Here is a 40,957-nt window from a genome sequence, read left to right on the forward strand (position 1 = left end):
GCGCGCGCCGGCGTGACGGACAGGAACACCGCCGGCATTGCCGCCGCCCGCTCCAGCGCGGCTCGGGCGACCCGCACGGGATCGGTGTCGCCGGCGGCATATCGGCGGGTCAGTGCCAGGGCAGTCGAGGGGCAGGCATCGGACATGATCGGGTTTATAAACGGATATTGAAAAAAATATACGTTTTATATTGAATCCGGCTTGCGGCGCGACGGATATGGGGGTTTACGCGAGGTCGATGTCACTGTTCGGCGATAGCGCGTGCAGCGAGCCCGTGCGGAGATGTTTCCGGTGCGAGGCGGGATCGTGCGGGTTTATGCCGATACCGGGTATTTTTGAAAAGCCGCCCAATTATAAATGACTGTTGTCGACATAGTACATTTATGCCGGGTCGCCGACTGACTGGCGACTGACCGGCCCCGGAGGCGCGGTGCTTGTGCGCGAACACGCCTCCGGCTTCGGGGCGGCGGCCTTGGCGGCTCCGCCGGCCGCCGTGGTGGGCTGCCCGGATGTGCGTATCGCAACTGTCGATTCGGATTCCTCTGTTTATTGAGGCGTGAGGCCGACTTGCCGGCCCGTCGCGTCTCGCGGCATCGAGCGGGCCGGGTCGACCGTTCGGATCGTGTGATCAACCGGAGTTTCGTGATGAGCGACTTGATAAAAAATCAGGCGGGGCAACTGGCCGCCGCAGGGGTGTGGCGGGAGGACTGGACGCCGCCATCGGTGACGCGCCGGGAGGTCGGCTATGCGACGCGCGTGTGCTTTTTTGCGTGGGTATTCGCGGTCTACGACTTCATCCTGTTCGGCACGCTGCTGCCGCGCATCGGCGAGCACTTTCACTGGAGCGCGGCCACGCAGGCGAGCATCAATACCTGGGTGACGCTTGGCACGGCGGTGGTCGCGTTCGGCATCGGCCCGATCGTGGACCGGATGGGGCGCCGCAAGGGCATCATCGTCGCGGTGGCGGGGGCGGCGATCTGCTCGGGCCTGACGGCTGTCGCCGGCTGGGCGATCGGCATTGCGTCGGGCGCCGGCATCGTGCTGCTGGTGCTGGTGCGCTCGCTCGCGGGGCTCGGCTACAGCGAACAGTCGATCAATGCGGTCTATCTGAGCGAACTGTTCGCGGTCGTGCACACGGACGAGAAGTCCGCGAAGCGGCGCGGCTTCGTGTATGCGCTGGTGCAGGGCGGCTGGCCGATCGGCGCGGTGCTCACCGCCGCGCTCGTCGCGGTGCTCTATCCGCTCGGCGAGCAGTGGTTCGGGCCGGGCGGCGGCTGGGCGACTTCGTTCGTTTTCGCGATGTTCCCGGCGGTCGTCATCGCGATCCTCGGGCGCAGGCTAGTCGAGACGCCGCAGTTCGAGGTCGGCCAGCGCATCCGCGCGTTGCGTGCGGTCGGTCAGGGCCAGCAGGCCGATGCGCTCGCGCGCGAGTGGCACATTGACCCCGATCAGCATCAAGGCGGCGCGGCCGCGATTTTTCGGGGCGGCCTGCGGCGCTCGACGCTCGCGCTGTCGCTCGGCACGTTCCTCAACTGGTTCGCGATCGTGATCTTTGCCGTGCTCGGCACGTCGGTGCTCGCCGGCGCGGGCGGCGCGTCCGGCAAGCACGTTGAATTCTCGAGTGCGCTCGAAGTGCTGATCGTATCCAATCTCGCCGGCTTTCTCGGCTACGTGTTCCACGGCTGGCTGGGCGACCGGATCGGCCGCCGCAACACGGTCGCGCTGGGCTGGATCGTCGGCGGCATCGCGTTCTACCTGATGCTGCGGGCGCCCAACGGCGATTTCTGGCAGATCGTCCCGCTGTATTCGCTCGGACTGTTTTTCCTGATCGGGCCGTATTCCGCGAATCTGTTCCTGATCGGCGAGAGCTTTCCCAGCCACATTCGCGCGACGGCGGGCGCGTTCGTCAACGCCTGCGGCCAGCTTGGCGCGATCTGCGCCGGCTTCGGCATCACGCAAACCCTCACGGGCGGCGCCGACTGGGTCCAGGCCGCGCTGATCTGGGGCGCGGTGCCGTGCTTCCTGTCGGGCCTGTGCATGTTGCTTGCGAAACACGTCGATCCGGCATCGGTGCGCTGATGTCGCGCCATGACCCGATCCTTCATTTGATGTAGGGGGTTCTCGTGAACCACAAGAAAAAACATCTGTGCGGTGCCATGCTTGCCGTTGCGCTGCTCGGGCAGGGCACGGCGCACGCACAATCCAGTGTCACGCTGTACGGGCAAATCGATTCGTTCGTCGGCTTCAGCCGCGCGGCCGGTACGTCCGGCACAGCCTACCAGGTCGGCTCGGGCGACATCCAGACGTCGTTCTGGGGCATCAAGGGCAACGAGGACCTCGGTGGCGGCTGGAAGGCCGTGTTCAACCTGAACGGCTACTTCCGCACCAACAACGGGACGATGGGCGCATCGCCCGGTTCCGGCCTCTTCGATCGCGACGCGTATGTCGGCCTGCAGAGCGATACTTACGGTTCGGTCCGCCTCGGGCGCAATATCACGCCGTTCTTCTATTCGACGGCGCTCTTCAATCCGCTGGTGGATTCGTACGGCTACGCGCCGATGATCGTGCAGAGCTATCTGGCGCTCGCGGGGCGCGACGTGTACGACCCGGGCCTGATCGGCGATGCGAGCTGGAACGATTCGGTGCTGTACACGACGCCGTCGCTGGCCGGCCTGCAGGCAAGCTTCATCTACGCGTTCGGGGGCAAGCCCGGCGCGGCCGGGCAGAACAAGTGGGGTGGCAACGTGATCTACGGAAACGGTCCGTTTTCGGCGACGCTCGCGTTCCAGCAGGTGCGGTTCAACGAAACCCCCGGCGACGTGACGGCACCAGCCGCGTTGCTCGCCTTCGGTCGCCAGACGGCCGTGCAGGGCGGCATCGCGTACGACCTGAAGGCGGTCAGGCTGTTCGCGCAAGGACAGTACATCGAGACCAAGGTCGGCAGCGTGCAAGGCGACATCCGGCACGAGAACGCGCAGGTCGGCGCATCGATTCCGATCGGGTATGGCGTGCTGCTGGCGTCGTATGGTTTCGCGCATGCGCGCGATGCAGTCGGTAGCCTGACGCGCAATACCGTTGGCATTGCTTATGACTATCGGCTGTCCAAGCGCACGGATGTTTACGTCGCGGGACAATACGACATCGTCAGCGGGATGTCGCACGGCGACGCGCTGGGTCTCGGCATTCGCCACAACTTCTGAGTGCGGTGTCGTGCCGGGCGGTTCGCGCATGCGCGCCAGCGCACGATCGCGCGGATCGCCCGTCACCAGGCCAGTACGTGCTGGGCGGGATTGTGCCGGCCGTCGGCATACCCCGCTCCTTCGAGCGCCAGCAACGCACGCTTCCGCTCGATACCGCCCGCATAACCGGTGAGACTCCCCGACGCGCCGATCACGCGATGGCACGGCACGATGATCGATACCGGGTTCCGTCCGACCGCGCCGCCGACGGCGCGCGCGCTGCTCATCGGCAAGCCGACGCGCGCGGTGATGTCTCCGTACGACAAAAGCTCGCCGAACGGAATCGCGAGCAGTTCCTTCCATACACACCGCTGGAACTCGGTGCCGCGCAGGTGGATCGGCACCGAGAACGTCTCGCGCGTGCCGCCGAAGTATTCGGCGATCTCTTCCGCGACCTTGCGCACGATCGGCGGCGCGGCGCGCACGTTGGCCTGATCCGCGATCGCAAGCGGCGGGAAATACTTCTGGCCGACGAAAAACAAACCCGTCAGCGCATCGTCCTCGATGCGCACGGCGATGTCGCCCAGCGGGCTCGGAATCAGGTGGGCGGGCGTCATCGCAATCCATCTCCATGAAGGCGCCACGCGTGCAGCGCGGCATACGCGCGCCACGGCGCCCAGCGCGCGGCATGCGACGCGGCCGGCGGCATGCGCGTGCGGTCGGGGTGTTCGGTCGAATCGACGTGCGCGGCCAGCCACGCATCGTCGGCGGGGAACGCGTTCGGCCAGGCCATCGCGCGCATCGCGACGTACTGCACCGCGCGTTCGTCGAAACCGGGCAGCGCGCGCAGCGCCGCGAGCGTCGCGTCGAGCGGCGCCATCGGTTCGAGCACGAGCGTACCGTCGGCGACTGCGCGTGCAAGCGACACGATCGCCCGCGCCGTTTCGCGCGTAATCCCGATCGCTTCGAGCGCCGCCGGCGGCACGGCGGCCAGCGTCGCCGCAGATGGCAGCGTATGCGTGAGGCCCGGCGGCGCATGTTCGACCTCGCTGCCGAAGCGTTCGGCGATCCGCGCGAGATTGCCGGCCGCCTGCGTCGCCGCGAGTTGTTCGCCGGCGATCGCGCGCAATGCAATCTCGAGGCCGTCGAACGCGCCGGGCACACGCAGGCCGGGCGAGCCGTCCGCGAGTGCGCCGAAATGCGCATCGATCACGTCGGGACGGCTGTCGAGATCGAACAGCCGCCGCACGCGCGCGAGCACGGCCGGCACGACCGGCGTCAGCGCGGGCGATACCGTGACGGCGAGCGCGAAGCGCTGCGGCACGTGCGCAACCGACAGCCAGCCCGTCACGCATCCGTTGCTGCCGCGCGGCAGTTCGACGACGCGCGCATAGCCGCGCGCATCGACGCGTTCGACGCCGGCGATCTGCCGCTGCGCGAGAAAGCGCATCAGCTCGTCCCACGCGAACGGCGGCCGGTACGGCAACGGAAACGTCATGTCGCCGCCGGCCGACATGCCCGCCGCAGCGCTTTTGCGCAAGCGCAGCGGGTTCAGCCCGTAGCGCTGCAGGAACAGATCGTTGAAGCGCCGCACGCTGCCGAACCCGGCCGTCGACGCGACGACGGCCACCGGCAGCGTCGTATCGGTCAGCAGCCGCTTCGCCATCAGCAGGCGGTGCGTTTGCGCGAACTCGACGGGCGACACGCCGAACTGTGCACCGAAGATCCGGCGCAGATGGCGCTCGGTCACGCCGACGCGTCGCGCGAGCGCATCGACGCCGTGGTCGTTCAGGAAACCGTCCTCGATCAGCGTCGCGGCCGCGTCGGCGAGGCTGCCGGACAGGTCGAGCAGGCCGTGGCCGGGCGCGAGTTCGGGGCGGCAGCGCATGCACGGGCGAAAGCCGGCCTTCTCGGCGGTCGCGGCGCTCGGGAAGTAGCGACAGTTCCGCGCCTTCGGCGGCTTCACCGGACAAACCGGCCGGCAGTACACGCCCGTCGTCGACACGCCGACGAAGAACCAGCCGTCGAAACGGCGGTTTCTAGAAAGCAGCGCGTCGTAGCAGGTGTCGGGGTCGAGGTGCATGCGAGCAATGTAAACCATCGCCGGCGCGGATTTCGGCCGGAATCGGACATGTGTATCGGCGCAGGCGCCCGCCTGCCCGCGCCGCCGTTCGCTTCGGGAAAAACGGTTAACGCCAGATGACGAAACAGTCGTCTCTTTTGCGGGCATGAAACAAGAGACGACTCATCGAAATCCCCGACTGACAGCACGTCCGCAAAGCTCCTATCCTTTGAAAAACGTTTTCCAAATCATCGAGCGACCGGTTGCGCCGCGCAGGGGACGCGTGGCGCGGCCCGCTCCGGCGCCTGTCGCCGGTCATGAACATCGTGCGGCGCGACGGGCGCGGCCGCGCATCGGAGACATTCATGCAATCTGCCGTCATCGGCGTCGCGCGCGCCGCCAGCCGCTACCGCTGGGCCGTCTGCGCGCTGCTGTTCTTTGCGACCGTCATCAATTACATGGATCGGCAGATCCTCGGCCTGCTTGCGCCGATGCTCCAGCACGACATCGGCTGGAGCCAGATCCAGTACGGCCGAATCGTGATGGCGTTTTCCGCGTTCTACGCGCTCGGCCTGCTCGGCTTCGGCCGCATCGTCGACTGGCTCGGCACGCGCATCTCGTATGCGGCGGCGATGCTGGTGTGGAGCATCGCCGCGATGCTGCATGCGGCGGTCGGCTCGGTGATGGGCTTCGCGTTCGTGCGCGCGCTGCTCGGGATCGGCGAGGGCGGCAACTTCCCGGCGGCGATCAAGACGACGGCCGAATGGTTTCCGCGCCGCGAACGCGCGCTCGCGACGGGCATCTTCAACTCGGGCGCGAACATCGGCGCGGTGTTCGCGCCGGCGATCATCCCGGCCATCGCGGTCGCGTACGGCTGGCGCGCGGCGTTCGTGATCGTCGGCGCGATCGGTCTCGTGTGGCTCGCCGTGTGGCTCGTGTTCTATCGCCAGGCCGATACGCGCGCGCTCGCCGCCGAATACGACGAGCCGCGCGACGAGGCCGAAGCGCTCGACGCGGCGAACGCGGACGCCGGCGCGCCGCGCTGGGGCGAACTGATCCGCAAGCGCGAGACGTGGGCGTTCCTGATCGGCAAGTTCCTGACCGATCCGGTCTGGTGGTTCTATCTGTTCTGGCTGCCGAAGTGGCTCAACGAGTCGCGCGGGATGGACATGCAGCACATCGGCCTGCCGCTCGTCTGCATCTATGCGCTGACGACGGTCGGCAGCATCGGCGGCGGCTGGATCTCGTCGTTGATGCTGCGCGCGGGCTGGAGCGTGAACGCCGCGCGCAAGACCGCAATGCTGATCTGCGCATGCTGCGTGCTGCCGATCGCGTTCGTGTCGCAGGTGCAGGATCTGTGGGCCGCGGTGCTGATCGTCGGCCTCGCTGCCGCTGCGCACCAGGGCTGGTCGGCGAACCTGTTCACGACCGCCTCGGACCTGTTCCCGCGCCGCGCGGTCGCGTCGGTGGTCGGCATCGGCGGGATGGCCGGCTCGCTCGGCGGCGTGCTGTTCTCGGAAGTGATCGGCCAGGTGCTGCAACGTACCGGCCATTACTGGGTGCTGTTCGCGATCGGCGCGTCGGCGTACCTGATCGCGCTGGCCGTGATGCACGTGCTGACGCCGAAGATGAAGCCGGCGAAGCTCGATGCCTGAGCGTGTTGCGTCGGTTGCGAAGCGCGCCGCCCTCGTTGGCGGCGCGTTTGCGTCGGGGCGTCGCGATGCCGGCGCTGCCAGCCGTTCAGCCGATCGCCGCCGTCGACGCGCGCACGATCAGCCGCGGCTCGAACGTCGAATAGCTCGCGTCGGTGCGGCCGGCGAGCGCGTCGATCAGTTTCTGCATCGCGAGTTCGCCCATGTTCTCGCTCTGGATGTCGACCGTGGTCAGCGCGGGCGCCGCGTACTGGCCGTACGGCACGTTGTCGATGCCCGCGACGGAGACGTCGCGCGGCAGCTGGAAGCCGAGCGACGCGGCCTCCTTCATGAAGCCGAGCGCGATCAGGTCGTTGTAGCAGATCACCGCCTGCGGACGCTGCGGCCCGAGCATCACGCGCGAACACGCGCGTTCGCCGGCCTCGGCGGTCGGCGCATGCGCATCGTGCACGTCGAGCGCGAGCCCCGCTTCGGCGAGGCAGTCGCGCGCACCCTGGATCCGCTCGTCGTTGACGCGCGCCGAGCCGAAGCCGAGATACGCGATGCGCGTGTGGCCGAGGTTCAGCAGATGGCGCGCAAGCATGTAGGTCGACATCCGGTTGTCGATGCCGACGCTCGGCAGCGACAGGCTCGGGCTGCGGCGCAGCAGCACCAGCGGCTTGTGCAGGTCGAGCATCCAGCCGGCTTCGTCGTCGGGCATCCGCGTGCTGACGATCAGCCCGTCGACGCGCTGCGCGAGCGCCTCGATCAGCGAGCGTTCGCGCGCCTGGTTCTCCTCGGTGTCGACCAGCAGCAGCGTGTAGTCGTGCTGCAGCGCGACGCGGTTCGCGCCTTTCACGACGTTCGTGAAGTGCGGGTTGCTGATGTCGAGGATCACGAGGCCGATGGTGCGCGTGCGTCCGGTGATCATCGAGCGCGCGAGCGGATTCGACCGGTAGCCGAGCCGGTCGATCGCTTCCTTGAGCCGGGCCTCGACGTTCGGCGAGAAACGCTGCGTGCCGTTCACGTACTTCGACACCGTCGCGACCGACACGCCGGCTTCCGCGGCCACGTCGCGGATCGTCGGGGAAACTTTTTTCATCCGAAGGGTAACGTTTTCGTTCGATAACGCCGGATTGTGGCAGAAAAAGCCGCCGCATAGCCGGCGCCTCGCCATCGGGAAAGTGCGGATAGTCCGAAACGGTGTCCGGCATTGACGTTCGAGCCAGGTCGCGCGTATAGTCGGAAAACGTTTTCCAAATCAGTTCAGAATCGAAGGAGATCCGATGAATGCTTCATCCACCGGAACGGGCAAGCCGTTCGGGCGCCTGCTGCTGACGGGCGCGGCCGGCAACCTCGGCCGCCAGTTGCGCGGCGCGCTCGCGAGCTGGGCCGACGTCGTGCGTGTGAGCGACATCGCGTCGCTCGGCGACGCAGCCGCGCATGAAGAAACCCGCGTCGTCGACCTGGCCGACCGGGCGGCGGTGATGCAGCTCGTCGACGGCGTCGATGCGATCGTCCATCTCGGCGGCATCTCGATCGACGCGCCGTTCGACGATCTCGTCGATGCGAACATCACCGGCACGTACAACCTGTACGAAGCCGCGCGCCGGCACGGGGTGAAGCGGATCGTGTTCGCCAGTTCGAATCATGCGATCGGTTTTCATCCGGTCACCGAAGTGCTCGACGCCGATTCGCCGCAGCGGCCCGACAGCCTGTACGGCGTGACGAAGTGCTTCGGCGAGGCGCTGTCGCGCTATTACTTCGATCGTTTCGGGATCGAGACCGTGTGCCTGCGGATCGGCTCGTCGTTCGAGGAGCCGAAGAATCCGCGCATGCTGGTCACGTACCTCAGCTATCGCGACTTCATCGAGCTCGTGCGCTGCGCGCTGCTGACGAACCGCGTCGGACACGCGATCGTCTACGGCGTGTCGGACAACCCGGTGAAGTGGTGGGACAACACCAAGGCCGGCTTCCTCGGGTTCCGGCCGCGCGACAGCTCCGCGCAGTTCGCGGAACGCTTCCCGGTGACGGCGCCGACCGCGGACTACGACGATCCTGCGCAGCGGTTCCAGGGCGGCGGCTTCGTGGTCGGCGAGCCGATGGAGCGGAAGGCGTCGTAAGCGCCGCGCGTCAGCGCAGGATATCGGTTGCCCGATGCTGCGCATCGACGCCGTCGATCAGGATCAACGGCCCGCTCGCATGGCGTGCGCGCAGCGGCTGGATCTCGCGGTACGCGTCCGACGTGTACCACGCGCGGGCCGTGTCGAGATCGGCGAACGCAATTGCGATCAGGTCGCCGTGCCACACGCCTTCGCGCACCTCCGGACGCGCGCCGTGGATCACGAAGCGGCCGCCGAACGGCGCGAGCGTGCCGTCGATGCGTTCGAGGTATTCGACGATGTCGTCGCACATTTCGACGTCGTGCAGGTGGGCGATGGCGTATGCGGTCATGGTGGGCTCCGTGGGGTGAGGCGGTGCGGTTCGGTGGTCGATGGGTTCATGATCGTTGCGCGTGTGATGTGCGTCGATTACCCGGGACGTAATGAAATTTCGGCGCGAACGATCGGTTCGCGGCCGGGGCGGGACATGCGGTTTCGATGAATCGGATTCGAACCGGCTGCGCTTGCGTGTCGATGCGAATGCCGATCATGCAATGCGCATCGCGCGCGGCGGTCGGGGCGGGATTGGCGGCGAGCCGGGCCGGCAGGGCTCGATCGGCAACGGAATGGCGTCGATCATTCCCCGACCGCCAAGGGCGCGTGCCGCGCGAGGGTGCATGCGCCCGAAGCGAACTTTGCGCACTACTGACGCCCGCACCGTGCGCGCTAGGCCTCTCGCCGGTAGCCTTGTTCGCGAACCGCCGCGCAGAATCTTTCCACAGCCCAACGTTCGTTGAGCGCTCGGGAAAAGAGGCTTTGCTGGCTCTCGGGAGCAAGGCCGTCGAGCGGCGGGTCTTTGTCCAGGTTCGTTGGGAAGGGATAACCTTCCGCACACGACGCGATCGCCGCATCCGCTTCCGCTTGAGTCATGGTCGACGCCGCAAGACTGTCCAGCAGGACGGGATACAGTGCTTCGCACATCCTCGTTCGATTCAGCGACTCCATTGCGCGGCCGTAGGCCGACGAAATCTGCAGCAGGTTCGCCATCCGCTGCACGGACGTCGTTCGATTCGAGCCGGCTGCATGGAAAAGCGCAGGACTGAAGAAGAGTGCATCGCCTTTTTCGAGCGGTATTTGTGCGTAATGCGTCTCGAAGTAATCGCGAAAGTCCTGGCGGCGCCACGCAAGATAGCCCTCGGCATATCGCTGCGAAAACGGGAGCAGTTTGGTCGGCCCGCTTTCCACCGGCATGTTGCTGTGGGCAATGGCCCCTTGCAGCGTGAGGAACGGGGACATCGCATGAACGTGGCAAGGGTATCGCTCGGCTTCCGCCGTCGTCTGAAAGCCAAGGTGGTAGTCGCGATGTGCCTGCTGCGCCTGGCCGCCCGGCCGCACCACGTTGACCTGCGACGTCATCTGGAAATGCGGGCCGAGCCAGGCCTCGGCAATCGCGCGCACCGCGGCATTCGCGTAATAGCGCGCAAACACGGCGGGCGCTCGCAGGCACAATTTTTCCTGCGCATTCCAGATCCGGTCGTTCGCACCGGCCTTGGCGAAATGGTCGGCCGCCGCGCTGCCGGCTTCGCGCTCTTCCTGGATGATCGATTCGAAAACCCCGGTTGCCTCGTCAACGGGAGTTGTATCGGCATAGGCGCCCTTCAGGACCAGAACGCCTGCCCCGAGATTCAGCACAGTGCCCCACTCGGCTTGCAGTTCGGCTCGTCGCGACTCGTTCGCAAGCGCACCCCGGAGTTCGCGGCAGTCGTATAAAGGAATGTGTCGGCAGATGTCGGCGGCAAACCTCAAAGCGGTGTCCGCGTTCTGCGGCTTCAGCACGGAACGAAAGTCCTGAAGCGAACAATCCTGCTCCCGATACCAATGGCGTGCCTGCGCATCGCGGCGCGAGTCAGTGCTGCTCATGTCGTGTCCTCCTTGTCTGGTAGCAACGATAGCCCTGCGGCGGACGCTTGCGTTACGATAAACACATCAAAAACACTTCAAGACGGGGCGACTCATCGTGGCGCATCGCTTTCTCATGAAGGAAATCGCTCTGCAGGCGGGCCTGGGATTAGCCACCGTGGATCGCGTGCTGAACGGCAGGCCACATGTCCGCGAGCACACGCGTCAGCGTGTCCGGCATGCGATAAAGGAACTGGAGGAGCAGCAGTTCCAGCGGGCGATCAGTGGACGCAAGCTGGTCGTCGATGTGGTGGTCGAGGCACCGCGAAGGTTTTCCGACGAGATACGTGAAGCATTGATGTCGGAGTTGCCGGGCCTTCGGCCCGCGGTATTCCGGCCGCGCTTCCTGATGCAGGACACCATGGCGACGGCCGAAGTCGTCGACGCGCTTGCCGCGATCGGCCGCAGAGGCAGTCACGGCGTATTCCTGAAGGCGCGAGACGTTTCGGAAATCGCCGATGCCGTTGACGATTTGCAGCAGCGAGGCATCCCGGTTGTCACGCTGTTCACGGACATTCCGCAGTCGCCGCGCGCGGCTTATGCCGGTCTCGACAATCGAATGGCGGGCGCGACCGCCGCCTACCTCATCGGTCAATGGCTGCCCCGCCGGGAAGGTGATGTGCTCGTGACGATGAGCAACGAACGTTTCAGAGGTGAAGAAGACAGGGCAATCAGCTTTCGTGAAGCATTACAGCGGCGCTATCCAAAGCTGAAACTGGTTGATGCCAGCGGCGGTCACGGCCTTGACGTGCAAACCGAGGAGCACGTGAAACGGGCCGTGGGCCGCAGGAAGAAAATCGTGGCGGTCTATTCGATGGGCGGGGGCAACGCTGCGATACTTCGCGCGCTGGAGTCGGTAGGACAGCTGCCGGAATGTTTCATTGGACATGACCTGGACCGAGACAACGTGCAGCTGCTTCGCGCCGGCAAACTCAGCGCTGTCCTGCATCATGATCTTCGCCTGGATCTGAGGACTGCCTGTCACCATGTGATGCATTTCCACAGGCTTTTGCCGGCCTCGGCTGTGGGTGCATCTTCGTCGGTGGTCGTCGTTACGCCGGAAAATATTCCGGCGTATGTCGAGCAGAGGTTCGGGAGGCTGGGGAGGTGAGTTGGCCTGCGATTCGGCTTGATTCGCTCGGCGGCGTCGGTGTGATTCGAACTGCCTGTGTGCAGCGGGATATCCGCTGCGGCTCGAACGCAGAGGCGGTGCTTGCATGGCTGCTCTGCCTTTGAAAGCGGCGGACGCCGTTGCTGTCAACGACTGACGGTAGTCGGCCATGAATAGACCTTCGTGGAATGCGTCGATCAGACAATTGCAACGACAAGTTCGCTCTGTAAACGGTCCTTCACCGAATCCGGCTCGCACCTGACTCCGCTTTGGCGCACGAATGTCCGCGGGCACATGCCGAGGTAGTCCAGGACCCTTATCGCGCTCTCATCGCGACTCCTTGAGTCCTCGTTTCGGTGGCTCGCAGTCAGGCTTCGATATCTCGAATTTCAAATGCTCGAATCGTCGCGCGGCTCAACGACGCATGCAGAACTTTTCTCTGACGAAATACGCCGGGAGGTTGCCATCGAGTCTCGTATCCTCGGTATGATCGGGATCGACACTAAAAGCACTGTAGGAGGCCGCATGGCACGCCGGGGATTTGTGAGTACCTTGAACCGTATTTCTCGTGAGATGGAGCGTTCTGCCCGAGCGTCGCAGCGCGCCTATGAGAGCGAACGACGCGCGCAAATCCGCGCGATCAGAGAGGCTGAGCGTGCCGAAAAGGCCTATCAGCGCGCTTTGATTGCCGACGAGAAGGAAAACAAGCGGCTTCACGTCGAATCGCAAATGGAAGACGCGCAAAGTCAGAACCAGGAGCTTGAGGAGCAGGTGCAAGTACTTAGGAAAATCCTGACTGACGGTATTCGACGCAATCCAGTCCTAGATTTCGCGAAGCTGCGGACCAAGCCAACCTACAAACCTCTGGACCTGGGAAATTTCTCGCTCATCGAAGATCCTCCTCGTTGGGATGACTACGCTCCAGAAAAACCCAACGGCATGGCGAATCTGTTGCCGTGGGTGAGGAAAAAGCATGCGAAAGAAGAGTCGTTGGCGCGACAACGCTTTGATGTCGAGGCCCAGGCCCGTGTGTCCCGAAATGCAATGCGCGAGGCTGAAGTAAAGAAGCGCCGCGACGCCCATGAGCGTGTTGTGGAGCAAGCTAAACGTGAAGCGGACGAACACAACCAGCAAGTCGAACAGCTTGAGGCGGCGTTTCGTGCAGGAGACTCGAACGCAATTGCCTCTTACTTTGCAACGGTTCTGGAAAGCAGCCCTTATCCCGACGGGTTTCCGGTGACAGCCAGCGCTGAATATCAGGCCGAGTCGAAACAGCTGATTGTGGCCTACGATCTACCGGAATACGACGAAATTGTTCCGGCGGTGAAATCTGTCAGATACGTCAAAGCCACGGACTCTTTTACGGAATCAACTCGACCCGAGAGTCAGCGGCGCGCGATGTACGCCGACGTCGTTGCCCAAACGACGTTGCGGTCGTTGTACGAAATTTTTGCGTCTGACACGCCCGCGTACGTGGAAACGGTCGTGTTCAATGGATATGTGGACTCTATCGACAGAGGCAATGGTCGGCCTATCCGGCCCTGCATCATCACGGTTCGGACAACGCGCGAGATATTTCACGACATGGACTTGGCAAATGTCGAACCGCTTGCCTGCCTGAAGTCGCTGAACGCGTCGGTCTCGAAGAGCGCCGCCGAATTGGCGCCGGTGCGTCCCGTGCTCGAACTGAACATGACTGATCCGCGCTTTGTTCAGGAGGGCGATGTCCTCGCCACGCTCGATCAGAGGCCTAACCTGATGGACCTGACACCGGGCGAATTCGAGTCGCTGATTACCAACCTGTTCACGACCATGGGGCTGGAGTCTCGCCAGACGCAGGCATCTCGGGACGGTGGCGTGGATTGCGTAGCCTTCGATCCTCGTCCGATCTTCGGCGGCAAAGTGGTGATCCAAGCCAAGCGGTACAAGAATACCGTCGGGGTCAGCGCCGTGCGTGATCTGTTCGGCACCATGCAGAACGAAGGTGCGTCAAAAGGCATCCTGGTCGCGACGAGTGGTTACGGCAAAGCGGCCTTTGAGTTCGCTAACGGCAAACCTATTGAATTACTGGCAGGCAGTAACCTGCTGTATCTGTTGAAAGAACACGCCAACATCGACGCCAAGATTGTTATGCCGGAAGACTGGAGAGATATTGGCCCTGATGATTGACCGCGAGTTGTCCGCTCAGCTGTCGGGAGCCGCCGTCCGGTTATTCGTGCTACGAAGGACTGCTTCGGGGCGGCTGCCGATCATGTTCGGCAGTAGCCGGCCAGCACCTGCTATTCCTCCCGGACATCCGCAGACGCTCAATCCGCCGTTCAGCCCCCAATCACGCCCGCCGAATCATCGGCCAACGCCGCTTGTCTTCGCGACCTCCCCGACTAGACTGAAATACCGCAGGAAGCTGCGCGAGCGGCAGCCGATCGTCGCAAATCAGCAGACCGTTGACGCTGGCGCAAGTCGCGCCGATCACGAGGAGGACACGTGAAGCGTTTCAATCCGACGCTCGTAACGAGCATGACATCGAGGCTGACAGAGGGCGTCATGGCGGGCGCGGTTCTGCTGGCATGCTCGATCTTGCACACATCGGCCTATGCCGAGCCCGTTGTCACCGGACCGCTCAGCATCGACGGCTCGCTCGTCGTCCTTGGGCCGGTGACGGTCGACGGCTCGCTGACGGTGGCCGGCGACATTCACGCCCGCGGCCCGATCACTGCCGCCCGTATCGACCGCATTTCTCCCGACGACCCTGCCATACGCAGACGTCAGGGAGACAACAAGTTTCACGGCCCGCTTACCGTGCATGGTCCGCTGATCGTACACGGCGATCTGGAAGCGCAGGGCCCGGTCACCGTCGGCGGCGCCGCTGCTGCCGTCGGAGCCGTAGACGCCGAAGGTCCGATTACCGAGCGTCGTTGAATTCGTGTCGAGCGAGGCGTCCGAAGATTTGCAGAATTCGGACGGTTGATTTCGCAATCGCCATTCGCGGCAAGCACGCCGGCGGCGTTCGATGCGCCTCGAGTGGCACGCGCTGAGCGAGGTATAGCGCTGGAGCGCTGGCTGGCAGAAACGTCGCCGGATTGGCCGGCTGCGAGGGGATCGGAAGACCGCTCCGGCTGCCAAGCGCGAGCCATCCCCGGAAATCCGTCCAGCCCGCTCCCAGGCTCAAGCCCGCTTCCGTACCGCCCCAAGCGGCCGTGCAGGCCGCACGGCCGCGGCAGCCACTTCCGGCTCGTCGGCTTCCGCGCACATCCGGTCGAGCATGCGCTGTGCCGCACCCGCGCAATCCTCGCCGGCCGGTTTGGTTTCGATCGTGTCGACCAGCGTCTGCAGATGCTGCCGGTTTTGCGCGAGACGCCGTTCGAGCGACGCAATCTCGTCGATCTTGTGCCGTAGCGCGTCCAGCAGCTCGTCGCGCGGCCATGCGCCGAGATCGGGCGGCAGCACCGCGCGAATCTCGTCGAGCGTGAACCCCGCGCGCTGCGCGCGATCGATGATCGCCAGCCGTGTCAACGCTTCCGACCCGTATTCCCGATACCCGTTCGCCTGCCGCCTGGCCGGCTCCAGCAGGCCGCTCGCTTCGTAGAAGCGGATGCGCGACGCCGCGAGGCCGCTGGCGCGCGCCAGTTCACCGATCTTCATGCCGTGCTCCAAAGGACTTGACCTTGAAGTGAACTTTAAAGTTATCGTCGGGCATCAGTCAATCGAGGACGCACTCATGAAACTGTTCGCACCCCTGACGCTGCCTAACGGCGCGGTGATTCCGAACCGGCTGGCCAAGGCTGCGATGGAAGAAAACATGGCCGACGCGGATCACGCGCCGTCCGACGCGTTGCTGCGCCTGTACCAGGCGTGGGCCGACGGCCGGGTCGGGCTGATCCTGACCGGCAACGTGATGGTGGACGGCCGCGCGATGACGGGGCCGAACGGCGTCGTGCTCGAGAACGACGCGCATCTCGAACGCTTCAGCCGCTGGGCGCAGGTCGCGCGCTCGGGCGGCGCGCACGTATGGATGCAGCTCAACCATCCGGGGCGGCAGATGCCCGCGGCGCTCGGCCAGACGACGCTTGCGCCGTCGGCGGTGCCGCTCGATCTCGGCTCGCTGTCGAAGCAGTTCCCGGTGCCGAAGGAGATGACGGCGGCCGACATCGACGACGTGCAGCAGCGCTTCGTTCGCAGCGCGCGGCTGGCGGAGCGCAGCGGTTTCACCGGCGTGCAGATCCACGCGGCGCACGGCTATCTGCTGAGCCAGTTCCTGTCGCCGCTGACGAATCGCCGGCAGGACGCGTGGGGCGGCAGCATCGAGCATCGCGCGCGCCTGCTGCTCGACATCGTGCGGGCCGTGCGTGCGGCGGTGTCGCCGGGGTTCGTCGTCGCGGTCAAGCTCAATTCGGCCGATTTCCAGCGCGGCGGCTTCAGCGCGGACGACGCGAAGCGCGTGGTCGAACTGCTCAATCCGCTCGGCGTCGATCTGGTCGAACTGTCGGGCGGCAGCTACGAGGCGCCGGCGATGCAGGGGCAGGCGCGCGACGGCCGCACACTCGCCCGCGAAGCGTACTTCCTCGAATTCGCGCGCGACATCGCGGCGGTCGCGCAGATGCCGCTGATGGTCACCGGCGGTATTCGGCGTCGCGCGGTGGCCGAGCAGGTGGTCGACAGCGGCATTGCGATGGTCGGTATCGCGACCGCGTTGTCGATCGATCCGAACCTGCCGCGCGACTGGCAGGCGGGCAAGGACAGCGTGCCGCTGCTGCAGCCGATCCGCTGGAAGAACAAGGCGCTGGGCGCACTGGCGAACATGGCCGTGGTGAAGTTTCAGCTCGGGCGGCTCAGCGAAGGCCGGCGGACGAATCCGTCGGTATCGCCGCTGCGTGCGCTGGTGTCGCAGCAGCTTGCCGCGCAGTGCCAGAGCAGGCGGTATCGGAAATGGATGGCGCGGCGGGTGGCGCGATAAGCACCAGTAAGGCGGTCGCTTCGCCGCTCATTCGTCGCGCGCCGGGCGGGGCGATTCGTCCGGCGCGTCGTCTTCCACATCGCCGGACAGCAGGTCGGAAAGAGCGGCCGGCGACAGCCGCCGCATCGCCCGCTCGACGTCGTGGTCGTAGCGGCGATCGTTCGGGTCGAGCTGTTTCTGCGCCTTGCGCCCGTATCGCTGGACGAAAACGCCCAGTTCGCCGGCGAGTCGGGACTTGCGGGTCTTGACGCTCATGCGGCGATGTTAGCGGCCATGTCCGTGTATCGGCAACGGCCGCTCGACGATGCGCGATGCCGGCTCACACCGGATACGCATCGTCGACCTTCAGGTTCGCGAGCCGGAACAGCGTGCGCAGCGTCTGCGGATGAATGTCTCGGCGCGCGGCGAGCGACGTCAGGATGAAGTCGAGCACCTTCGCATAGCGGAGCAGCACGAGGCAGCGCGCGAGATCCGTGGTGCCGCGCATGGCTTCCGCCAGGCGAACCATCTCGGTGGACAAGCTGCGCGCCATCTCGAGTTCCATCTGCTGTTTTTCGGTCCAGTCGGGCAGCGGCTGTTCGAGCAGTTTCGCGAGAAAGAGCTGGAACGACGTCTCGGACGAGTTGGGCAGCGCATCCATGAATGGCCTCGTTGCTTGCACGGATCGATCGGGCGCGTGCGGCGACGCGCCCGGCGATGGGCTCGGGGCCGCGCCGACCGGCGGCGCGGCTGTCACCGGAAACGGATGCAGGTTCCGTACCAGCGCCGCGCCGCAATGCCCGCGCAATGACGGGCCGGCGCGGCGGGTCGGTCGCACAGGGCCGCCGGCGCGGGCTGGCAGCGGAAATCGAGGCGTGCATTCCTATGCGTGTTGTGGCGGATGTGGGCCGGCCGACACGCGGCGCAGATGCGAAATGCTTCAGGGATGTAACGTAACGCGTGCATGAAACCCGTCGTCGGGCTTCGTGCTGACGGCCGGCGAGCGCCTGCCCGGCACGCGTCCGGCATGCGCCGTCTGCGCCGGTAACGGGTTTGCGCGGTGTGGCGCCGCAGTGCGGGACGACATTCGCGGGATCGCGGCATGCCGCTGCGCGTGCGCCGGGTGTTTCATAACCGAGACCGGGACCGGGACATGCGGTCGGCGCGACGGATCGTGCGGCGCATGCCGTTCTTTGCGCGCAACTGGCCCAGCGGATCGGCGCGCAATTGTCCATGGGCAGGCGGCGCGCATCGGCGAACAATTTCCGCATCGCGTCCCGGGATCCGCCATGACCAATCACACCTTCTTCACGGCCAATCTGCTGCTGGCCTATACGGCTTATTTCGTCGGTACGGCCAGCCCCGGGCCGAGCAATCTCGCGATCATGTCGGTCGCCGCGCATCATGGCCGGAAGGCAGCGCTGGCGTTCGCGCTCGGCGTGATATCGGGATCGATGTGCTGGGCGACGATCGCCACGCTCGGCGTGTCGGCGGCGCTGCTCGCATGGTCGAAGCTGCTCGTCGCGATCAAGCTGTTCGGCGGGCTGTATCTGCTGTGGCTCGCCTTCAAGTCCGCGCGCACCGCAATGGCGGCGCCGGCTTCGTCGTCGGCGGGTAACGTGGCGAGCGAGCCGAGGCTGGCGCGCTTCTATGCCCGCGGCGCGATGCTGCATCTCACCAATCCGAAAGCGATCCTCGTCTGGGTGTCGATCGTCGCGCTGTCGTCGAATGGCGCGGGCGCGTCGCACGGCGCCGTCGTGCCGGGTTGCGTCGTGATCGGATGCGCGGTGTTCGGCGGCTATGCGCTGGTGTTCTCGATGGATCGCGCACGCCGGCTGTACGTGCGCTGCCGCCGGGCGATGGAAGCGTGTCTCGCCGTCGTGTTCGGGGTGGCGGGCATCCGGCTGCTGGCGTCGAACGTGTAAGGCGGTGCGTCGCGCGTCAGGCGGCGGTGATCCACGCGCGTATCGCGGTGGCGGCGCCTGAGCGAAGCGCGACGGGGGCCGCAAGCAACGATTCCGTGCCGCTCGGCCGCGGCCTCGTCCCCGACGCTGATCTGACCCAGCCGCCGGCAAGGACGAAAAAAATCCGCTGCACTCTCGCGCACAGCGGATTTTCTCAAACCGGCCGCATCCGCATCCGCGTCAGAAAATAAACCCCGTATTCACGAACTTCGAGTAGTGATCCGACACGATCGTGTCGAGCAGCTGCTTGCTGCTGTCCGTCTGTTTCGCCGCGACCATCGAGCGGATCGAGAACGCGCGCAGCGCATCGCTCACCGACAGCGTGCCTTCCGCCGAATCCTTGCGTCCGGCGAACGGGAACACGTCGGGGCCGCGCTGGCACTGGCAGTTGATGTTCACGCGGCACACCTGGTTCACGAGCGGATCGACGAGCGCGCCGATCTGCGCCGGGTCCGAACCGAAGATGCTGACCTGCTGGCCGTGATCCGACGTCGTCACGTAGTCGAGCGCGGTTTCGACGTCGTCGAACGGCGCGACCGGAATGATCGGCCCGAACTGTTCCTCGCGATACAGCTTCATCCCCTCCGACACCGGATACACGACGGCCGGATAGAACAGCGTCTTGCAGAACACGCCGCCCGAATCGTTGACGACCTGCGCGCCCTTCGCCTTCGCATCGTCGATCGCGTCCGTCATGTACGCGGTGCGGTGCATGCCGGGCAGCGGCGTGATCGCGACGCCTTTCTCCCACGGCATGCCGACCTTCATCTTCGCGAGTTCGGCGGTGAAGCGCTTCAGGAACTCGTCGACGATCGAGCGATGCACGAGCAGCATCTTCAGCGCGGTACAGCGCTGGCCGTTGAACGACAGCGCGCCGAGCAGGCATTCCTTCACGGTGAGATCGAGATCGGCGTCGGGCAGCACGATCGCCGCGTTCTTCGCATCGAGGCCGAGGATCGCGCGCAACCGGTGCGACTTCGGATGCTGCTTCTTCAGGTGATCGGCGACCTTGCTCGACCCGATCAGCGCGAGCACGTTGATCTTGCCCGACGCGAGCATGTGCGGCACGACCACCGCACCCGGTGCGTAGATCGTGTTGATCACGCCCTTCGGGAACGCGTCGCGGAACGCCTCGAGCAGCGGCTCGAACAGCAGCGTGCCGTACTGCGGCGGCTTGAACACGACGGTGTTGCCCATCAGCAGCGCCGGAATCAGCGTCGCGAAGGTTTCGTTCAGCGGATAGTTGTACGGGCCCATGCACAGCACGACGCCGAGCGGCGTGCGACGGATCTGGCCGATCGTGCCTTCCGCGATCACGAAGCGCGAATTCGCGTTGTCGAGCTCCTTCAGCGCGTCGATCGTCTGCGTCATGTACGTGACGGTGCGGTCGAACTCCTTCTGCGAGTCGGCGAGACTCTTGCCGATCTCCCACATGATCAGATTCACGACGAGTTCGCGCTGCGCGACCATCCGCTTGATGAAGTCCTGCATGCACGCGATGCGCTGCTCGACCTTCATCGTCGGCCATTCGCCGCGACCCGAATCGTAGGCGCGCACCGCGGCGTCGAGCGCCGCGTCGCTTTCCGTTTCGCCCATCACCGGATAGCTGCCGATCTCGACCTGTTCGACGCTGCCGTCCGGCTGCCGCACGCAGACGGGCGACAGCACGGTCTTGGTCGCGCCGTCCCACGGTCGCAGTTCGCCGTCGACGAGCGACACGCGCTGGTGGATCGGCGAGTTCAGCCGGTATTCGGCGGGGATGTCCTGGACGGCGGGAAACAGTTGCTGCAGGGAGGCGGAATCGGGCATGACGGTCTCGCTTGACGGGGTGTCCGGGAACGGACGGGCGATACGGAATCCTGAGCTGGCGGGTCCTCGATCCTGAATCAGCATGATGACGCGCAGACGACGGCGCGTCACGCGACGGCATGGCCGAAACAAGGAATGGAACCAGTTCCATTAAAAAGGAACGCCGAGTCGAATGCAAGATCTACCCCACGCGAACGCCGGAGTTGAAAGGCAATTGTTAAATTGTGTCCGAATAGCGTGTATACGGCGTTTTTCGCTTGCGCAAACGTTTCACAATGACCGGTTTGAGCGGATAATGGCGCAGCGCGGCGAAGTAAAAAATGCAGGGAACCTGAGAGAGCCTACGAAGTGAACGAAGAAATGCCGCCGCGCTGCCGAAGCGAGGTCGGCTGCCCGGAGCGCCGGGTCGGGGTTGCCCGGCCCGGCGCGCGCCGGACAGGGGCGTCTCGCTCGCTGCCGGCGATGCTTCCTTATCCGTGTTCGACCGGCACGTTGTTGCGCTAAGCGGATTCCGCCGGTCGCCCGACTCCCGATTTGCGCGACCGTCTTCATGCCGAGTTGCACGCATGGCGAGATATCTTGTGTCCTCCTGTGCACAAAGATCGCCGATTGCAAAGCAACAGGCGTAAAAGCAACGTGTTCCGCGCTTCCGCCGACCAGCCTGCTATCGCACACGCTCCCCGCTACTCGACGTCCTCGTCATCCTCCACATCGGCGTCCACCGCCACCGTATCGCCCCCCGGCGCCGCATACGCGCTCGCCTGTTCAAGCAGCCACGCGCGAAACAACTCCAGCGGCTTGCTATGGCTGAACTCCGTCGGATACACGAGGTAGTACGCCGAATCGCCGACCGTCGCCGCGTCGCACGGGACGACCAGCCCGAGTTGCTGCAACTGCTCCTCGACGAAGAACTTCGGCACCAGCGCGATGCCGAGCCCGGCCGCGGCCGCGCTGATCAGCATCGTATGCAGCTCGTAGCGCACGCCCTGCATCGTGCGGATGTCCTCGACGCCGTGCGTCTCGAACCATTGCGCCCACGCGCCGGGGCGCGTCGTCGAGTGCAGCAGCGGATAGGCGAGCAGATCCTCGACGCGCTCCACCGGGCCGTCGAGCAGCGCGGGCGAGCAGATCGGCACCACTTCCTCGCCGAACAGGTAGTCGGACGACGTGCCGGGCCAGGTCGGCTTGCCGTAGTGAATCGCCGCTTCGAAGTGCGTGTCCTCGAACGAGAACAGGTCGGTACGGCTGCCCATGTTCACACGCACGTCGGGCGTGCGATCGTAGAAGCTCTTGATGCGCGGGATCAGCCAGTGCGATGCGAAGGTCGGCAGCACCGCGAGTTCCAGATAGCCGCCGCCGCTGCCGTGCGCGATGATCGACAGCGTGTCGCGGTCGAGCGCTTCGAGCGCGCGTCGCACCTGCGTGCCGTACAGCTTGCCGGCGCGCGTCAGCACGACGCGCTGCTTGACGCGCGCGAACAGCCGCACGCCGAGGCTCGATTCGAGCGTTGCGATCTGCCGCGATACTGCGCTTTCGGTCAGGAACAGTTCCTTCGCTGCATGCGTGAAACTTTCGTGGCGCGCGGCGGCTTCGAACGCGACGAGCGCGCCCATGTTGGGGATCTTGAATTTACGCATGATGTTCGATAAGTCGGACGATGGGGCGGGCCGCGACGGCCGGCGACAGACCGCGGATAATTCCAAAAACTCATCACGTGTCAATTTAATCTCGCTTTACGCCCGGCTGCAAGCCTTTGAATAATGCATCCCGTGCAAGGCTGGGCGCCCGCGGGCGGCCGGCCGACAAGTTTGCCGGCACGCTTTGCCGGCCGTCCTCGACACGAGAGATTCCGATGCGCAACCCGAATATCGACAGCTTGCTGACGAAGCTGCTGGGACAGGCGAAAACCGACGCCCTGTTCGCGACCCTGAACATGCCTTCCATTCTCGACGAGTGGGAACCCGGCGTCGTGACGCGCGCGGAGATCGCGCAGGCGATGAACATGGCGCTGTTCGAAGGGCTGCTCGAGCGTTCGGCGAACGGCCGCGCGTATACGGCCGATGCGATCGAAAAGGGCGGCTCCGTCTATTTCGATCACGGCGCGCTGCGCACGGTGCGCTGGCCGCACACGGGCGCGCTGCCGCCGGGCGAGGCCGCGTTCACGCGGATCCTGCGTCCGCTCGGCTTCCGCCTGAACGGCCGCTATCCGCTCGACAAGCTCGGGATGACGGGCCGCGCGTACGCGCATGAAGATGCCCCGGACGAGATCGCGCAGTTCTTCGTCAGCGAGCTGCATCCGGAACGTTTCTCGAAGGAATTCCAGCAGGCCGTGACGAACGTCGTGAGCTCGTCGCGCGATCCGCTGTCGCCGGCGGCCGTTGCGCTGCTGTGGGAAGTCGAGCGCGAAGGCTGGCTGTCGCTCGAGGCCGCCCATCAACTGCTGCCCGGGATCGTCGGCGCCTTCGCGCGTCAGCACGACGTGCCGAACGAACTCGACTACGAAACGCTGCTGCTCGAGTCCGCCGAGATGGCGTGGATCGCCACCGAAGGCAACGCGTTCAACCACGCGACCGACCGCGTCGCCGACGTGTTCGCGCTGTCCGACGACGAGAAGGCGAAGGGCCGGCCGATGAAGCCGGAAGTCGAGCGCTCGCGTTCGGGCCGCGTATTCCAGACCGCTTACCGCGCCGATACCGTCGAGCGCGAGTTCCGCACGCGCGACGGCGGCATCGTGAAGCGCAACGTGCCGGGCTCGTTCTACGAGTTCATCACGCGCAAGCGCACGTTCGACCAGGCGCAGCGCCGCTGGGTGACCGATCTGCGCTTCGATGCCGGCAATGCGCAGGGCATCTTCAAGATGACGGCGAACGCGAAGTAAACGCAAAACGCGCGCCGTTCGGCGCGCGCCATCGCGGTGCGCATCGCGCATTCAGAACAGGTGCGTGATCAGATAGAACAGCACCAGCACCCCGAGGGGCACGCCCAGCAACCACGCGATCAGATATTTGCCCATCTCGTCGTCCTGACAGGGAAAGCCGCGACGCCGGCGGCGTCGCGGCGAGTTGCGTCATCGCGTTACAGCTCGCGATCGAATTCCTTCAGCTGCTTCTCGGCCTCGTCGCGGGCGATCCCGTAACGCTCCTGGATCTTGCCGGCCAGATACTCGCGATTGCCGTCGGCTACCTTGAGATCGTCGTCGGTCAGCTTGCCCCACTTGGCCTTCAGCTTGCCCGAGAGCTGCTTCCATTGGCCCTTGATCTTGTCCTCGTTCATCGTGTGCTCCTTGGTTCAGGTCAGGAAAAAGCGCGGCGGCTCGCCGCGCAGCGTGGTCAGGCCTTTGCCTTCAGGCCGGATGCGTCGACGTGCTTCACGCCCTTGATCGCGCGCGTCACCGCGACGGCCTTCTTCACGGCGATCTTGCTCGGCAGCACGCCAGTGAGCGTGACGACGCCGTCGATCGTCTTCACGCCGATGTCGAGACTCTTCAGCCCATCGGTGGTCGCGAGTTCGCTCTTCACCTTGGTGGTGATCCACGTATCGGTGACGGGCTGGCTCGATTCGGCCGCCGTGCCGTCGCCGGACGAGGCCTGCGCATGGACGTTCGCGATGGGCGCGACGCCGAGCAGAAAGGCCGCGCTGACGGCGAGCAGCGTCGAAAGATGCGGGGTCTTGTTCATATCGATTCCTCCGTCGGTTGGCGTGATGAATGAATGCGACCGTGTGCGTCACTTCACGATCGGCGTGTCGTAGCCGGGTTCGCGCGGCGGCACGTCCGGGCGCGGCGGGTCGGGCGGCAGCGGGACCGGCGGATCCGTGCCGGGCGCCGGCTCCGGCGGGTTGTCCGGATGCGGTTCGGGCCGCGTCGGATCGGGTGTCTGGTGCAGCTTCATCGTTGCTTCTCCTGTGCGGTTCGGGATGGCAGCGCATGAGCGCCGATGCAAGTCCAGCGTACCGGGGCAGGCGGGGCGCGGCATCGCGCAAATTCACCTGATCGACTAGTGCATTCGCACCGGAGGAGCGAAGCGGTGCGGCGGGGCGTGCACGTGTGCGCTCGGCGCACGGCGGAAGCGATACGGCGTCCGTACGCGCGCGTCGCACCGCAGCGGGCTGGCGCACATAGGCGACGCGCGGTGCGAATGTACTATGGCGGGTAGTGCATTCGCGTCTGCCGTGCGGACGCGCAGCACGCGATCATCGCCACACGCGCCGGGCGGCGCGTGTCGGTGCGCATGGCGCCTGCCGGTACGGCAGGCGACTGGTGCGACGACCTTGCTGACGACGTGGAACCCTTCGATGGACGAACCCGTAAACGAACAGGCGTTGAAATCGCATACCGATCGGCGCCAGCTGCACCAGATCATCGCCGGGCTGACCGAGGGCGTGATCCTGATCGAGCCCGACCAGCGAATCGTGTGGGCAAACGAGGCCGCGCTCGCGATGCACGGCGTGACCGAGCTGAAGGCGCTCGGCGCGGACGTCACCGACTATCGCGAGCGGTTTCGGCTGCGCTACCGGAACAACCATCTGGTGCGCGACGGACACTATCCGATGGATCGCGTGATCGCCGGCGAGGAATTCAGCGACGTGACGGTCGAAGTCGAATCGGCCGCCGACGAGAACGTGACATGGGTGCACCGGATCCGCAGCCTCGTGCTGACGAACGCGGCCGGCGAGCCCGACTGCCTCGCGCTCGTGCTGCACGACGCAACCGAATGGGCGAGCGCCGAGCAGCGCTTCGAGCGCACCTTCAGCGCGAATCCGGCGCCGGCCGTGATCTGCCGGCTCGACGACCTGCGCTACGTGAAGGTCAACCAGGGCTTTCTCGACATGACGGGCCATGCGCGCGACGACGTGCTCGGCCGCTCGGTGTACGAACTCGACGTGCTCGAACACGCCGAGCAGCGCGAACTTGCGATCGAGCGGCTCGGCGAAGGCGCGACGATCCCGCAGATGGAGGCTGTGCTGAAGGTCGCGGGCGGCGGCACGAAGGCGGTGGTCGTCGCGGGACAGCCGATCGACATGAACGACGAGCCGTGCATGCTGTTCACGTTCATGGATCTCGAGCCGCGCAAGCAGGCCGAGCGCGCGCTGCGCCAGAGCGAGGAGCGCTTCGCGAAGGCGTTCCGGATGGCGCCGGTCGCGACCGCGATCGTCACTGCGGACCGGTTCGAACTGCTCGACGTCAACGACGCGTTCGTCGGCATGACGGGGCATGCGCAGGCCGACGTGCTCGGCAAGTCGACGGACGAGATCGGACTGTGGGCCGAACACGGCGCGCGTCAGCGGCTCGAGGCCCAGCTCGCGCGCGACGGCAACGTGCGCAACGCGGACGTGCGGATCCGCACGCTGGATGGCGACGTGCGCGACTGCCTGGTGTCGGCCGATCCCGTCGCGATTCACGGGCAGGACTGCCTGCTGGTCGCGCTGCTCGACATCAGCGATCGCAAGCGCACCGAGATGGAACTCGTGTATGCGATCGAAACCGCGATGCAGGATGCGTCGTGGTTCAGCCGCACGCTGATCGAGAAGCTCGCGAACGTGCGGCGCGCGAATGCGCCGGACGCGGGCGCGCAGTTGTCGGACCTGACCGCGCGCGAGCGCGACGTGTTCGACCTGCTGTGTCACGGCCTCGCGGACAAGGAGATCGCCGGCCGCCTCGGGCTGGCGCCGAACACGGTGCGCAATCACGTCGCGACGATCTACGCGAAGCTCGACGTGCACAGTCGCGGCGAGGCGATCGTCTGGGCGCGCGAGCGCGGCATCGTCGGCGCGGCCGATGCGAACGGCGCGCGCGGCGACAAGGCGGCGAAGCGGGACAAGGAGTAGGTCCGGCGCGCTCCCGCGTTCGCGGATCGACGGTGCGGATGCATCATGCGCGCTGGTGCATCCGCATCTGCCGCGCACGGCGGCCGTTTGCGATCCTGTCCATTCGACGGCGCGGCGCGCGGCCGCCGTGATCGTCGGCTCTGTGTCGAATACAGCAGGAGACGACCATGGACAGGAATCGCATCGAAGGCAAGCGCAAACAGGTGAAGGGTTCGGTCAAGGAAGCGCTCGGCAAGGTCACGGGCGACCGCAGGACGGAAGCGGAAGGCGTCGCCGAACAGGAGGCCGGCAGGCTCCAGGAGAAGGCCGGCGAAGCGGCGGACGCGGCGCGGCGCAATACGGAGCGGCATTGACGCGATCGGAGCGGCGGCGGCCGGCTTGATGCCGCGCCGGCATGACCTCATCGGCTCAGCCCCGGCGAATGCGGGCGCCGATCGCACACGACGCTTGCCGCTCGCGGCTCGCCGTCGCACGCCTTCCGATCGATCCGCGTACCGGAACTTGATGACAATTCCTCACAACATAGTTCCGATATTTCGTTTGCTGCGCGGGTATTGGCTACCCACAATCCTTTCACCTCGTTCGCGGTGAAAGGTTCCCCCGAGACGGAACCCGGCGATTCGCCGACGCGCGGGAGGTTGCGCCGACGCGCCCCGGCTGCGCGTCGTCCATCGACCCACCGAAGAAAAGGACTGCCCCGATGACGTTCCGACTCCGCTCGCTTTCCGGCCTTGCGCTGACCGCCGCGATCCTCGCGTTCCAGACCGGCCCGGCGCATGCGCAGGAAACGGTGGTGAAGGTCGGCGTGGCCGTGCCGCTGACGGGCGGCGGCGCCGCATACGGCAAGGACATCGAGAACGGCGTGCGAATGGCCGTCGACGAGGCGAACGCCGCGCGCACGACGATCGGCGGCAAGCCGGTGAAGTTCGTCGTGACGTCGCAGGACGACCAGAGCGATCCGCGGATCGGCGTACAGGCCGCGCAACAGCTGACGGACGGGCAGGTCGCGGTCGTGATCGGCCATTTCAATTCGGGCACGACGCTGCCCGCGTCGAAGATCTACGCGAAGGCCGGCATTCCGATGATCACGCCGTCGGCGACCAATCCGGACATCACGCGCGCGGGGCTCGGCACCGTCTACCGCGTGATCGCGACCGACACGCAGAACGCCGGCAACGCGGGCGCCTACGCGGCGACCGTGACGAAGGCGAAGCGCATCGCGATCATCGACGATCGCACCGCGTTCGGCCAGGGCGAGGCCGACGAATTCGAAAAGGCCGTGAAGGCGAACGGCGGCACGATCGTCGCGCGCGAATTCACCAACGACAAGGCGGTCGACTTCAGCGCGCAGCTCACGAAGATCAAGAGCGTGAACGCCGACCTGGTGTTCTTCGGCGGTCTCGATGCGCAATCCGCGATGCTCGTGAAGCGCATGCGCCAGCTCGGCATCCGCGCGCAGTTCCTCGCGGGCGGCGGCGTGATGAACGCGAACTTCATCAAGCTCGCGGGCAGCGCGGCGGAAGGCGCGGCCGTGTGGGAGTACGGGCAGCCGCTGTCGCGTTTGGCGAAGGGCAAGCTGTTCGAGACGAAATTCAAGCAGAAGTACGGCGTCGACATGCTCGCGTATGCGCCGTTCGCGTACGACGCGACGTGGATCGCGATCAATGCGATGCAGAAGGCCAATTCGACGAAGCCGGCCGATTTCAACGGCGCGCTGAAGAGCACGCGCTACGACGGAATCACCGGCACGATCGCGTTCACCGGCACCGGCGACCTGAAGAATCCGAGCTCGACGCTGTATGAAGTGAAGAACGCCGCGTGGCAGCCCGTCACGACCCAATCGGCGGATTGAACGCGAACGCGCGGAGGCTTTCGCGGCGCGGCCGGACATGCTGAAATACGTGAGCGGTCGATCGCGATCGCCTTGCGCCGGCGCGGCGTCGCGTGCGACGCGGTGCGGACAAATTACGGGCGCGGCCGGACGGCTGCGCCTTTTACGTGCAACTGGAGTCAGTCGTGAGTTCTCAAGTCGTCATCGTCGGCGGTGGTGTGATCGGCAGCTCGATCGCCTATTTTCTGCGCGCCAAGGATCCGACGGTATCCGTGACCGTCATCGAACGCGACCCCACGTATGCGAAATCGTCGTCGGCGTTGTCGGCTGCGTCGATCCGGCAGCAGTTCTCGACGCCGCTGTCGATCGAGATGTCGTTGTTCGGGATCGAGTTCCTGCGCACGCTCGGCGAGCGACTTGAAGTCGACGGGAATCGGCCGTCGATCGATCTGCACGAAGGCGGCTATCTGTTTCTCGCGACGCCGGCGGGCGAGGCGACGCTGCGCGAGAATCATGCGCTGCAGACGCGGCTTGGCGCGGATATCCGCTTGATGGATGCGGAGGCGCTGCGCGAGAAGTTTCCTTGGCTGAACGTCGAGGATCTCGTTGCGGGCGCGTATGGCGTGACGGGCGAGGGCTGGTTCGACGGGTACGGGCTCGTGCAGGCGCTGCGCAAGAAGGCGCAGGCGCTGGGCGCGCGTTACGTGGCTTCCGACGTGACGGATGTCGTGCGGGACGGGCGCAAGGTTACGCACGTCGTGACGGACGACGGCGAACGCCATGCGTGCGGCACGCTCGTCAATGCGGCCGGTGCGTGGGCGCGCGGGCTGTCGGCGAAGATGGGAATCGAGATTCCCGTTTATGCGCGGCGGCGGAGCATTTTCAACGTGTCGTCGCCGGCGCGGCTCGCCGACTGTCCGTTGCTGATCGATCCGACGGGCGTGTATTTCCGGCCGGAAGGGCGCACCTATATCTGCGGGACGTCGCCGAGCCCGGACAAGGATCCGGACGATCTGCCGCTCGACGAAGTCGATCACGACCTGTTCGACGAGGTGATCTGGCCGACGCTCGCGCATCGCGTGCCGGAGTTCGAGGCGCTGCGGGTCGAGAACTGCTGGTCGGGGTATTACGAGTACAACGTGTTCGATCACAACGCGATCATCGGGTATCACCCGGAACTCGACAACGTCGTGTTCGCGAACGGGTACAGCGGGCACGGACTGCAGCAAGGGCCGGCCACCGGGCGCGGAGTGAGCGAGCTGATTCTCGGCGGGCGTTATGAAACGCTCGATCTGTCGTCGCTCGGCTGGGCGCGGGTGCTGGAAAACCGGCCGATCGTCGAAAAGAACGTCGTGTAGCGCGGCGTGTCCCACCCGGTGTGGCGGGTGGGGTTCTCCTTGTGTCTCACCGATTGGCCCGACGGTTTTGTCGGGCTTTTTTTTGCGCGCCGATCGGCGGTCGTCAACGGCGGCGCAACGGCCGTTCGTGTGTACATGAATGCAGCCGAGCTGCGGCGCGCCATCACGTTGGCGTGGCAGACGCGATACCGTCTGCGTCCCCCACCTATAACCAGTCATCACCGAACCGGAAAACACCGTCGATCTGGCGAAGCTCGACGACCGGATCGGACTGGATCAATGAATCAGAGCACATTTTTCGTAATCGTCCGATTTCAAGTTGGTCATGAAATCAGTATGCTCGCTGGATTATTTTTTGCTCGCCGACGAAGTCGTTTGAAGTCCGAATAAATGCCATCTCCGATCGTGCCGTCGCGCAACCGAGGGCGAATGCTGAGGTATCGGCTGCGGTTTTTCATTCTTGAAATCGAGGGTGTCGCCTTGAATCGAAGCGCGAAGATAATGGACACGGTAAAAATCCGCGGCTGCACCGCATCTACGAAAAATGCATAAGGCCTGCGGTGCTAGATTGTCTTCATCTGCCGATACGATCGACGTTCGGCACGCTCGCCCGATCTTGTCGATCGTCACGCCGTTCTACAACGAGGAAGATGCGATCGACGCGTTCTTTCGCGAAATCAGGGCGACGCTGAACGGTATTCCCGACACCGATTACGAGGTCGTTTGCGTCAACGACGGCAGCACCGATGCAACCTTGGCGCGACTGCTCGAATTTTGCGAAGCCGATGCGCGCATACAGGTTGTCGACCTTTCCCGAAATTTCGGCAAGGAGGCGGCCTTGACGGCCGGGCTCGACGTCGCGACCGGCGATGTCGTGATTCCGTTCGATGCGGATTTGCAGGATCCGCCCGACGTGATTCCGATGCTGGTCGAGCGGTGGCGTGAAGGTTTCGACGTCGTGCTCGCAACGCGCTCGGATCGTCATTCGGATTCCTGGCTCAAGCGCCGTACCGCAGCGCTGTTTTATCGCGTCCACAATGCGATTTCCGATACGCCGATTCCAGATAATGCAGGCGACTTCAGACTGATGTCGAGACGCGTCGTCGATGCGCTGAGGCGAATGCCGGAGAACCGTCGCTTCATGAAGGGATTGTTTTCCTGGGTCGGCTTTCGGGTCACGTCGGTCGATTATGTGCGCCGTCCGCGCGTGGCCGGCCATTCGAAATTCTCGGGCTGGAAGCTGTGGAATTTCGCGCTGGAAGGGCTGACCAGCTTCGGCACGCTGCCACTCAGGGTATGGACTTACATCGGCGGCGCGACCGCGGGCGGTGCGATCGTCTATTCGGGCTATCTCGCCGCGCGCACGCTGATTCACGGAATCAGCGTGCCCGGCTATGCGTCGCTTATCACGGCCGTGCTGTTTCTCGGCGGCATGCAACTGGTCGGCATCGGGATTATCGGCGAGTACGTCGGCCGCATCTATATGGAGACGAAGCGCCGTCCGGTTTACATCGTGCGCGAAATTCACCGCAAGGACGGCGCATGATCGGACCGGAAACCCGCCGATTCGTGCGCTATGCGTCGGTCGGCGCAATCGGAACCGCGATGCAGTACGGAACGACGGCCATGCTGGTTTCGCTGCGGGCGTGCGACGTCGTCGTCGCATCGTGCACGGGCGCCATCGCGGGGGCCGGCGTGAATTACCTGCTCAATTATCACGTGACGTTTCGGGCGGTCGGCTCGCATTGCGCAACCGCGCTGCGCTTCTTCCCCGTGGCTGCTCTCGGGATTGCCGTCAATGGCGTGCTCATGTGGCTTCTCTCGTACCGCGGTCGATGGCCGTGGTTGGCTGCTCAATGCATGTCGACTGGCGTCGTGCTGGTGACGACCTATACGGCCAACTCGCTCTGGACGTTTCGAATTCGCAGGCGGTGAATTTCCAACCGTCGTCGCCCGCTTCCATTTCCACTCGATTCTCATGGCACAAGTCACTACCCGCGAGCCGCTGCCGTTGCTCGCGCTTTTACCGATCAATGCTGTCGTGTGGACTGTCGCCGCATGGTTGTCGCGCGGCAATCTCGACATGCAGGGCGACATGATCGAGAACTACGCGTGGGGTATCGAATGGCAGGCCGGCTACTTCAAGCATCCGCCGCTGTTCGCATGGGTGACGGCCGCGTGGTTTCGCATTTTTCCCAATACGGACCTTGCCTATTTCGCGCTGTCGTCGGTCAACGTATTGATCGGTCTGCTCGGCATCGTAGCGCTTGCCGGGCAGTTCGTGCCGCGCCGGATCGCCGTCGTCGCGGGGCTGGCGATGGCCGTGTCGCCGCTTTATTCGACGCTCGCGGTCAAGTTCAATGCGAACGCGATCCTGTTGTCGCTCTGGCCGTGGACGGCCTATTTTTTCGTCCGGTTCATGCAGACGGGACGACGGCGGTTCGCGCTTGCGCTCGGTGTGTTCGGCGCGCTCTCGCTGCTCGGGAAGTATTTTTCGGTCGTGTTGCTGACCGCGTTATTGACGGCGGCCCTCGCGCGGCCCGCGTGGCGTGCTCGACTGTGGAGCTGGCCCGCGCTCATCGCCGTCGCAGCCGGAGCGGCCGTGCTGGGTCCGCATATCGCGTGGCTCGTGACCGACCGGTTCGAGACATTCTCCTACGCGGAAGGTCGGATGGGCGGCGCGCGGTGGGCGGCGGTCGAGCGATTCGGCGTCTATACGCTCGCGCAGATCGCCTATCTGTGCCTGTCGTTCGGATTCGTCGTTTTGCTCGCAGGCCGATCGCGTTGGCGAGCGGTGAGAACGATGATCGACAGTAATGTCAGGCCGTCAAGGTATCCCGACCTTTGGTGGCTGACGTTCGGTCCGCTCATCGTCACGGGCGGGGTGGCCGTCGCAACCGGCACGCAAATGGCATCGGTGTGGGGAATGGCCGCCTGGTTTGCGATCGTGCCGATGTGGCTGGCGGTGCTGCGCGAGGCCGAAATCAACGTCGAGCCGGAGCGCGCGCGTCGCCTGATGGCAGCCTATTGGGCGATCGTGCTGGTGGCGACGGCAGCGGTCGGGTTCAACGCCGTGTTGCGTGGGACAGACGACGCAGCCGAACCGCGCAAGGAACTCGCGATGGCGGCGCGTCTGCTCTGGCGAACAGCCGTCGGTGGCGAGATTCCGGTCGTGACCGGTACCGTCCACGAGGCACAGTCCGTTCTCTTCTATGGCAATCGACGGACGCGCTATTGGGATATGGAGCGCCCCCGGACGACGCCGTGGTTGACCGCGGATGAGGTACGGCAGCAGGGCGTGCTGCTGGTGTGCCGCGTCGGCGATACGGCGTGTGTCGAGCGGTCCGCGGCGTTCAGTCGGGAGGTGCCGAACTATGTCGAGGTTAGCAAGCGTGCGTGGGGACGCGTGATGGCGGCGCGCGGCTATGTGCTGTTCGTTTTGAAACCGGCTGAGTAGGTGGTGAGGCCATAAGGCGCGTCGAGCGGCGATTCGATCGGTTTTCGGTTTACTGTGAAGGCAGTCGATGGCGGCAAAAATGCGAGCGCGCCATCACCGAGTACTCGACGCGATCGCCTTCCGCAGCCAGCGATTGTGCGTGATCGACAAGGAAGACGGAGACGATCGGATGAAAGTCGAGCTCGTCACGGATCTTTATCTCCTGCCGAAGCGCGTGACGATGAAATTCGACCTGTCGGCGTTCGACGAGGCGATCCGGCAAGCAAGAGCAGACCTCGCGGCGTGCTCGTAAAGGCCGCAACGGCGGGTCGAAACCGCTCTACCTCTTCCCCCGGTTAATGACCAAACCGCAAGACCTAGTGCATAGATATCGTTTGCCGCAGCTTTAACGACTGTCGACAATCGTGGCTCGAATTCACCGCCGTTGCGTCGATACGCGACGACGGTCGGCAACCTGGCCCCTCGCCATCCAGCACACGACGACATGTACGCGTTCACGCCCTCATTCCAGAACCCCGCCGGCTCGCCGATTCGCGAGTTGTTCAAGTACCTCGCAGAGCCCGGCATGATTTCCTTCGCCGGCGGTTATCCGGCCAGCGATCTGTTCGACGTCGACGGCCTGGACGCCGCAGCCGCGCGCGCGTATGCGCAGCCGGTCCGCTGCCTGCAGTACGGCCCGACCGACGGCCTTGCCGAACTGAAGCAGCAACTGATCGCGCTGATGGCGCGTCGCGGCGTCGCGTGCACGCCGGCCGAACTGCTCGTCACGACCGGCTCGCAGCAGGGCCTCGACCTGCTGCTGCGCGTGATGGTGTCGCCGGGCGACGTCGTGCTGACCGAACAGCCGGCCTATCCGGCCACCTTGCAGGCGATGCGTCTACAACAGGCGCGCATCGCGACGATTCCGGTCGACGGCGCGGGCCTCGACGTCGACCGTCTCGAAGCACTGCTCGCGTCGGGTTCGATCGTGCAGCCGAAGCTGCTGTACACGGTGCCGACCTTCGCGAACCCGACCGGCGCCACGCTTACGCGAGAACGCCGCGTGAAGCTGCTGCGTCTCGCGGTGCAATACCGCTTCCTGATCGTCGAGGACGATCCGTACGGCGATCTGCGCTTCGCGGGCGAAGCCGTGCCGTCGATGCTCGCGCTGGCCGACGAAGTGGACGGCGCGCGCGACTGGATCGTGCATTTCGCGAGCCTGTCGAAGATCGTCGCGCCGGGGCTGCGCGTCGGCTGGACGATCGCGCCGGCCGAGATCGCGCGGCGCTGCGTGATCGCGAAGCAGACGGTCGATCTGTGCAGCACGCCGTGGACGCAGGCGACCGCTGCCGAATATCTGGCCGACGGCGCGCTCGAGCGCCACCTGCCGCGCATCACGGCCGCGTACAAGCGCAAGTGCGACGCGATGTGCGATGCGCTGCGCGACGGTCTCGGCGATGCGATTGCGTTCCATCGCCCGGAAGGCGGGATGTTCGTGTGGGCGCGGATCGGCACGGTGTCGTCGGCGGTGCTGCTGCAGCAGGCGATCGCGAACAAGATCGTATTCGTGCCCGGCAACGCGTTCTTCGCGGACAACGTCGACGATGCGTCGCTGCGTCTGTCGTTCGCCGCGCCGGACGTCGACGCGATCCGGGAAGGCGTGGCGCGCCTCGTGCGCGCGTACGGTGTGGCCATCGCCGCGTGAGGAGACCGGTCATGAACCACACCATCAACGACACGAGACGGATCGACGCCGCGCCGGGTATGGCCGATGTCGCGGCTATCGAGCATCGGTCGTCGCAGATCGGCGCGGGTCCGCAGTACGTCGCCGCGGTGCTCGGCCGGCTCGGCACGGATCCGGCCGATGCCGGCGACGCGGCGGTGATCGTGCTCGGTTACAACTGAGCGGCGGACGGCGCTTGCGTCGCCGCCGAAACGGTTAAGCTTGCGCAATCGACACGTTCCGATTGCCAGCCATGTCCGACCAAGGCCCCGCATCGCTTTCCGCTACCTACGACCGGCTCTGGTCCTGTATCGAGTTCGGCGTCGGCGCACAGCGCTCGCCGTTCACGATGCTGCAACTCGCGACGCTCGGTATCGACGGCGCGCCGAAGGTGCGCACGGTTGTGTTGCGCCAGGTGCGCCGCGATATGCGGCGGCTATCGTTGCATACCGATGCACGGTCGGAGAAAGTCGCGGAGTTGCGTCGCGATCCGCGCGTCGCGCTGGTCGGCGTCGATCTCGATGCGCTCGTGCAGATTCGCGTCGAGGGCATCGCATCGATCTGCACCGACGAAGCGGAGCGGCGCGCGATCTGGCAATCGAGCCGGCCGCATACATTGCTGCTGTATCGTGCGCCGTTGCCGCCGGGAACACCGGTCGAGTCGCCCGACGACGCGCATCTCGCGGCGAGCCAGGACAGCGCGCCGGCCGACGACGGTTATGCCAACTTCTGCGTAATTCACGTCGCCGTAACGCGTATCGACTGGCTCGAACTCGCGCGCTCCGGCCATCGTCGCGCGGTATTCGATCTGAATGACCGCGGCTATGAAGGCCGCTGGGTTGCGCCGTGAGACGACGCTCGCGCACCTGCTGCCGGTAGCGAATGCGCCGTCATCGCACGCCCGATCCTCAAGGCCGCCCGTCCGTCACCGCCTGCCGAATCATCCACTCCCGCATCATGATGATCTCGTCGTCGTCGCGCCGCTCGGCCGGATACACGAGATAGAAGCCCACCGACAGCGGAAACGCGAAATCGAACGGCTTGCACAGTCGCCCGGCGGCGATGTCGCGCTCGACGAGCGGATCGGTCGCAAGCGCGATGCCTTGCCCGGCAACGGCCGCATCGATCGCGAGCGAGGTCTGGTTGAAGCGCAGCCCCTTGTGCGGATCGACATCGACAGGTTCGGGCCACGCAGCGAGAAACGCCGGCCACAGATCGTGCGCGTCGTGCAACAGCACATGACCGGCCAGCGAACGCGGCGACGCGGGCGCAGCCAGCAACGCCGGGCTGCACACCGCGCACACATCGAGCGTGAACAACGCGTGCGCGGCGAGATGCTTGCCGAACGGCGGCTTGCCGTAGCGGATCGCGAGGTCGACGCCGTCATGGCGAAACGTCGCGAGCTGCTGATCGGCGATCACGCGCACGTCGAAGTCGGGATGCGCATCGGTGAACTGTGCGAGGCGCGGGATCAGCCACTTCGACGCGAACGACGGCGTCGTGCTGATCGTCAGCGTCGCGCGGCGCTTCACGAGCCGGTCGGTCGCATCGGCGATCGCGTTCAGCGCGCGCTGCACGTCGGAGAAATACGCGGCGCCGTCGTGCGTCAGCGCGAGGCCGCGCGGCAGACGTTCGAACAGTTTCAGCCCGAGCACGTCCTCCAGATGACGCACCTGCTGCGCGACCGCGCCCTGCGTGACGCCGATCTCGTCGGCGGCGGCGCGGAAATTGAGGTGCCGCGCGGATACTTCGAACGCGCGAAGCGCATTCAGCGGCGGCAGGCGGGAAGGGCGGAGCGGCATCGTAAGGCTGTAGAAAATCTATCGTCTGAGCGCAGAAATACTGATTCGACAGAGGCGGGCGATGCGCCTACATTACCATCTTGGCGCGCCGAATGGCGGCTGCGCGGCAGCGGATTTCGAACGAGAGGTGCATCGTGACTGTAGAAAAAGTGGCGTTGATCACGGCGGCGGGCAAGGGCATGGGCGCGGCGATCGCGCGCGAACTGGCGGCGACGGGCTACCGCGTCGCGCTGATGTCGCCGTCCGGCAGCGCGGTTGCGCTTGGCGAGGAACTGGGCGGGTTCGGCATCCAGGGCTCGGTGACCGACGACGCCGACATCGAGCGGCTGGTGCAGCAGACGCTCGCGCGCTACGGCCGGATCGACGCGGTCGTCAACAACACCGGGCACCCGCCGAAGGGCGACCTGCTGTCGATCACCGACGACAACTGGCACGCGGGGCTCGACCTGATCCTGCTGAACGTCGTGCGCGTGATGCGTCGCGTGACGCCGATCTTCCAGAAACAGGGCGGCGGGGCGGTGGTCAACATCTCGAGTTTCGCGGCGGACGCGCCCGAGCAGCCGATGCCGGTGTCGTCGGCGCTGCGCGCGGCGCTGAGTGCGTGGACGCGTCTCTACGCGGAACGCTATGCGGCCGAGAACATCCGGATGAACGCGGTGCTGCCGGGCTTCATCGACAGCTGGCCGGAGACGCCGGAGATCGTCGCGCGCATTCCGGCCGGCCGTTTCGGCAAGACGCAGGAGATCGCGCAGACGGTCGCCTTCCTGCTGTCCGACGGCGCGGGCTACATCACCGGGCAGAACATTCGCGTCGACGGCGCGATCGTGAAGGCGCTTTGAGCGTCGCGACAGGCGGCCCGTGCGGGTTGCCTGTCGCATCGCGATCGCGATGCGTGTGTCGAGCAGTGACTGACGACGGCACACCCGCATCGCGCGCGAGGCTGTTCCTGCATCGTGTTCAAGTTTGGATTCCATAGCGATCCGCGTTCTGCGGCGCTGCACTCTCCTCGACGATTCTTGCAAAACCCTTCCTGATGCGACGGCGCATAGCGTATCGCTCATCGCTTCGCCATCGCCACGCATTGCCTGTTCGCGTACGCGCCCCCTTGTCGATCGCACATCTGCGCCATTGCAATTCTCGCGGCGCTGATTAGGAAATGAATTTTTATTGGTTCTGCTTCCCGACACGCGCTCGCATAGTGGCGCTGACGGCTATAGACAGCACGCAAGCTGCAGCGGCCGCACTCCCAACCTTTTTTGGTCATACGAATCTGCAAGGACAAGGAAGCGTCATGACGCATGCATTGGAAGAACGAACCGTCGCGCAGCAGGCGCTCGAAGACGCCCGCGCGGCCGCCGCATCGGCCGGCACGCCCTACGCGGGCGGCGTCGCGCCGGAAGTTGCCTGGGCGCTGTTCTCGGCCGGCGACGCGTTGCTCGTCGACGTGCGCACCGCGGAAGAGCGGAAATTCGTCGGCCACGTGCCGGCGTCGCTGCACGTCGCATGGGCCACCGGCACGAGCCTGACGCGCAACCCGCGTTTCGTGCGCGAACTGGAAGCGAAGACCGGCAAGGACGCCGTGGTGCTGTTGCTGTGCCGCAGCGGCAACCGGTCCGCGCAGGCGGCCGAGGCCGCGACCAAGGCCGGGTTCACGCAGGTGTTCAACGTGCTCGAAGGGTTCGAGGGCGACCTGGACGACGGACAGCACCGCGGCGGCCGCAACGGCTGGCGTTTCCACGGTCTGCCGTGGGTGCAGGACTGACGCGCGGCGATACGGGGAGAGGGGATCATGGCCGCATTCGATATCGACGACATTGTCCAGTCGCTGCAGAGCGTGCGCCGCGCATGGCGCGAGAAGCAGCGGCGCTCGCTCGAACCGGGCGGACGCGACCTGCCGGCGCGCGAGGCGCTCGCGCAGATCGTCGGCGCGTTGAAGGGCGTGCTGTTCCCGATGCGTCTCGGGCCGCCCGACTTGCGTCAGGAAAGCGAGAACTTCTATGTGGCGCACGCGCTCGACGCGGCGCTCAACGCGCTGCTTGCCCAGGTGACGCTGGAACTGCGCTACGCGGCGCGCCAGCGCAATAGCGACCCGTCGATCGATGAACCGGCTTCGGCGGCCGTGCAGGCATTCGCCGCGCGCCTGCCCGAGATCCGCCGGCTGCTCGACAGCGACGTGCTGGCGGCCTTTCACGGCGATCCGGCGGCCGGCAGCGTCGACGAAGTGCTGCTGTGCTATCCGGGCATCCTCGCGATGATCCACCACCGGCTCGCGCACGAACTCTATCGGCTCGGCCTGCCGCTGCTCGCACGGATCATCGCCGAGCAGGCGCACGCGGAGACCGGCATCGACATCCATCCGGGCGCGCGCATCGGCGGCGGCTTCTTCATCGACCATGGCACCGGCGTCGTGATCGGCGAGACGGCGATCATCGGCGAGCGCGTGCGCGTGTACCAGGCCGTCACGCTCGGCGCGAAGCGCTTTCCGCGCGACGCGGCCGGCCACCTGGAGAAGGGGCTCGCGCGTCATCCGATCGTCGAGGACGACGTCGTCATTTACGCGGGTGCGACGATCCTTGGCCGCGTGACGATCGGGCGCGGCGCGGTGATCGGCGGCAACGTGTGGCTCACGCAGGACGTGCCGGCCGGCGCGAACGTCACGCAGGCGGTGTTGCGCAGCGACGCGAGCGCGACGCCGCGCGCGGCGGTCGAGACGGCCGCGATCGCACGGGTGGCGTCATGAGCGATCTGATCCAGCACTTCGGGTCCACCGTGCGCCGGTTGCGGGAAGCGCGCACGTGGTCGCAGGAGCAGCTTGCCGAGCATGCGGGGTTGAACCGTTCGTACGTCGGCGAGATCGAGCGCGGCGAGGCGATCGCGTCGATCGTCACCGCGCACAAGATCGCGCGCGCGTTCGACGTGTCGCTGTCGTCGCTGCTGAGCAGCCCGTCCGACGCGCTCGTGCCCTGACCGGCCGCATTCGTTCCGCGTTTTTCCACCATCGGCGGTGCCGCGTGACGGCTATAGCATGTTGAGCCGGCAGGCGTGCGCTTCCGATAATCATCCAGCGTCATAAGCAATCCCGTTTTTCATCTAAAGAACCCGGAGCCACACATGTCGACCGTTGCAAGCGGCTCGGCCGCGCTGAGCGATCACGCCGCCCGCCAACTAGCGAACGCTACCAAGACCGTCCCGCAGCTTTCCACCATCACGCCGCGCTGGCTGACCCATCTGCTGCAATGGGTGCCGGTCGAGGCGGGCATTTATCGCCTGAACCAGGTGAAGAACCCGGAAGCGGTCCGCGCCGCCTGCACGCAGCTCGAGGACGAGAGCGTGCTGCCGCAGACGTTCGTGCCGTATGAAGAGCAGCCGCGCGAGTATTTCCTGAACGCGGTCAGCACGGTGCTCGACGTGCATACGCGGATCTCCGATCTCTACAGCAGCCCGCACGACCAGATCAAGGAGCAGCTGCGCCTGACGATCGAGACGATCAAGGAGCTGCAGGAAAGCCAGCTGATCAACAATCCGGACTACGGACTGCTCGCGAACGTGACCGACGAACAGCGGATCTTCCCGCTGACGGGCGCGCCGACGCCGGACGATCTCGACGAACTGCTGACGAAAGTCTGGAAGGAGCCCGCGTTCTTCCTCACGCATCCGCTCGCGATCGCCGCGTTCGGCCGAGAATGCACGCGGCGCGGCGTGCCGCCGCCGACGGTCAGCCTGTTCGGCTCGCAGTTCCTCACGTGGCGCGGCATTCCGCTGATCCCGTCGGACAAGGTGCCGGTCGCGGACGGCAAGACCAAGATCCTGCTGCTGCGCGTCGGCGACAAGCGGCAGGGCGTCGTCGGCCTCTATCAGCCGGGCGTCGCGGGCGAGCAGGGGCCGGGGCTGTCGGTGCGCTTCATGGGGATCAACAACCAGGCGATCGCGTCGTACCTGATCTCGCTGTACTGCTCGCTCGCGGTCCATTCGCCGGATGCGCTGGCTGTCCTCGATGACGTCGAAATCGCCAAGTACCATGACTATCCCGACACCTACCGTTAATCCCGCCGTGCCGGGCAGCGACGCGCTCGCGCTGCCGCACGCGCCGCTGCCGGCCGGCCTGCCCGACCCCGCGGCGCTCGCGCGGCTCGCGGCCGAATTCTTCTCGACGCCGCCGGGGCAAGCGACGGCGCCCGGCTTGTCGGCAGGCAGCGGTGCGGTTGGCGGCGTACCGTCGGCGCTGCCCGCC

The 40,957-nt window shown here is 65.6% G+C and carries 40 protein-coding genes and 2 pseudogenes (1 of these 42 running past the window's edge); 27 read left to right on the forward strand and 15 right to left on the reverse strand.

Annotated elements, in window-relative coordinates:
* Window positions 1-77 carry the start of an amidase family protein gene (locus tag BST28156_RS16175; protein ID WP_244131525.1) on the reverse strand. Its footprint begins 1,204 nt before the window's first position, so 77 of the gene's 1,281 nt are visible here — the first part of the coding sequence; its start codon is at window positions 75-77; the stop codon falls past the left edge of the window.
* Between the two features lie 550 nt (window positions 78-627).
* Here BST28156_RS16175 and BST28156_RS16180 point away from each other — a divergent pair.
* Together BST28156_RS16180 and BST28156_RS16185 are read left to right on the forward strand one after the other, a co-directional pair.
* Window positions 628-2,079 (forward strand): MFS transporter, encoded by a 1,452-nt coding sequence (locus tag BST28156_RS16180; RefSeq protein ID WP_437341294.1) that lies wholly within the window; start codon window positions 628-630, stop codon window positions 2,077-2,079.
* Between the two features lie 77 nt (window positions 2,080-2,156).
* Entirely contained in the window at window positions 2,157-3,200 is a 1,044-nt protein-coding gene (locus tag BST28156_RS16185) for a porin (RefSeq protein WP_174902760.1), read from the forward strand.
* A gap of 62 nt (window positions 3,201-3,262) precedes the next feature.
* Here the strand turns inward: BST28156_RS16185 and BST28156_RS16190 are convergent, their stop codons facing one another.
* Both BST28156_RS16190 and BST28156_RS16195 read right to left on the reverse strand, forming a co-directional pair.
* A complete protein-coding gene (locus BST28156_RS16190) occupies window positions 3,263-3,796 on the reverse strand; it encodes a methylated-DNA--[protein]-cysteine S-methyltransferase (RefSeq protein WP_174902730.1) in 534 nt (177 codons plus the stop codon).
* The gene (locus BST28156_RS16195; RefSeq protein ID WP_174902731.1) at window positions 3,793-5,280 is read right to left on the reverse strand and encodes a DNA-3-methyladenine glycosylase 2 family protein; all 1,488 of its coding nucleotides are present in this window, start codon (window positions 5,278-5,280) and stop codon (window positions 3,793-3,795) included. The genes BST28156_RS16190 and BST28156_RS16195 overlap by 4 nt, the downstream gene beginning before the upstream one ends.
* A gap of 326 nt (window positions 5,281-5,606) precedes the next feature.
* Here BST28156_RS16195 and BST28156_RS16200 point away from each other — a divergent pair, with 326 nt between their 5' ends.
* The gene (locus BST28156_RS16200) at window positions 5,607-6,896 is read left to right on the forward strand and encodes an MFS transporter (RefSeq protein WP_174902732.1); all 1,290 of its coding nucleotides are present in this window, start codon (window positions 5,607-5,609) and stop codon (window positions 6,894-6,896) included.
* Window positions 6,897-6,981: 85 nt separating this feature from the next.
* On the opposite strand, the pseudogene BST28156_RS16205 reads toward BST28156_RS16200, so the two are convergent.
* Window positions 6,982-8,086 (reverse strand): annotated as a pseudogene (locus BST28156_RS16205) (LacI family DNA-binding transcriptional regulator).
* Between the two features lie 72 nt (window positions 8,087-8,158).
* Between BST28156_RS16205 and BST28156_RS16210 the strand changes: the two are divergent.
* Window positions 8,159-8,995, forward strand: coding sequence for an NAD-dependent epimerase/dehydratase family protein (locus BST28156_RS16210; protein WP_174902734.1), 837 nt, complete (start codon window positions 8,159-8,161; stop codon window positions 8,993-8,995).
* Window positions 8,996-9,005: 10 nt separating this feature from the next.
* Here BST28156_RS16210 and BST28156_RS16215 read toward each other — a convergent pair whose 3' ends face one another.
* Window positions 9,006-9,326 (reverse strand): DUF1330 domain-containing protein, encoded by a 321-nt coding sequence (locus BST28156_RS16215; protein WP_174902735.1) that lies wholly within the window; start codon window positions 9,324-9,326, stop codon window positions 9,006-9,008.
* A 374-nt stretch (window positions 9,327-9,700) separates the two neighbouring features.
* On the reverse strand, window positions 9,701-10,894 hold the full coding sequence (locus tag BST28156_RS16220; protein ID WP_174902736.1) for a phytanoyl-CoA dioxygenase family protein: 1,194 nt from the start codon (window positions 10,892-10,894) through the stop codon (window positions 9,701-9,703).
* Window positions 10,895-11,009: 115 nt separating this feature from the next.
* On the opposite strand from BST28156_RS16220, the gene BST28156_RS16225 reads away from it, so the two are divergent.
* From BST28156_RS16225 to BST28156_RS16235, 3 genes are all read left to right on the forward strand, one after another.
* On the forward strand, window positions 11,010-12,044 hold the full coding sequence (locus BST28156_RS16225) for a LacI family DNA-binding transcriptional regulator (RefSeq protein WP_367651231.1): 1,035 nt from the start codon (window positions 11,010-11,012) through the stop codon (window positions 12,042-12,044).
* Window positions 12,045-12,437: 393 nt separating this feature from the next.
* The gene (locus BST28156_RS16230; RefSeq protein ID WP_174902738.1) at window positions 12,438-14,213 is read left to right on the forward strand and encodes a restriction endonuclease; all 1,776 of its coding nucleotides are present in this window, start codon (window positions 12,438-12,440) and stop codon (window positions 14,211-14,213) included.
* Between the two features lie 315 nt (window positions 14,214-14,528).
* Window positions 14,529-14,963, forward strand: coding sequence for a hypothetical protein (locus BST28156_RS16235; protein ID WP_174902739.1), 435 nt, complete (start codon window positions 14,529-14,531; stop codon window positions 14,961-14,963).
* A 246-nt stretch (window positions 14,964-15,209) separates the two neighbouring features.
* On the opposite strand, the gene BST28156_RS16240 is transcribed toward BST28156_RS16235, so the two are convergent.
* Window positions 15,210-15,686: a MerR family transcriptional regulator gene (locus tag BST28156_RS16240; RefSeq protein ID WP_174902740.1), complete on the reverse strand. Its 477-nt coding sequence runs from the start codon at window positions 15,684-15,686 to the stop codon at window positions 15,210-15,212.
* Between the two features lie 76 nt (window positions 15,687-15,762).
* Here BST28156_RS16240 and BST28156_RS16245 point away from each other — a divergent pair, with 76 nt between their 5' ends.
* Window positions 15,763-16,998 carry an NADH:flavin oxidoreductase/NADH oxidase family protein gene (locus tag BST28156_RS16245; protein ID WP_060247628.1) on the forward strand — a complete coding sequence of 412 codons (1,236 nt, stop codon included), beginning with the start codon at window positions 15,763-15,765 and terminating at the stop codon, window positions 16,996-16,998.
* Between the two features lie 27 nt (window positions 16,999-17,025).
* On the opposite strand, the gene BST28156_RS16250 is transcribed toward BST28156_RS16245, so the two are convergent.
* Together BST28156_RS16250 and BST28156_RS16255 are read right to left on the reverse strand one after the other, a co-directional pair.
* Window positions 17,026-17,253, reverse strand: coding sequence for a hypothetical protein (locus tag BST28156_RS16250; protein ID WP_059515962.1), 228 nt, complete (start codon window positions 17,251-17,253; stop codon window positions 17,026-17,028).
* 64 nt (window positions 17,254-17,317) lie between these two features.
* Entirely contained in the window at window positions 17,318-17,638 is a 321-nt protein-coding gene (locus BST28156_RS16255; protein ID WP_059515960.1) for a hypothetical protein, read from the reverse strand.
* A gap of 628 nt (window positions 17,639-18,266) precedes the next feature.
* On the opposite strand from BST28156_RS16255, the gene BST28156_RS16260 reads away from it, so the two are divergent.
* On the forward strand, window positions 18,267-18,902 hold the full coding sequence (locus BST28156_RS16260; protein ID WP_174902741.1) for a LysE family translocator: 636 nt from the start codon (window positions 18,267-18,269) through the stop codon (window positions 18,900-18,902).
* 219 nt (window positions 18,903-19,121) lie between these two features.
* Here BST28156_RS16260 and BST28156_RS16265 read toward each other — a convergent pair whose 3' ends face one another.
* Both BST28156_RS16265 and BST28156_RS16270 read right to left on the reverse strand, forming a co-directional pair.
* Complete coding sequence (locus BST28156_RS16265) at window positions 19,122-20,750, reverse strand: NADP-dependent glyceraldehyde-3-phosphate dehydrogenase (RefSeq protein WP_174902742.1); 1,629 nt, start codon at window positions 20,748-20,750, stop codon at window positions 19,122-19,124.
* Between the two features lie 683 nt (window positions 20,751-21,433).
* The gene (locus tag BST28156_RS16270) at window positions 21,434-22,387 is read right to left on the reverse strand and encodes a LysR family transcriptional regulator (RefSeq protein ID WP_060247636.1); all 954 of its coding nucleotides are present in this window, start codon (window positions 22,385-22,387) and stop codon (window positions 21,434-21,436) included.
* 215 nt (window positions 22,388-22,602) lie between these two features.
* On the opposite strand from BST28156_RS16270, the gene BST28156_RS16275 reads away from it, so the two are divergent.
* On the forward strand, window positions 22,603-23,628 hold the full coding sequence (locus BST28156_RS16275) for a DUF1338 domain-containing protein (protein WP_174902743.1): 1,026 nt from the start codon (window positions 22,603-22,605) through the stop codon (window positions 23,626-23,628).
* Between the two features lie 197 nt (window positions 23,629-23,825).
* On the opposite strand, the gene BST28156_RS16280 is transcribed toward BST28156_RS16275, so the two are convergent.
* From BST28156_RS16280 to BST28156_RS16290, 3 genes are read right to left on the reverse strand one after another with little or no spacing between them, the layout of a single operon-like run.
* Complete coding sequence (locus BST28156_RS16280) at window positions 23,826-24,023, reverse strand: CsbD family protein (RefSeq protein WP_009694074.1); 198 nt, start codon at window positions 24,021-24,023, stop codon at window positions 23,826-23,828.
* A gap of 56 nt (window positions 24,024-24,079) precedes the next feature.
* Window positions 24,080-24,427: a BON domain-containing protein gene (locus tag BST28156_RS16285; protein WP_060247640.1), complete on the reverse strand. Its 348-nt coding sequence runs from the start codon at window positions 24,425-24,427 to the stop codon at window positions 24,080-24,082.
* Window positions 24,428-24,475: 48 nt separating this feature from the next.
* Window positions 24,476-24,640, reverse strand: coding sequence for a hypothetical protein (locus BST28156_RS16290; protein ID WP_174902744.1), 165 nt, complete (start codon window positions 24,638-24,640; stop codon window positions 24,476-24,478).
* 403 nt (window positions 24,641-25,043) lie between these two features.
* On the opposite strand from BST28156_RS16290, the gene BST28156_RS16295 reads away from it, so the two are divergent.
* The 11 genes from BST28156_RS16295 (at window position 25,044) to BST28156_RS16340 (ending at window position 35,774) form a co-directional block, all read left to right on the forward strand.
* Window positions 25,044-26,576: a PAS domain S-box protein gene (locus tag BST28156_RS16295; protein ID WP_174902745.1), complete on the forward strand. Its 1,533-nt coding sequence runs from the start codon at window positions 25,044-25,046 to the stop codon at window positions 26,574-26,576.
* A 167-nt stretch (window positions 26,577-26,743) separates the two neighbouring features.
* Window positions 26,744-26,929 (forward strand): CsbD family protein, encoded by a 186-nt coding sequence (locus BST28156_RS16300; protein WP_060247644.1) that lies wholly within the window; start codon window positions 26,744-26,746, stop codon window positions 26,927-26,929.
* 347 nt (window positions 26,930-27,276) lie between these two features.
* Entirely contained in the window at window positions 27,277-28,428 is a 1,152-nt protein-coding gene (locus tag BST28156_RS16305) for a branched-chain amino acid ABC transporter substrate-binding protein (RefSeq protein WP_060247647.1), read from the forward strand.
* A 164-nt stretch (window positions 28,429-28,592) separates the two neighbouring features.
* On the forward strand, window positions 28,593-29,765 hold the full coding sequence (locus BST28156_RS16310) for an NAD(P)/FAD-dependent oxidoreductase (protein WP_174902746.1): 1,173 nt from the start codon (window positions 28,593-28,595) through the stop codon (window positions 29,763-29,765).
* 544 nt (window positions 29,766-30,309) lie between these two features.
* Window positions 30,310-31,311, forward strand: coding sequence for a glycosyltransferase family 2 protein (locus BST28156_RS16315; protein ID WP_174902747.1), 1,002 nt, complete (start codon window positions 30,310-30,312; stop codon window positions 31,309-31,311).
* Window positions 31,308-31,700 carry a GtrA family protein gene (locus BST28156_RS16320; RefSeq protein WP_174902748.1) on the forward strand — a complete coding sequence of 131 codons (393 nt, stop codon included), beginning with the start codon at window positions 31,308-31,310 and terminating at the stop codon, window positions 31,698-31,700. Before BST28156_RS16315 ends, BST28156_RS16320 begins: the two co-directional genes overlap by 4 nt.
* 43 nt (window positions 31,701-31,743) lie before the next feature.
* Window positions 31,744-33,222: a glycosyltransferase family 39 protein gene (locus BST28156_RS16325; RefSeq protein WP_174902749.1), complete on the forward strand. Its 1,479-nt coding sequence runs from the start codon at window positions 31,744-31,746 to the stop codon at window positions 33,220-33,222.
* 169 nt (window positions 33,223-33,391) lie between these two features.
* Complete coding sequence (locus BST28156_RS35000; RefSeq protein ID WP_302478022.1) at window positions 33,392-33,514, forward strand: hypothetical protein; 123 nt, start codon at window positions 33,392-33,394, stop codon at window positions 33,512-33,514.
* A 192-nt stretch (window positions 33,515-33,706) separates the two neighbouring features.
* Complete coding sequence (locus tag BST28156_RS16330; RefSeq protein ID WP_174902750.1) at window positions 33,707-34,906, forward strand: aminotransferase-like domain-containing protein; 1,200 nt, start codon at window positions 33,707-33,709, stop codon at window positions 34,904-34,906.
* An 11-nt stretch (window positions 34,907-34,917) separates the two neighbouring features.
* Window positions 34,918-35,106: a hypothetical protein gene (locus BST28156_RS16335; RefSeq protein ID WP_174902751.1), complete on the forward strand. Its 189-nt coding sequence runs from the start codon at window positions 34,918-34,920 to the stop codon at window positions 35,104-35,106.
* A gap of 71 nt (window positions 35,107-35,177) precedes the next feature.
* Window positions 35,178-35,774 (forward strand): pyridoxamine 5'-phosphate oxidase family protein, encoded by a 597-nt coding sequence (locus tag BST28156_RS16340; protein ID WP_174902752.1) that lies wholly within the window; start codon window positions 35,178-35,180, stop codon window positions 35,772-35,774.
* Between the two features lie 58 nt (window positions 35,775-35,832).
* On the opposite strand, the gene gcvA is transcribed toward BST28156_RS16340, so the two are convergent.
* A complete protein-coding gene (gene gcvA / locus BST28156_RS16345; RefSeq protein WP_174902753.1) occupies window positions 35,833-36,726 on the reverse strand; it encodes a transcriptional regulator GcvA in 894 nt (297 codons plus the stop codon).
* A 134-nt stretch (window positions 36,727-36,860) separates the two neighbouring features.
* Here gcvA and BST28156_RS16350 point away from each other — a divergent pair, with 134 nt between their 5' ends.
* The 6 genes and pseudogenes from BST28156_RS16350 to BST28156_RS16375 form a co-directional block, all read left to right on the forward strand.
* The gene (locus BST28156_RS16350) at window positions 36,861-37,565 is read left to right on the forward strand and encodes an SDR family oxidoreductase (RefSeq protein WP_174902754.1); all 705 of its coding nucleotides are present in this window, start codon (window positions 36,861-36,863) and stop codon (window positions 37,563-37,565) included.
* Between the two features lie 452 nt (window positions 37,566-38,017).
* On the forward strand, window positions 38,018-38,488 hold the full coding sequence (locus BST28156_RS16355) for a rhodanese-like domain-containing protein (RefSeq protein ID WP_009694093.1): 471 nt from the start codon (window positions 38,018-38,020) through the stop codon (window positions 38,486-38,488).
* Window positions 38,489-38,515: 27 nt separating this feature from the next.
* Window positions 38,516-39,466, forward strand: coding sequence for a serine O-acetyltransferase EpsC (gene epsC / locus BST28156_RS16360; protein WP_174902755.1), 951 nt, complete (start codon window positions 38,516-38,518; stop codon window positions 39,464-39,466).
* Window positions 39,463-39,693 carry a helix-turn-helix domain-containing protein gene (locus BST28156_RS16365; RefSeq protein WP_009694095.1) on the forward strand — a complete coding sequence of 77 codons (231 nt, stop codon included), beginning with the start codon at window positions 39,463-39,465 and terminating at the stop codon, window positions 39,691-39,693. Before epsC ends, BST28156_RS16365 begins: the two co-directional genes overlap by 4 nt.
* 144 nt (window positions 39,694-39,837) lie before the next feature.
* Complete coding sequence (locus tag BST28156_RS16370; protein WP_060247576.1) at window positions 39,838-40,770, forward strand: family 2A encapsulin nanocompartment shell protein; 933 nt, start codon at window positions 39,838-39,840, stop codon at window positions 40,768-40,770.
* Window positions 40,745-40,957: pseudogene (locus BST28156_RS16375) on the forward strand (family 2A encapsulin nanocompartment cargo protein cysteine desulfurase); the annotation flags it as partial. The gene BST28156_RS16370 and the pseudogene BST28156_RS16375, both read left to right, overlap by 26 nt.

The sequence above is a fragment of the Burkholderia pseudomultivorans genome (genome assembly GCF_902499075.1).
Taxonomy (GTDB): domain Bacteria; phylum Pseudomonadota; class Gammaproteobacteria; order Burkholderiales; family Burkholderiaceae; genus Burkholderia; species Burkholderia pseudomultivorans.

Bases quoted from the DNA above. Each gene is read 5' to 3' on its own strand.
- BST28156_RS16185 (WP_174902760.1), top strand. From the start codon at position 2,157: ATGCTTGCCGTTGCGCTGCTCGGGCAGGGCACGGCGCACGCACAATCC.
- BST28156_RS16190 (WP_174902730.1), bottom strand. From the start codon at position 3,796: ATGACGCCCGCCCACCTGATTCCGAGCCCGCTGGGCGACATCGCCGTG.
- BST28156_RS16195 (WP_174902731.1), bottom strand. From the start codon at position 5,280: ATGGTTTACATTGCTCGCATGCACCTCGACCCCGACACCTGCTACGAC.
- BST28156_RS16200 (WP_174902732.1), top strand. From the start codon at position 5,607: ATGCAATCTGCCGTCATCGGCGTCGCGCGCGCCGCCAGCCGCTACCGC.
- BST28156_RS16210 (WP_174902734.1), top strand. From the start codon at position 8,159: ATGAATGCTTCATCCACCGGAACGGGCAAGCCGTTCGGGCGCCTGCTG.
- BST28156_RS16215 (WP_174902735.1), bottom strand. From the start codon at position 9,326: ATGACCGCATACGCCATCGCCCACCTGCACGACGTCGAAATGTGCGAC.
- BST28156_RS16220 (WP_174902736.1), bottom strand. From the start codon at position 10,894: ATGAGCAGCACTGACTCGCGCCGCGATGCGCAGGCACGCCATTGGTAT.
- BST28156_RS16225 (WP_367651231.1), top strand. From the start codon at position 11,010: ATGAAGGAAATCGCTCTGCAGGCGGGCCTGGGATTAGCCACCGTGGAT.
- BST28156_RS16230 (WP_174902738.1), top strand. From the start codon at position 12,438: ATGCTCGAATCGTCGCGCGGCTCAACGACGCATGCAGAACTTTTCTCT.
- BST28156_RS16240 (WP_174902740.1), bottom strand. From the start codon at position 15,686: ATGAAGATCGGTGAACTGGCGCGCGCCAGCGGCCTCGCGGCGTCGCGC.
- BST28156_RS16245 (WP_060247628.1), top strand. From the start codon at position 15,763: ATGAAACTGTTCGCACCCCTGACGCTGCCTAACGGCGCGGTGATTCCG.
- BST28156_RS16250 (WP_059515962.1), bottom strand. From the start codon at position 17,253: ATGAGCGTCAAGACCCGCAAGTCCCGACTCGCCGGCGAACTGGGCGTT.
- BST28156_RS16255 (WP_059515960.1), bottom strand. From the start codon at position 17,638: ATGGATGCGCTGCCCAACTCGTCCGAGACGTCGTTCCAGCTCTTTCTC.
- BST28156_RS16260 (WP_174902741.1), top strand. From the start codon at position 18,267: ATGACCAATCACACCTTCTTCACGGCCAATCTGCTGCTGGCCTATACG.
- BST28156_RS16265 (WP_174902742.1), bottom strand. From the start codon at position 20,750: ATGCCCGATTCCGCCTCCCTGCAGCAACTGTTTCCCGCCGTCCAGGAC.
- BST28156_RS16270 (WP_060247636.1), bottom strand. From the start codon at position 22,387: ATGCGTAAATTCAAGATCCCCAACATGGGCGCGCTCGTCGCGTTCGAA.
- BST28156_RS16275 (WP_174902743.1), top strand. From the start codon at position 22,603: ATGCGCAACCCGAATATCGACAGCTTGCTGACGAAGCTGCTGGGACAG.
- BST28156_RS16280 (WP_009694074.1), bottom strand. From the start codon at position 24,023: ATGAACGAGGACAAGATCAAGGGCCAATGGAAGCAGCTCTCGGGCAAG.
- BST28156_RS16285 (WP_060247640.1), bottom strand. From the start codon at position 24,427: ATGAACAAGACCCCGCATCTTTCGACGCTGCTCGCCGTCAGCGCGGCC.
- BST28156_RS16290 (WP_174902744.1), bottom strand. From the start codon at position 24,640: ATGAAGCTGCACCAGACACCCGATCCGACGCGGCCCGAACCGCATCCG.
- BST28156_RS16295 (WP_174902745.1), top strand. From the start codon at position 25,044: ATGGACGAACCCGTAAACGAACAGGCGTTGAAATCGCATACCGATCGG.
- BST28156_RS16300 (WP_060247644.1), top strand. From the start codon at position 26,744: ATGGACAGGAATCGCATCGAAGGCAAGCGCAAACAGGTGAAGGGTTCG.
- BST28156_RS16305 (WP_060247647.1), top strand. From the start codon at position 27,277: ATGACGTTCCGACTCCGCTCGCTTTCCGGCCTTGCGCTGACCGCCGCG.
- BST28156_RS16315 (WP_174902747.1), top strand. From the start codon at position 30,310: ATGCATAAGGCCTGCGGTGCTAGATTGTCTTCATCTGCCGATACGATC.
- BST28156_RS16320 (WP_174902748.1), top strand. From the start codon at position 31,308: ATGATCGGACCGGAAACCCGCCGATTCGTGCGCTATGCGTCGGTCGGC.
- BST28156_RS16325 (WP_174902749.1), top strand. From the start codon at position 31,744: ATGGCACAAGTCACTACCCGCGAGCCGCTGCCGTTGCTCGCGCTTTTA.
- BST28156_RS35000 (WP_302478022.1), top strand. From the start codon at position 33,392: ATGAAAGTCGAGCTCGTCACGGATCTTTATCTCCTGCCGAAGCGCGTG.
- BST28156_RS16330 (WP_174902750.1), top strand. From the start codon at position 33,707: ATGTACGCGTTCACGCCCTCATTCCAGAACCCCGCCGGCTCGCCGATT.
- BST28156_RS16335 (WP_174902751.1), top strand. From the start codon at position 34,918: ATGAACCACACCATCAACGACACGAGACGGATCGACGCCGCGCCGGGT.
- BST28156_RS16340 (WP_174902752.1), top strand. From the start codon at position 35,178: ATGTCCGACCAAGGCCCCGCATCGCTTTCCGCTACCTACGACCGGCTC.
- gcvA (WP_174902753.1), bottom strand. From the start codon at position 36,726: ATGCCGCTCCGCCCTTCCCGCCTGCCGCCGCTGAATGCGCTTCGCGCG.
- BST28156_RS16355 (WP_009694093.1), top strand. From the start codon at position 38,018: ATGACGCATGCATTGGAAGAACGAACCGTCGCGCAGCAGGCGCTCGAA.
- epsC (WP_174902755.1), top strand. From the start codon at position 38,516: ATGGCCGCATTCGATATCGACGACATTGTCCAGTCGCTGCAGAGCGTG.
- BST28156_RS16365 (WP_009694095.1), top strand. From the start codon at position 39,463: ATGAGCGATCTGATCCAGCACTTCGGGTCCACCGTGCGCCGGTTGCGG.
- BST28156_RS16370 (WP_060247576.1), top strand. From the start codon at position 39,838: ATGTCGACCGTTGCAAGCGGCTCGGCCGCGCTGAGCGATCACGCCGCC.